General features: G+C 44.8%; 58 protein-coding genes and 1 riboswitch (2 of these 59 only partly in view). Of the genes, 27 read left to right on the top strand and 31 right to left on the bottom strand.

Annotation, left to right across the window (positions count from 1 at the left end; translation table 11 throughout):
* A protein-coding gene (locus J4N44_RS24320) for a MerR family transcriptional regulator (RefSeq protein ID WP_026138307.1) crosses the window boundary here: on the bottom strand, positions 1-851 show its 5' portion. 313 nt of this gene lie to the left of the window's left edge; only the first 851 of its 1,164 coding nucleotides appear in the window; its start codon is at positions 849-851; its stop codon lies off the left edge, out of view.
* Between the two features lie 194 nt (positions 852-1,045).
* Here J4N44_RS24320 and J4N44_RS24325 point away from each other — a divergent pair, with 194 nt between their 5' ends.
* Positions 1,046-1,699, top strand: coding sequence for a DsbA family oxidoreductase (locus tag J4N44_RS24325; RefSeq protein ID WP_050907813.1), 654 nt, complete (start codon positions 1,046-1,048; stop codon positions 1,697-1,699).
* A gap of 56 nt (positions 1,700-1,755) precedes the next feature.
* On the opposite strand, the gene J4N44_RS24330 is transcribed toward J4N44_RS24325, so the two are convergent.
* From J4N44_RS24330 to J4N44_RS24345, 4 genes are all read right to left on the bottom strand, one after another.
* A complete protein-coding gene (locus J4N44_RS24330; protein ID WP_252045332.1) occupies positions 1,756-2,232 on the bottom strand; it encodes a hypothetical protein in 477 nt (158 codons plus the stop codon).
* A 77-nt stretch (positions 2,233-2,309) separates the two neighbouring features.
* The gene (locus J4N44_RS24335) at positions 2,310-5,126 is read right to left on the bottom strand and encodes a M16 family metallopeptidase (protein WP_252045333.1); all 2,817 of its coding nucleotides are present in this window, start codon (positions 5,124-5,126) and stop codon (positions 2,310-2,312) included.
* On the bottom strand, positions 5,123-6,826 hold the full coding sequence (locus J4N44_RS24340; protein ID WP_017818576.1) for an ABC transporter ATP-binding protein/permease: 1,704 nt from the start codon (positions 6,824-6,826) through the stop codon (positions 5,123-5,125). The genes J4N44_RS24335 and J4N44_RS24340 overlap by 4 nt, the downstream gene beginning before the upstream one ends.
* A 72-nt stretch (positions 6,827-6,898) precedes the next feature.
* Entirely contained in the window at positions 6,899-9,238 is a 2,340-nt protein-coding gene (locus J4N44_RS24345; protein ID WP_252045334.1) for a TonB-dependent receptor plug domain-containing protein, read from the bottom strand.
* A gap of 519 nt (positions 9,239-9,757) precedes the next feature.
* On the opposite strand from J4N44_RS24345, the gene J4N44_RS24350 reads away from it, so the two are divergent.
* Genes J4N44_RS24350 through J4N44_RS24375 form a run of 6 tightly spaced genes read left to right on the top strand, consistent with a single transcriptional unit; the run spans position 9,758 to position 14,560 of the window.
* Entirely contained in the window at positions 9,758-10,501 is a 744-nt protein-coding gene (locus J4N44_RS24350) for a DUF3450 family protein (protein ID WP_252045335.1), read from the top strand.
* 2 nt (positions 10,502-10,503) lie between these two features.
* Positions 10,504-11,847, top strand: coding sequence for a MotA/TolQ/ExbB proton channel family protein (locus J4N44_RS24355; protein WP_252045336.1), 1,344 nt, complete (start codon positions 10,504-10,506; stop codon positions 11,845-11,847).
* Positions 11,841-12,353 carry a MotA/TolQ/ExbB proton channel family protein gene (locus tag J4N44_RS24360; protein WP_050937042.1) on the top strand — a complete coding sequence of 171 codons (513 nt, stop codon included), beginning with the start codon at positions 11,841-11,843 and terminating at the stop codon, positions 12,351-12,353. The genes J4N44_RS24355 and J4N44_RS24360 overlap by 7 nt, the downstream gene beginning before the upstream one ends.
* Positions 12,343-12,750: an ExbD/TolR family protein gene (locus J4N44_RS24365; protein WP_009697089.1), complete on the top strand. Its 408-nt coding sequence runs from the start codon at positions 12,343-12,345 to the stop codon at positions 12,748-12,750. The genes J4N44_RS24360 and J4N44_RS24365 overlap by 11 nt, the downstream gene beginning before the upstream one ends.
* On the top strand, positions 12,722-13,381 hold the full coding sequence (locus J4N44_RS24370) for an energy transducer TonB (protein WP_017189519.1): 660 nt from the start codon (positions 12,722-12,724) through the stop codon (positions 13,379-13,381). Before J4N44_RS24365 ends, J4N44_RS24370 begins: the two co-directional genes overlap by 29 nt.
* Positions 13,382-13,384: 3 nt before the next feature.
* Complete coding sequence (locus J4N44_RS24375; protein WP_230544330.1) at positions 13,385-14,560, top strand: tetratricopeptide repeat protein; 1,176 nt, start codon at positions 13,385-13,387, stop codon at positions 14,558-14,560.
* Positions 14,561-14,638: 78 nt separating this feature from the next.
* On the opposite strand, the gene J4N44_RS24380 is transcribed toward J4N44_RS24375, so the two are convergent.
* From J4N44_RS24380 to J4N44_RS24395, 4 genes are all read right to left on the bottom strand, one after another.
* Positions 14,639-15,037, bottom strand: coding sequence for an NUDIX hydrolase (locus J4N44_RS24380; RefSeq protein WP_050922846.1), 399 nt, complete (start codon positions 15,035-15,037; stop codon positions 14,639-14,641).
* A 28-nt stretch (positions 15,038-15,065) separates the two neighbouring features.
* Positions 15,066-15,581, bottom strand: a complete 516-nt coding sequence (locus tag J4N44_RS24385) for a GNAT family N-acetyltransferase (RefSeq protein WP_005452596.1) — start codon at positions 15,579-15,581, stop codon at positions 15,066-15,068.
* 188 nt (positions 15,582-15,769) lie between these two features.
* Entirely contained in the window at positions 15,770-17,176 is a 1,407-nt protein-coding gene (locus J4N44_RS24390; protein WP_005452598.1) for a cytochrome-c peroxidase, read from the bottom strand.
* Between the two features lie 610 nt (positions 17,177-17,786).
* Entirely contained in the window at positions 17,787-17,939 is a 153-nt protein-coding gene (locus J4N44_RS24395) for a hypothetical protein (RefSeq protein WP_005452601.1), read from the bottom strand.
* Between the two features lie 271 nt (positions 17,940-18,210).
* Between J4N44_RS24395 and speG the strand changes: the two genes are divergently transcribed.
* Positions 18,211-18,741 carry a spermidine N1-acetyltransferase gene (gene speG / locus J4N44_RS24400; protein ID WP_005452602.1) on the top strand — a complete coding sequence of 177 codons (531 nt, stop codon included), beginning with the start codon at positions 18,211-18,213 and terminating at the stop codon, positions 18,739-18,741.
* A 50-nt stretch (positions 18,742-18,791) separates the two neighbouring features.
* Here speG and J4N44_RS24405 read toward each other — a convergent pair whose 3' ends face one another.
* From J4N44_RS24405 to J4N44_RS24425, 5 genes are all read right to left on the bottom strand, one after another.
* The gene (locus J4N44_RS24405; RefSeq protein WP_005452605.1) at positions 18,792-19,910 is read right to left on the bottom strand and encodes an OmpP1/FadL family transporter; all 1,119 of its coding nucleotides are present in this window, start codon (positions 19,908-19,910) and stop codon (positions 18,792-18,794) included.
* A gap of 326 nt (positions 19,911-20,236) precedes the next feature.
* The gene (locus J4N44_RS24410; RefSeq protein WP_252045337.1) at positions 20,237-22,393 is read right to left on the bottom strand and encodes a prolyl oligopeptidase family serine peptidase; all 2,157 of its coding nucleotides are present in this window, start codon (positions 22,391-22,393) and stop codon (positions 20,237-20,239) included.
* 162 nt (positions 22,394-22,555) lie between these two features.
* Positions 22,556-24,127 carry an ABC-F family ATP-binding cassette domain-containing protein gene (locus J4N44_RS24415; RefSeq protein ID WP_252045338.1) on the bottom strand — a complete coding sequence of 524 codons (1,572 nt, stop codon included), beginning with the start codon at positions 24,125-24,127 and terminating at the stop codon, positions 22,556-22,558.
* 336 nt (positions 24,128-24,463) lie between these two features.
* Complete coding sequence (locus J4N44_RS24420) at positions 24,464-24,865, bottom strand: SAM-dependent methyltransferase (RefSeq protein WP_050924052.1); 402 nt, start codon at positions 24,863-24,865, stop codon at positions 24,464-24,466.
* An 8-nt stretch (positions 24,866-24,873) separates the two neighbouring features.
* The gene (locus J4N44_RS24425) at positions 24,874-25,764 is read right to left on the bottom strand and encodes a DMT family transporter (protein ID WP_047513983.1); all 891 of its coding nucleotides are present in this window, start codon (positions 25,762-25,764) and stop codon (positions 24,874-24,876) included.
* A gap of 114 nt (positions 25,765-25,878) precedes the next feature.
* On the opposite strand from J4N44_RS24425, the gene J4N44_RS24430 reads away from it, so the two are divergent.
* The 3 genes from J4N44_RS24430 (at position 25,879) to J4N44_RS24440 (ending at position 27,364) form a co-directional block, all read left to right on the top strand.
* On the top strand, positions 25,879-26,472 hold the full coding sequence (locus tag J4N44_RS24430) for a TetR/AcrR family transcriptional regulator (protein ID WP_252045339.1): 594 nt from the start codon (positions 25,879-25,881) through the stop codon (positions 26,470-26,472).
* 59 nt (positions 26,473-26,531) lie between these two features.
* On the top strand, positions 26,532-26,783 hold the full coding sequence (locus tag J4N44_RS24435) for a DUF6482 family protein (protein ID WP_033005935.1): 252 nt from the start codon (positions 26,532-26,534) through the stop codon (positions 26,781-26,783).
* A gap of 155 nt (positions 26,784-26,938) precedes the next feature.
* Positions 26,939-27,364 (top strand): universal stress protein, encoded by a 426-nt coding sequence (locus tag J4N44_RS24440; protein WP_005439056.1) that lies wholly within the window; start codon positions 26,939-26,941, stop codon positions 27,362-27,364.
* A 65-nt stretch (positions 27,365-27,429) separates the two neighbouring features.
* Here J4N44_RS24440 and J4N44_RS24445 read toward each other — a convergent pair whose 3' ends face one another.
* From J4N44_RS24445 to J4N44_RS24455, 3 genes are all read right to left on the bottom strand, one after another.
* Positions 27,430-27,648, bottom strand: a complete 219-nt coding sequence (locus J4N44_RS24445) for a hypothetical protein (protein ID WP_009703435.1) — start codon at positions 27,646-27,648, stop codon at positions 27,430-27,432.
* 119 nt (positions 27,649-27,767) lie between these two features.
* Positions 27,768-28,520: a DeoR/GlpR family DNA-binding transcription regulator gene (locus tag J4N44_RS24450; RefSeq protein WP_005452636.1), complete on the bottom strand. Its 753-nt coding sequence runs from the start codon at positions 28,518-28,520 to the stop codon at positions 27,768-27,770.
* The gene (locus J4N44_RS24455; RefSeq protein ID WP_045486555.1) at positions 28,513-29,265 is read right to left on the bottom strand and encodes a glycerophosphoryl diester phosphodiesterase; all 753 of its coding nucleotides are present in this window, start codon (positions 29,263-29,265) and stop codon (positions 28,513-28,515) included. The genes J4N44_RS24450 and J4N44_RS24455 overlap by 8 nt, the downstream gene beginning before the upstream one ends.
* Positions 29,266-29,495: 230 nt before the next feature.
* Between J4N44_RS24455 and ugpB the strand changes: the two genes are divergently transcribed.
* The 8 genes from ugpB (at position 29,496) to J4N44_RS28175 (ending at position 35,776) form a co-directional block, all read left to right on the top strand.
* On the top strand, positions 29,496-30,803 hold the full coding sequence (gene ugpB, locus J4N44_RS24460) for a sn-glycerol-3-phosphate ABC transporter substrate-binding protein UgpB (protein ID WP_252045340.1): 1,308 nt from the start codon (positions 29,496-29,498) through the stop codon (positions 30,801-30,803).
* Between the two features lie 127 nt (positions 30,804-30,930).
* A complete protein-coding gene (gene ugpA, locus J4N44_RS24465) occupies positions 30,931-31,812 on the top strand; it encodes a sn-glycerol-3-phosphate ABC transporter permease UgpA (RefSeq protein ID WP_005452642.1) in 882 nt (293 codons plus the stop codon).
* A complete protein-coding gene (ugpE, locus tag J4N44_RS24470) occupies positions 31,812-32,660 on the top strand; it encodes a sn-glycerol-3-phosphate ABC transporter permease UgpE (RefSeq protein ID WP_009697068.1) in 849 nt (282 codons plus the stop codon). The genes ugpA and ugpE overlap by 1 nt, the downstream gene beginning before the upstream one ends.
* Positions 32,661-33,818 carry a sn-glycerol-3-phosphate import ATP-binding protein UgpC gene (locus tag J4N44_RS24475; RefSeq protein WP_050908611.1) on the top strand — a complete coding sequence of 386 codons (1,158 nt, stop codon included), beginning with the start codon at positions 32,661-32,663 and terminating at the stop codon, positions 33,816-33,818.
* Entirely contained in the window at positions 33,811-34,620 is an 810-nt protein-coding gene (locus J4N44_RS24480) for an HAD-IIB family hydrolase (protein WP_252045341.1), read from the top strand. Before J4N44_RS24475 ends, J4N44_RS24480 begins: the two co-directional genes overlap by 8 nt.
* Before the next feature lie 475 nt (positions 34,621-35,095).
* A complete protein-coding gene (locus J4N44_RS24485) occupies positions 35,096-35,431 on the top strand; it encodes a hypothetical protein (RefSeq protein WP_005452650.1) in 336 nt (111 codons plus the stop codon).
* Between the two features lie 88 nt (positions 35,432-35,519).
* Entirely contained in the window at positions 35,520-35,648 is a 129-nt protein-coding gene (locus J4N44_RS28170) for a hypothetical protein (RefSeq protein WP_005426337.1), read from the top strand.
* Entirely contained in the window at positions 35,648-35,776 is a 129-nt protein-coding gene (locus tag J4N44_RS28175; protein WP_005452653.1) for a hypothetical protein, read from the top strand. The genes J4N44_RS28170 and J4N44_RS28175 overlap by 1 nt, the downstream gene beginning before the upstream one ends.
* A 76-nt stretch (positions 35,777-35,852) precedes the next feature.
* Here J4N44_RS28175 and J4N44_RS24490 read toward each other — a convergent pair whose 3' ends face one another.
* The 7 genes from J4N44_RS24490 to J4N44_RS24520 all read right to left on the bottom strand — a co-directional run bounded on the left by J4N44_RS24490 (position 35,853) and on the right by J4N44_RS24520 (position 41,976).
* Positions 35,853-36,269 (bottom strand): MarR family winged helix-turn-helix transcriptional regulator, encoded by a 417-nt coding sequence (locus J4N44_RS24490; RefSeq protein WP_009697065.1) that lies wholly within the window; start codon positions 36,267-36,269, stop codon positions 35,853-35,855.
* Entirely contained in the window at positions 36,269-37,183 is a 915-nt protein-coding gene (dmeF, locus tag J4N44_RS24495; RefSeq protein WP_045486539.1) for a CDF family Co(II)/Ni(II) efflux transporter DmeF, read from the bottom strand. Before dmeF ends, J4N44_RS24490 begins: the two co-directional genes overlap by 1 nt.
* A 488-nt stretch (positions 37,184-37,671) precedes the next feature.
* Positions 37,672-38,235, bottom strand: coding sequence for an HD domain-containing protein (locus J4N44_RS24500; protein WP_005452659.1), 564 nt, complete (start codon positions 38,233-38,235; stop codon positions 37,672-37,674).
* Positions 38,236-38,381: 146 nt separating this feature from the next.
* Complete coding sequence (locus tag J4N44_RS24505) at positions 38,382-39,383, bottom strand: CobW family GTP-binding protein (protein WP_252045342.1); 1,002 nt, start codon at positions 39,381-39,383, stop codon at positions 38,382-38,384.
* Complete coding sequence (locus tag J4N44_RS24510) at positions 39,373-39,933, bottom strand: LbetaH domain-containing protein (protein ID WP_005426373.1); 561 nt, start codon at positions 39,931-39,933, stop codon at positions 39,373-39,375. The genes J4N44_RS24505 and J4N44_RS24510 overlap by 11 nt, the downstream gene beginning before the upstream one ends.
* 148 nt (positions 39,934-40,081) lie before the next feature.
* Positions 40,082-41,416 carry a dihydroorotase gene (locus tag J4N44_RS24515; protein WP_252045343.1) on the bottom strand — a complete coding sequence of 445 codons (1,335 nt, stop codon included), beginning with the start codon at positions 41,414-41,416 and terminating at the stop codon, positions 40,082-40,084.
* A gap of 101 nt (positions 41,417-41,517) precedes the next feature.
* On the bottom strand, positions 41,518-41,976 hold the full coding sequence (locus tag J4N44_RS24520) for a Fur family transcriptional regulator (RefSeq protein WP_252045344.1): 459 nt from the start codon (positions 41,974-41,976) through the stop codon (positions 41,518-41,520).
* Positions 41,977-42,154: 178 nt separating this feature from the next.
* On the opposite strand from J4N44_RS24520, the gene J4N44_RS24525 reads away from it, so the two are divergent.
* Positions 42,155-43,003 carry a patatin-like phospholipase family protein gene (locus J4N44_RS24525; RefSeq protein ID WP_005452674.1) on the top strand — a complete coding sequence of 283 codons (849 nt, stop codon included), beginning with the start codon at positions 42,155-42,157 and terminating at the stop codon, positions 43,001-43,003.
* Positions 43,004-43,214: 211 nt separating this feature from the next.
* Here the strand turns inward: J4N44_RS24525 and J4N44_RS24530 are convergent, their stop codons facing one another.
* The gene (locus J4N44_RS24530; RefSeq protein ID WP_005452677.1) at positions 43,215-44,063 is read right to left on the bottom strand and encodes a pirin family protein; all 849 of its coding nucleotides are present in this window, start codon (positions 44,061-44,063) and stop codon (positions 43,215-43,217) included.
* A gap of 323 nt (positions 44,064-44,386) precedes the next feature.
* Between J4N44_RS24530 and cspE the strand changes: the two genes are divergently transcribed.
* The 4 genes from cspE (at position 44,387) to J4N44_RS24550 (ending at position 46,918) form a co-directional block, all read left to right on the top strand.
* Positions 44,387-44,599 (top strand): transcription antiterminator/RNA stability regulator CspE, encoded by a 213-nt coding sequence (gene cspE, locus J4N44_RS24535; protein ID WP_005452678.1) that lies wholly within the window; start codon positions 44,387-44,389, stop codon positions 44,597-44,599.
* 344 nt (positions 44,600-44,943) lie between these two features.
* Positions 44,944-45,153, top strand: coding sequence for a hypothetical protein (locus J4N44_RS24540; protein WP_005452681.1), 210 nt, complete (start codon positions 44,944-44,946; stop codon positions 45,151-45,153).
* 62 nt (positions 45,154-45,215) lie between these two features.
* On the top strand, positions 45,216-45,356 hold the full coding sequence (locus tag J4N44_RS24545) for a hypothetical protein (RefSeq protein WP_005452683.1): 141 nt from the start codon (positions 45,216-45,218) through the stop codon (positions 45,354-45,356).
* Between the two features lie 357 nt (positions 45,357-45,713).
* A riboswitch (purine riboswitch) is annotated at positions 45,714-45,813 on the top strand.
* Positions 45,814-45,913: 100 nt separating this feature from the next.
* Positions 45,914-46,918, top strand: coding sequence for an adenosine deaminase (locus J4N44_RS24550; RefSeq protein WP_252045345.1), 1,005 nt, complete (start codon positions 45,914-45,916; stop codon positions 46,916-46,918).
* A 76-nt stretch (positions 46,919-46,994) separates the two neighbouring features.
* Here the strand turns inward: J4N44_RS24550 and J4N44_RS24555 are convergent, their stop codons facing one another.
* Together J4N44_RS24555 and J4N44_RS24560 are read right to left on the bottom strand one after the other, a co-directional pair.
* Positions 46,995-48,629 (bottom strand): sensor domain-containing diguanylate cyclase, encoded by a 1,635-nt coding sequence (locus J4N44_RS24555; RefSeq protein WP_252045797.1) that lies wholly within the window; start codon positions 48,627-48,629, stop codon positions 46,995-46,997.
* A 148-nt stretch (positions 48,630-48,777) separates the two neighbouring features.
* On the bottom strand, positions 48,778-49,707 hold the full coding sequence (locus tag J4N44_RS24560) for a LysR family transcriptional regulator (protein WP_252045346.1): 930 nt from the start codon (positions 49,705-49,707) through the stop codon (positions 48,778-48,780).
* A 168-nt stretch (positions 49,708-49,875) separates the two neighbouring features.
* Here J4N44_RS24560 and J4N44_RS24565 point away from each other — a divergent pair, with 168 nt between their 5' ends.
* From J4N44_RS24565 to J4N44_RS24575, 3 genes are all read left to right on the top strand, one after another.
* A complete protein-coding gene (locus tag J4N44_RS24565; protein ID WP_252045347.1) occupies positions 49,876-50,370 on the top strand; it encodes a magnesium transporter in 495 nt (164 codons plus the stop codon).
* Between the two features lie 3 nt (positions 50,371-50,373).
* The gene (locus tag J4N44_RS24570) at positions 50,374-51,363 is read left to right on the top strand and encodes an efflux RND transporter periplasmic adaptor subunit (RefSeq protein WP_252045348.1); all 990 of its coding nucleotides are present in this window, start codon (positions 50,374-50,376) and stop codon (positions 51,361-51,363) included.
* Between the two features lie 136 nt (positions 51,364-51,499).
* On the top strand, positions 51,500-51,973 hold the full coding sequence (locus J4N44_RS24575) for a peroxiredoxin (protein ID WP_005531886.1): 474 nt from the start codon (positions 51,500-51,502) through the stop codon (positions 51,971-51,973).
* A 70-nt stretch (positions 51,974-52,043) separates the two neighbouring features.
* Here J4N44_RS24575 and J4N44_RS24580 read toward each other — a convergent pair whose 3' ends face one another.
* The 4 genes from J4N44_RS24580 to J4N44_RS24595 all read right to left on the bottom strand — a co-directional run.
* On the bottom strand, positions 52,044-52,748 hold the full coding sequence (locus tag J4N44_RS24580) for a class I SAM-dependent DNA methyltransferase (RefSeq protein WP_252045349.1): 705 nt from the start codon (positions 52,746-52,748) through the stop codon (positions 52,044-52,046).
* 198 nt (positions 52,749-52,946) lie between these two features.
* Positions 52,947-53,354 carry an SPOR domain-containing protein gene (locus tag J4N44_RS24585; protein WP_005452696.1) on the bottom strand — a complete coding sequence of 136 codons (408 nt, stop codon included), beginning with the start codon at positions 53,352-53,354 and terminating at the stop codon, positions 52,947-52,949.
* 154 nt (positions 53,355-53,508) lie between these two features.
* Positions 53,509-55,446: a tetratricopeptide repeat-containing diguanylate cyclase gene (locus tag J4N44_RS24590; RefSeq protein ID WP_009701747.1), complete on the bottom strand. Its 1,938-nt coding sequence runs from the start codon at positions 55,444-55,446 to the stop codon at positions 53,509-53,511.
* Positions 55,447-55,733: 287 nt separating this feature from the next.
* Positions 55,734-56,756, bottom strand: the 3' portion of a protein-coding gene (locus J4N44_RS24595; RefSeq protein ID WP_252045350.1) for a D-alanyl-D-alanine carboxypeptidase family protein. Its footprint extends 147 nt past the window's final position; 1,023 of the gene's 1,170 nt are visible here — the last part of the coding sequence; the start codon falls outside the window, past its right edge; it ends in the stop codon at positions 55,734-55,736.

Consider the following 56,756-nt stretch of genomic DNA (forward strand, 5'->3'; position numbering starts at 1 on the left):
CTCAGCACTAAGATACCACCTTCTTTAAGCAATGGACGCCATGCTTTGAATGCGTTCTCCACGCCCATGATGTATGCACTGCCTTCTGCCCAAATGACATCGGCCGAGCCTTCTGCAAACGGGAGCTCTGTCATGCTGGCACACACTGTTGTGATCTTGTCCCTTAAACCGAGAGTTTGAGCTTTGCCTTTCAGGCGCTGCAACGATGGTTCGTCATTATCAACAGCAGTAACATGTGCGTGTTGAGCCAGCGTGCGAGTCGCGATACCTTGTCCACAGCCGATTTCCAGAATTTCATCAGGTTGCGTAGGTAGCATACTCAATGCCTTCAAGGTGTCTTGCTCTGCTCCCGGTCCCCAAAATTCCAAGGCTTCATATACGCGGAAGAAGTCCGCCATGTAATCTTCATGAGTGTTCATATCTTTTGATAACCAACGTAAGTGAAGGGCTTCTTTCTCGCTAAAACCTTGCGTCATAAGCCATTTCAAGTGCGCATCCGGTGCAACTTCATCCAACGATTCATGCCAATCGGTTAACGGTGTTTCGCCCAGCAGCGCCGCCAAAAGCTGACGTGATTTCTGCTTTTGCTCAATCTCTTCATCGAGGAGCCTGAGCCTTTCTAGCATCAATTGGCGATCTACTTTAGCTTCCAGACAGGCTTTACACTCCTTGAGCGTCAGTCCGCCGCTTTGCAGTTGCTGGATCAAACGCAAGCGTTGCAGATCCGCATCGCTGTAAGCGCGATAGCCGTTGCTTAACCGTTGCCCTTTGATGAGCTCAATCTTCTCGTAATAGAGCAATGTGGTGCGAGACAAACCCAGCATCTCTGCCAGTTCCGATATCCGATACATGTAATTTTCCTCAGCGCTGATGAAATCATCTTAAACTGTAGAGTTATAGACAGGTCAACATGAATTGTAGGAAAAGATACGATCAAAGATAAAACGCGGAGAGAAAAGCATCAGGTTACTAAAAGGTAACTGGTTGAATTAACACTCTTGGTCTCCATATCCATTTTATAACTCGAAAAAGTAAGGTCTGCTTTATGGAATCAGTAATCAAAATCGACGTAGTTTCAGATGTGGTTTGCCCTTGGTGCATCATCGGCTACAAACGCTTACAACAAGCAATTCAAGAGCTAGGATTGGAAGACAAAATTGAGTTGGAATGGCAACCGTTCGAATTGAACCCAAACATGCCAGCAGAAGGAGAAAACCTACGCCAGCACCTAGCGAATAAATACGGCACAACACCGGAAGACAGTGTTCGTGCACGTGATAACCTGACTAATCTAGGCAAAGAAGTGGGGTTCGACTTTGATTACTTTGATGACATGAAGATGGTCAATACGCGAGATGCGCACGTACTGCTGCAATGGGCGGAGCAATTTGATAAGCAAACTGAACTGAAGTTAGCCCTATTTACGGCGTTCTTTGGTCAACGCAAAGATGTCTCTGACCGAAGCACACTGGCAGCAATTCTGACTGAGATTGGTTTAGATGCAAATATGGGCATCGCCACCCTAGACGATGCAAGTAATGCTGACTCTATCGAGTATCAAGAAAGCCAATGGCATCAACTTGGCGTAAGCTCAGTGCCAACGGTAGTCTTCAATATGGAAAGTGCCGTGACAGGCGCACAACCAGTGGAAGTGTATAAACAAATCCTAACAGAGTATGCGGAGAAGTTAGGACAGTAAGGTTGAAGACTCGCGAGATAGGCATATCGTTCACTTCGATACGCCTATCTATGTATTTACTTACAGCTTGGTATCAAGGTCTGATACATGGTTTTAAAACCTCGCAAAGACACGTTTACCTTTTCAACTTTTGGTGCATCGCCTTTCAACTCAACCTTCAGCGAATTTGCTTGGTAAAAATCATTAAGTTGCTCGACTGGCACTGTAGCCCAATGTGTCTTTCCTTTGATCCAAACATCCATAGTAAACACTTGTCCATTGTCTAATGATGCTTTCGCTGCGTAGCCCAACTCTTCTCGTAACAAGCCGTTGAAAAAGAGTAAGTTCACACCTTCTGTCGTGCATCGCAATGCAACAGTATCAACGTTAGCGTCACTTTTGACACTTGAAACCCCAAGGATGACAGCTTCGCCGGTATCAAAACTCTTAGATTCGTAGTGTTCCCAATCTTGATAGGTGTTAGTCAGTTCCAAACCTGCATTTACGCTAAATGCGACCGCTGCTAATAATCCTATTAGTCGTTGTTTTTTCATCTCTTTAACCTAAACCTCAACCACGCTCTGACTTCTACTATCACGTGGTTGAAGCCTTTACTTAATTGGTAACACGATTATTTAGCAGTGTTTTCTGGTAATAACACTGCTTCAAAACGTGTCGCTTGATTCAAGAACTGACGCATAATTGCATCCACTTTCTGTTTGCTTGCTTCGCTGTTTGCTCTATGTTGTGCTTGAATCAATCGTGGGCTATCGGTAAGAAGGTACGATTGCTCCATCGCATTTAACATCCCTAAATCAGAACGTAGATAACGATCAATCTGATCATCACGTTGCAGCAGTTTGTTTTCTAATACTTGTTCATCAGCCCCTGTTTCAGCCACAGAGCTCAACACCGAATGAGTCAGAGAGATCAATTCATCCACGCGCTCAGGTGCACAGGTGAATAGGATTCGCCCTTCCGCTTGAGGGCTATGAACATCTTGCCAGAACCAACTCGCTACACCATAAACACCTGAGGCCTGCTCACGAAGTTTAAGGCGAAGTTGCTCCTGAACCAGTTCGCCACTGAGCTCCAAATAGTAAGCATTGTCAGGTCGCCACTGTGAATCTTGAGTTAGGTAGATTTCAACTTCTGCCCTCGGCTCTTTTGAATCTGGCGTGCTGTAACGTACTTTTGGTGAAGACGCTTTCACTTCATAGTACTCACGAGAAACTTCTTTTACCTTGATTGAAGCAAGGTAGCGCGCAGCCAGCGATTCAATTTGAGCCGCAGATACGTCACCCACAACGAAATAGGTATAGTCCGTTTTGCCCGCAACATACTTCTGATACACCTCGCTCAGACCTTGAGCTTTATAGCTTGCAGCATGTTCCCCATTGTCGCTATAAACCGTAGGAATATCAGGGAAACGTAACTCTGAGACTTTGCGAACAAATCGATCTGCACCATCAAATCGAGCACCATTAAGTTTTTGCGCCATCTCAACTTGATACTCTTTCAACGACTTCTCCGAAATAGGACTTGCGGCTAATTTAAGATGAAAAAGCTTCAACATTTTTTCGAAGCTCTCAGTCTTCGCCCAACCAGAGAATCCTTGTTGGTACTCATCGACGAGTGTAGACATCACCACTGGATTGCCGCGGAAAATAGTTTGAATATCCGCCTGAGGTACAACGCCCACTCCGGTATCATCCACTAAGCTAACCGCCGTTTTTAACGCATGATAATCTTGTTGAGGAATTGAGCGCGTCCCACCAGCAGTAAGCGCTTTAAAGTGCACCTGACCCGGATTGCTATCACTATAACGGTAAACCAATTTGCTCCCGTTACTTAGGCGATACTCAGTGATTCGGTGCTCCGCCCACTTTCGTTCTTGCTTTACGCTCCCCACTTTCGGATCGACCACAGGCAATACGGCTTGGCTTTCATCAATAAACCACGGTGGTTGCTGCTCTTGCATCGTGGTTTGCCATACTCCTTCTACCCATTTCTCATCTAGTTTTGGCTTACGCTTATCAGAAGGTTGGGTTAACAGAATCAATCGTGACTTAGGTGCGATGATCTGCTTGAAAGCATCATTCACTTGTTGCGGCGTAATGCGCTCTAAGAAGTACTTGTTAAGCTGATAAGCTTGTTCCTTGTCGATCAAGGTTTGTCCACTTGCCGCTGATACCATTAAGTCGCCAGCAAGATCGATGCTATAGTCTTTTTTGCCTTTCCCTCTTTCAATCACACCTTTCAAGCGGCTGATTTCACCGTTAATCTCTTGCTCAGAAAAGCCATGTTGAGCTAGCTGAGAAACAAACTTAAATAAGCCCTGAGTTGCTTGCTCATACTCACCGTCAACCAACTGTAGAGAGAACACTGCTTGCGTCGTTTCTCTTCCAACATTTGATGAATAGAAGTTTGCCGCATTAACTACGTTGTCTTCATCTTGTTCCCAACGTTGCAAACGCACATTGAGCAAACGAGTCGCGATTTGATGTGCAAGATCATCTTGGTAGCGTGCGTAGCTGAGATCAGGCTTGAACTCAGAAAAGAAACTGACTTCAACGGAAGGTGATGAATATCCCTCTTCAGAAACCGTGTCACTGCGCCAACCATCGATGAGCGGAATACTATAATCTACTGCTTCCAGCGACGTATCTGGCGCGCGGTCATGACCTAACTTACGCGAAATGAGCTGTTTCATTTGCTCAGTGTTGACGTCACCCACGATGACAATCGACATATTGTCCGGGCGATACCACTTGTTATAGAAATCAGCAACACGATATTTCGAGACATGTTGGATGGTATAAGGATCACCAATTGGGTCACGAGTTACGTATCGGGAACCGGCCATCTCAATCGCACTCTTCTTATCCCCTAAACGTAACATTGGTCCCAATCGAGCGCGCCATTCCTCCAATACGATGCCACGCTCTGCGTCTAAGTCGCCTTTCAGCATGGTGACATTACTTGCCCAATCTGACACAACATCCATCACCAACTCGAGAGTTTCTGGGTTGTTGTTTGGAAGATTCAATGTGTAGACGGTGTTCTCAAAGTCCGTAAAAGCGTTGATGTCCACGCCAAACTTCATGCCCGCTTCTTCCAAAACCTTGATTACTTCGTTCTCGGGGTAATGCTTGGTGCCATTAAACGCCATATGTTCAACAATATGAGCAACACCACGCTGGTCATCTTCCTCGTTCATTGAGCCAGCATTCACAACCAGACGAACGTAGACCCGCGATTCAGGATTGGTGTTTTCTGCTATGTAATAGCTCAGCCCATTTTCTAGTTGCCCAACGTCTGCACGACGATCAAAAGTCAGTGCTTGTGTAAGATCGAGGGACGACTCCACCGTTTTATTTGGCGCAAGTACCTGACAAGCACTTAAAAAGACGCCGCTTGTCAGGATCAGTAATTTATTAATCTTCATGAATATTTGAACGATTGAGTTTGAGTACATAAGGTGATCTGATTTTGTTCTTCTGCCCCACCTTCACGATGAGAGACTTCTACAACATGTGTCTCTGGTAACTGCTCTGCCATAACCGCGCGAATAGAACGATAACTTTCAGGATCAAGTGCTGACATTGCCTCATCTAAGAACAACCACTGCGGTTTTTGAACTAGGCTTCTCGCTAACATGATTTTCTGAAGCTCGCCGCCAGAAACGCTTTGTTGCCAGTTACTTTGCCGATCCATTTGTTCAGCAAACTTCGCAATACCGGCTTGATTTAATGCATCAATGAGCACATCGTCAGAGACTAAACCGCCGCTTGGATACAATAAGATTTCGCGTAATGTTGCGTTCGGCAAATACGGTTTCTGAGGAATAAACATACACTCGCTGTCGTCAGGCATGCTGATGTCGCCACTTTGATATGGCCATAAACCCGCAAGCGAGCGAATAAAGGTACTTTTACCACCGCCAGAAACACCTTTAATAGTGATGCTTTGATGAATAGATCCGCTTTGTTCAGACAACAAAGTCTGCTGGTTCGGAGAGAACAAGTTGAGATCGCGCCACTCCGGTTGTTTTGATAATGGTAGAGCGTTAGTAGTCGGTAACATCTCTAACTGAGTGTGGAAAGTAATAAGACGATCAGTGACTGCACGCCAATCTGCGACCTCTTCATAAGAGTCAACAAACCAACTGAAGGCTTCTTGTACTCGGTAGAAGCCAGTCGCAGTTTGCATCATATCGCCCAATTGAAGTGCGCCGCTCATCAAGCGCGGCGAAGCGACCAAATATGGAAAAATACGCGCAACTTCGTTATAGCCACTCGTGAACGCGCCGTATTTTAGCTTCATACCTGTAAGTTGCTGCCAGTTGTCCCAAACCTTGCTAAACAGATTTTGTGTGCGATGGTTTTCAGCAAGTTCACCACGCTGTAATGCAATGGATTCAGCATGTTCACGCACTCGCATCAAATGAAAACGAAAGTCTGCTTCACTTTTTTCTTGTTCAAAGTTAAGTGGCACCAAACGTTTTGCGATCTTGTGCGTTAACCAAGTACCGACGATAGAGTAAATGATAGCAACCCAAACCATGTAGCCCGGAAGCACCCATTCGCTCCCAGCAAACTCAAACGTAAAGCTGCCAGACAGGTTCCACAAGATGACCACAAACGAGAACAGACTTGTCACAGTTCGAAGTAAACCAAGTCCCATCTTTAAAGTATTATCGCAAAAATCCTTCACATCCTGAGAGATACGCTGATCTGGGTTATCACTGTCTGGATAGGTCAGTTGATGTCGGTATAAACGCTTTCCACCCAACCATTTTTGTAAAAATGCATGGGTTAACCACCGACGCCAACGGATCCGCAATGTTCTGCGTAAATACTCCTCGGCCAAATCAACAACCGTGTAAACCGCCATGATCAACACAAATTGACCCAGCATATTCCAAAAGTTATTCCATTCTTCGTTTTGCATAAGATTGAAGAAGTCACGGTTCCAGTTACTGTAAAGAACCGCTACCTCAACGATCAGATAATTTAAACCGACGACTAAGCCCAAAAGCAGCCAAGCAATGCGCTTTTCATCACTACGCCAATAAGGGTGTGCAAGTGACCATACTTGCGCGAGGAAAGGTTTGTCTTTTAAAGACAGGGGAGAATGGTTAGACATGTTGCACCAAAACGACAAGGCAACCAGCAGCCAAAACTACTGGTTACCCTTAATCAAACAAAAGAAAATAGATTAGAATTCGTAACCTAGCTCTAGCCAGAACTCACGACCTGGAGAGTACAATCCGTAATCACCTTGACGGTCCGCCTTGAGTTCATCTTGTCTAACTTGATCTAAGACGTTTAGAACATCCACTTGAACGTACGCAGAGTGTGTACCAAATAAGCTTGGCTGATAACGAAGTCGAGTATCCCATTGAGTATGTGTGCCAAAGTTGTAACCTCGATAGATTTCGATCCCATCGACAGTGTCTTGATACTCATGCTTATCGACTGGCGCTTTGATATATACTTTGTTGGCCCACGTTAAGTTGTAACGAGGGATATCCATATTAATGCCAACGCGAGCAACCCACTCTTCTGTGTTGCTATTAACCTCTTGCTCCATTTGAGCCTTTGTCATTAGCTTGCCATCATAGATAACCGCCTGATTTGGTTCGCTAATTTCAGCCCTATCTGAAATCATGTAATCAGCAGCTAGACTTGTTGTCCAGTTTGTTGGGCCTAAAACCCAAGGGGTTATATTGCTAACTTGCAGTGTGTAAGTATCGACAGAGAAGCTAGAGCCATTGTAGTAGCTGTATATTTTTTTACCGCCAGTATCGGTCACTTTGGTATCAATACTTTTCTTATAATCACGGTATACATAGCCAGCTGAAATTAAGAAGTTACCTGCAATCTGATCAGCCCTTAAACTCACTTCATCTGAGTACTCAGTATCTAAACCTTCTACTGATTTGTAATCACGAGTTTCACTATCATTAAGCTTCAAGACCTCTCCCGCCAATTTCATCGACGCAAACGAACGTCCATAGTAGCGGTTTAGACCGACATTCAATGTTGTTTGATCCGTTGCAAACCAAGAAGCACTAAAGCGAGGAGCTATATTTGTGTTCTCGAGATAGTCGTCTCTCTCAACTCGAATTCCTGGTCGAATAGTAAAGTTATTCCAATGAATAACATCTTCAGCATAAAACGAATAATCTTGGTAATCGGTAGACACTGAGCCCTTTCGGGTTGTACTCGTACGCTCATCAAATATACTTCCAAAAAAGTACATTACCGTTTTCTGAGTCACGTCATTGTCGCGATTAAAGTCAAAGCTTGTTTTCTTGTAACCTGCACCAATAGAAGGTAAATGAGATGTGCCCGCTAATTCCAGACGATCAAATTCATAATGAAGCTTCAGTTGAACGTTCTGCTGTGTAAGCTGACTATTACCATAACCGCCTTCCTCATAATCCATACCATTATCTAAATCACTAGTAACTAACGCATATGTTGCGTTTGATTTACGTTCATCAGTAAATTGGTCATATGCAGCAGTTGCGGATAATTGACCAGAGCCTAATCGCTGGGTCCATTTTACAGTCGAACCATAAGCCAGATGCGTATCCGTAACATTGTTATCTAAGTTAGTGGCAAAGTACTTACCTTCCTCATAATTAGACAAACGGAAGCCAAGCTCTAGTGAGCGTTCAACACTTGGTGTCCAATTAAAGTTTGCAAGGAAGTTATCTGATAATCGATTGTGATTTCGGTGATCGGTATCCCCATTTTTATTAATTAAACGTTTTTGCTTAATGTCTGACTCTCGTCGACTAAAGCCTACAACCATACCGATATCTTCTGTCAGTGATTGCTCAGCCATTACACTAAAGAAGTTCTTTTTGTAATCAGGTTGAAAATCAGCGCCATATCCATTTGGCACAACATTATTCACTTTTTCCTTTATATTGCGATCGACCTGCATCTCCGCCCACTCTGACTGGGTGGTTCTATAACTCAGTTTTACTCTATCTTCACCGTTGTATTGACGAGTTTCAGCAACAACTGCACCTCCAGTGAAACCACCTAGGCTGGCTGGAACATTTGATGTATATACTTCGACACCCGAAAGTAAGTTCGCGTCAATATAATATGCTTGCTCAGAACTTTTGCTCGGAACAGTGCCAACGGTGCCGTCGAATAAACTGCCATTTGGATCGAGATCATTATTAACATTGACTCCGTCGATCATATAAGCGGTTTGGTCAGGGTCTGCACCAAGTATGGATACTGAAACAGGTTTGATCTCACCACCTTGAAAACCATCTAAATCACCACCAGCAAAACGAACATTTGGGTTGTCTTTTAGGTAGTCAGTTAAGTTGCCGTTAGATGAAGGAGTGTCTTTAATGCCATCAGCATCAAGTGTTTGTTTAGTTGAAAGCTCATCATCTCTTGTGTCTGTCACATTTACAGTTAGATCAGATGGAGTTTCGGACGGCGTTTCCGTTTCTGCATAAACGTTAGATACGGAACATAGCGACGCAATGGTCGCTGCAAGCAAAGTTTTATTGAAAGGGTGCATTGTAAAAGCTTGTAAGTGATAATTGTTATCATTAATGCTATCAACAAGTCATTCAACAAGTAAATCCCACTAACAGCTGTGATAAGCACAGAATAATGTGTTAGATACCTTGTTCCATTAATAAATAGATAACATTCACTCAGCCTATAAAAACAAGTCTAACTCTCTCAAATCCCTTATGCGAAAAGAGCCAAATGAAACTAAATCTCATTTGGAATAAAATGTCGAAAACAAACAAATACGCAAACATTCCGTTAACATGAGTTTTTTATAAAAAATTCATTTTTGTTAACGCAATCGATAAAATTGAAAACGCGTAGTTATAACAATAATTTCTGACAACTCATTTTCCATCTGAGTTCATTTATTTTTTAATTAATTAAAATTCAGTAACTTAACTCAAAAAACCAAGAGTAGAGTAAAAAATAACGCTTCACTTCCAATTAAAAACAATTATCATTCCCAAGACTTTAAGATTATTCGTTAGAATAAAACCAACCAAAAACAGTACTCAAACTGATGATTCAACCTCGTTTTACACCCTTAGCAATACTCTCACTTTGTCTGCAAAACACAGCTTTTGCAGAATCAAACACTATCCAGCACCTTCAAGAGCAAGTTGGTAATATCGAATTATCATCTTCGGAGCAAAAAAAGGTCGAGAGTATTGATGACCAAACACAATTGCAACGTGAAGTAGTAAGAAACCTCGACCACGAAATCCGGTTACAGTCTCGCTACCAGCAGCAGCTCACCAAACAGCTTCAACAACTGGAAAATGCGATTCAAAACTTAGATGGCAAGATGGAGAACATCCGCCAAACTAAAGTGAACTTGTATCCGTTATTAGAGCAAATGACGACGACGCTCAAGGAACTGGTTTTAGCGGATATCCCTTTTGATAGAGATTCAAGACTTGAACGGGTACAGCAACTGACGTCAGAGCTAGATAACCCTCAACTGACCGATGCGGAAAAACTCGAACGCATCCTTATCGCTTATCAAACCGAGCTCCAATACGGGTCTCAAGTAAAAGCTTGGTTTGGTCGATTAACGCCTAATCAAGAAGTTCAATACCTGAGAGTTGGCCGTCTAGGTTATTACTACCTATCACTTGATGCTGCAACTGCTGGCGTATGGCAATCAGAAAGCCAACAATGGATGACATTATCAATGGATGAGACCAAGCAGGTTGAGCGAGCACTTACCGCGTTCAACAGCGGCATGACCTACCCTGTTCTTACCCTTCCAAAGGCGCAGTAACCATGAAAAACTTCCTCTGGAAACCAAACTATTCACACCTGTTGAGTGCCATTTTACTGGTTATTTTTAATATTGCTCCAGCAGTAGGTGCCAATACCATCGAAGAACGTAGTGGAAGTGACACTCTTCAAGAAATTTTTAAGCGTGTAGAACAAAGCAGCAAAGAAGACATTCAACGTTACAAGCAATTGAAATCACAAAAAAGTCATCAGCTTCAAGAGGTTAATGGGCAGGTTGAATCCCTACAACTCAAGCTGCAAGAGTTGAATTCAAGCAATGCGAAGCTTGAAGAAGCCATTATCGCATTTCAAGAAAAGCTAAGTGACAAACAAAAACAAGTGCAGCTTGCACAGGCGGATATTGAAGAGGTTATAGAGCTGACATCCGCGCAACAAAACAACTTTATCTCTAACAATAAACCTCTCGCTACATGGTTTGATAGCCAAACACTCTTACCTGTTCAGAAAAATAATTTCAGCATTGCTTCTATCAATAACCTCTGGCTTGCGATGGTTCAACAAATCTCTGCCTCCAGCCGAGTAAACGTTGTAAAGGGAGAGATACTGCTTTCCAACGGAAACATTGAAAAAGCACCAGTTCAACTAGTGGGGGCATTTAGTCAGTTTTCGCAAGATTATGGTTGGTTGAAATTTGATGGAGCTCGTCAACAATGGCGACAAGTCTCACCACAACCGCAGCTTGATATCACACAAGGACAATGGGCAGTCGATCCAAGCTTTGGATTTGGTTTTGATGTTTTAGCGAATCAACCGAAATGGTACGAGAGCTACTTGGCTGCAGGCATGGTTGGTGCGCTTATTGTTGTTCTAGCCATAATTGGCTTTTCTATCGGAATTGCTCGCTTGATTACTTTGACGAAAGAAAAGCAGGCGGTAAAAAAACAAGCGAGTCAGTTGGATGAACTTTCAGAAAACAACATGTTAGGTCGTGTACTCATGCAACTGAAAAACTGCAATGCTCATCAGCAAATGGAAGATGTAGTAGATGCAAACGTGAGTCGAGAAATGCCTTGGCTGCACAGAGGTATAGGTACCTTGGCCGTACTAGCAGCCATTGCTCCGTTAATGGGACTGCTCGGAACCGTTGGCGGCATGATTGAGACCTTTTCAGTGATCACCTCTCAAGGGGTCACAGATGGAGAACTGCTTTCTGGCGGTATTGCTGAGGCACTACTCACGACCAAGCTGGGACTTCTGGTTGCCGTTCCTCTGCTCATCTTGCATTGCTTAGTTAAAACTCAAGCTCAGCAACTTGCAGAAATCATAGAGCATCAAGTAACCAGTTTGGTTGTAGATATTCGTTATGGGAACCAAGGGACATGCTAGAGCAAGTGCTCGCTGCACGCTTACCGATGGATCACCCAATTATGTGGTCTATCGGCTTAGTTTCACTTGTTATGTGGGGTCTCATCCTACATTGTTACTTGCGTTTTCATACCTTAAAGAGCACGGGCTTAAACACTCAGTTCTCGCAAAAGATCAAGCAATACTCCGGTATTCAGGACAACGAGCGCCTCTACCTTGAAAATGGGTGGTTAAGCGAGATTAGGCAACACCTCAGTGTTGGACTTAATGAGATACGTCTTTTTGTCCGAATTCTGCCAATGCTTGGGTTACTCGGCACAGTGGATGGCATGATGACCTGTTTTGAGCAATTGAATAGCGATGATGTTCTAAACGCAGTGTCAGAAGGCATCAGCCAAGCGATGCTCACCACACTAGCAGGATTGCTCGCAGCACTGTCTGGTATGTACCTAGCTTACAACCTCAAGAGACAGCAGGAAAAACTTTTAGTCCACTTCGCCAATCAATGGAAGTCCTATGAAAATTAAATCCTTCACAGATAAAGAAGAGTCACCTCAAGTTGACCTTACTCCTTTGATCGACGTGGTCTTTATTCTGTTGATCTTTTTTATTCTATCGGCGAACTTTCAAAAAGAGTCGACGATGGAAGTCGATAGACCCAGTGCATCCAGCTCATCATTGAAACCAAAAGCTGAGACCATTTCGGTGAGTGTCGATCGCGATCATAATATTTGGTTTAACGGACAAAACGTCAACCTCAGCCAGCTTCAATTCCAAGTAAAAGCTTACTTGGTCGATAAGAAGCCAATCAATGCGATCGTAAATGCTGACCGCAGCTTAGATACGGGAACGCTCATTTCCGTCATTGACACTTTACGCTTATCAGGGCTAAACAATGTTGCTATCGCTACCAAAGAGCAGTAAATCAAAACTGCTAGGTATATTGGCAGCTGCTGTATTCATCAACTTGCTATTGGTTGCTCTCCTGCACCTTTTGATATCAACGCCTAGGGCAAAACCAGAACGCAGTTCAAACCAGATCTATGTCCAAACAATCACGTCGCACAAAAAGCCCAAGGAGCTTGAGGTTACTAAGCCTGTCGTGGTTGCAAGCGCGCCTACTTCAGCTCCTGCTCGTCCTGCGTTGGTTGACTTTACCATCCCAGATATGGACAGCATGGTCACGTTGCCGGAGGTTACTTTTAAACCCAGTGATGAAATAGATGTCCATTTAACTTTTGATTTTTCTTTTTCGGGAGCGGGTGTTCATCAAGGCAGTCAATTTCAATCTCAGGTTGTGATGGCAAAACCCACTTATCAGATTCCCCCAAAATACCCGACGAAAGCCAAACGAAACGGTATTGAAGGGCACATCACTTTCTCTTTGTTAATAAGCCAACAAGGTGAAGCAATACAGTACAAAGTGGTTGAAGAGTCTCCGAAAGGCGTTTTTCTTCGCTCATCATTGCGCTCCGTAATGCGCTGGAAGTTTGTTCCTCCACAATCTGGAGAACAATGGCAACAAGTTACATTGAACTACAGCTTAGAGGACTAAATAATGAGATTTACAGCCCTGCTCTGCTTAGCCTTTCTCAGCTTTACAACGCATGCACAAGTGGACATTGAGACATTTGAGCAATACCAGAAATTAAGCCGTTTTTTGGAGCGTGACGACTTCGAGATAAATGCCTTTGCACGATTTCACGATAACCACCAAGGTAGTAATGCGGAAACTCAAGAACTGACAAAAAGCCTTTATTTACAAGCTTGCTTAAAGCTAGAAATGTTGTCGTGTGCCCTCGACAGAACAAACGAATTGCTGACACTAACAAGGAATTCCGCTAATCGTGAACAACTCCTTCGTCTCGCGGTGCAGCTCAATTATCAAAACCAACGTTACCTCGATGTATTGAGCCAATTCGCAGTATGGCAAAAACTCTACCAATCAGAGTTGGAAAAAGGACAAGTCAAACTGACGGACGCACTAATTGCTGAGGTTAGCACCATCGCAGGACATAGTGCTTATCAGCTTGAGAAGTGGCAAGAAACTGCAACCATTATGAAAGCTGCAGTAAAGCTCGACGCTACACAGCAACGTTATCAATTACTTTTAGCAAGCTATCAACGATTAGAAGCATTTGAAAAAGAGTATGCCTTGCTGTTGAAAGTAACCGAGCTCTATCCAAACCAAGATAAATTCTGGTCGCGTTTGGCTCAATCACACATTCACTATGGGCAGAATGCGAAGGCAGTTGCCTCACTTCTCGTCGTTAAAGATTTACATAAACTCACCGAGCCGCAACGAATTCTTCTTGCGCAGCTGCAACTTGAAGCTAAAACTCCGGCTCTTGCTTATCACACTTTGAGTGAATATACGCCTTCTTCAGAATACCAAGAGAAGGTCAACAAGTTGAAACTTCACGCGCTGCTAAAATCCCGTCAGCGTGACCAGGCAATTAAGTTGTTAGACTCGTTATCTCAAGCAAGTTCATTAGCCATCAAAGCACAGCTGGCTTATTCAGAACAACGCTGGGAGCAAGCCGTCCCGCTATTAAAGCAACAAATTAAGCAGCAACCAGAGAACCAGAGGTGGCAACTGCTTAAGGCAATTGCTCATTTTGAATTGCATCAGTACCGACAAGCAAAACCATTATTGGAATCTTTACTTGGAGGCAAGTTTGACAGCTCTGCCAAACAATGGCTGATTCAAATCGATTATCTGAATAGCGATTAGAACAAAGCTCGAAAGACAACGCCCGTAATGCTCTCACATTACGGGCGTGTTACTTTCTATCAGTGACTCAAGGGTGCGCTATTTCACCAGTCCTTGTTCCACCAACTGAGGGAATACGTTATTGCGAAAAATCGTGCTTATCGCGATGTCATCCACGTTTGAAGAATCTACCCATTGGCACTCTTCGATTTCGTTACTGGCAACCACCTCGCCCGAGTAATCGCTAACGAAGAACACATCCATGACCAAAGTAATGCCGTCTTTATCGTGCGCTGGTGCTTCAAATCGCCCAAACAATACCAAGTTCTCTTCCGTTACCTTAATCCCCACTTCTTCATGTAGCTCGCGACATAATGCTTGCTCTGAAGTTTCGCCACTATCAAGTTTGCCACCTGGCGCGTAGAAGGTGTCTTTGCCTTTTGAACGTAACACCAGAAGTGCGCCGTTTTTAATGATGATACCTGCTGACTTATGCATATTGTGCATCTTGCTTTCCTTCTAAGCGTTAGAGAAACTTCTCAATCAGAACTTCATTGATATACTGACCGTTAATCTTGGCGTGCTTCTTTGCCGTACCCACTACTTCAAAACCATGTTTTAGATACGTGGCAAGTGCGTTAGGGTTGTCTTCTCTCACATACGCAAACAGCTTTTCATAACCTTTCGATTTCGCATCAGCAAAGGTAGCGGTAAACAGAGCCGAAGCCACACCCTGGCGACGATATTTTGCATCAACGAAGGTACCGATAATACCAACGTGCGCAAACGCCTTGGTATAACTCGCGAAAGGCTCTACGTTTTGGAAACCCAGCACAGTGCCCTCTTCTTCACTCTCATCGATTGGGTTCAATGCCACATTAAATACGCCCATTTCAGGAAAGCTCTCAATAAAGCTTTCTTCCTCTTCTGTCGTAAAGGTGGTATCGAGAATCGTATATAAGCCCTCTTCGATAATTGGGTTCAACACTTCGGTAATGCCTTGAGCGTGTTGTTTTTGTGCGTTCTTAACTATCACTTTCATAATATTTTTCGTTCTTTTTATATGGATGAAATTAAGGCGTCATTATCATCTAGAAGGGTCGACAAACCAATCACTAAAGTGCTGATTTGGTTGAGTTCGGAGCATAAAAAAGACCACCTCAGTTCAAGGTGGTCTTAAGTGTGGGAGCTATCTTTTATCAAAGATTCGCTTTGGCATATTACTTAAGCTTAACTCAATGGGCGACCTTCATAGTCACCCGTCAAGGTTTTGAGGAAGGCTTTGATAGCGTCAACTTCTTGTTCTGACATCTCCACACCGACTTGGTACTTACCCATGTCGTAGATGGCTTTGTTTAACGTATCCGCATGACCATCATGGAAGTATGGCGGCGTCAGTTCAATGTTGCGTAATGTTGGCACTTTGAACTTATGCTTATCTTCTTTATTGCCAGTGAAGTTGTAGCGGCCAAGATCTGCATCGGTCATTTCTGTGCCACGGTCTGCGAAGTAATCGGCTTTCATACCCATGGTTTCAAACGTTTCACCACCCATGGCTTCACCTGCGTGACAGGTTTGGCAGTCGTATTTCTTGAACAACATCAAACCATATTTCTCATGTGAGTCCAGTGCATCCGTATTACCCATCAAATACTGGTCGAAACGGCTGTTTGGTGTGGTAAGCGTTTTCTCAAACTCGGCGATCGCGTCCGTAATGTTGTTGCCATTGATGTCACCTGAATAAACCTTTTTGAACATCGCGACCATTTCTGGGTCTTGGCTTAACTTGTCGACAATTTCATCCCAATCCACAGAGCCCATTTCAATTGGGTTAAATGGAGGACCACCAGCCTGATCTTGCAGATCTGCAGCACGACCATCCCAGAATTGCAGTTTGTTGTACACGGCATTGAAAACGGTTGGCGCGTTAATACCGCCGACTTGACCATGAATGCCAACAGAGGTTACTAGTCGGTCCACGCCGCCTGTATCAAGGCTATGGCATGATGCACATGAGACACTATTGTCTCCTGACAATCGCGTGTCATGATAAAGCACCTTACCTAACTCAGCTTTATCTGCATCAGTTTCAAACGTGGTGTAAATTGGCTGTAGGACTTTGCCTTTACGCTCTTCAGATACAGGCGATTGCGCATGACGCTCTGATCGTTTTTCGCGAATCCACTTTAACAGCGTGTGCTTTTCATCTTTTGACATGCTTGCTGACCAGTGCATGGTCAGGTAAATCGCTGGCGGCATGGAATCGTCGTAAAGCACTTTCTCAAGTCGAGCAAGCGCAACCTCAGACACTGGGTCACTTTGCTTCACGTCATCAAACAAATTGGTCATATCAAAGTGGCGCATCGCGACTTTGACGTCCGCTTCCATTATCTGTTTCGCGACTGGCATTTCTGAGTAGAAAGGCATTTCGCTATTTGGTGTATGGCAGTAACCGCAGCCTTTGTCTGCCAGTACTTTCATTGCTTGGTAATCCAACGTAGATTGATCTAACGAGCTAAATTGCGTCAGATTCTGTTGAGCTACCTTTTTATCGTCTTGGTTCACCATGTAAACGGTACCGAAGTAAGCCACCAAACCAACTCCCACGATCCCTAGTGCTATTTTCTTTTTATTCATAACTGTTCCCCTAAATCAGTTAAGGCGAAAGTTATTGAAATGCCCAAATATTTAAAAATGGGAAAAAGGAATTGATATTAATCGAATATTTAGATGAGCAACTAATTTAACATCTAAAGTTTATAAAAACAGACACTTGTGGAGATAAGTAAAAAATACAACATAAGAACAACAACTTAAAACCAAAGCTTTTATTGATATGAGTCAAAAATGGTATATATACCCAAGTGACTTCAAGATGCAGGATTCAGAGCGCTGTCATTGATTCGAGAGTAAGGAAAACAACGCAGTGTAATAGCTAGCTCTTTCCAAGTTGTTTGACGCAGCAATCGGGTCAATGACACGCTCCCAAAGGGCGAGCTGCCTTGGCTTGTATACTTTGTTGCCGATTCTTGATTTAGAATGACTAGATCTTTAAATCGCCGCCGCGTCTACAAACCAAGTCATTCTCGCTGAACCTAGCATCTCGAGGTTACTTGGGTATAACCACAATGAATCAAAGTTGAATAAAAATAAATCAGAGGGAAATAAAGTAGGAATTTAGGAAGGAATTGTAGGCACAAAAAAAGGCAGCTCGTGAGCTACCTTTTTCGCAAGTCAGCAAATTAAATTATGCTTTCTTAAGATCTTTAGCTGGGTAAGTTAGCGTTTTTTCGCCAGCTTTAACGTGCGCGTAAAAACCGCCGCTGCTTAGACCTGTAACAACCATTTCGCCTAGCTCGATACCTTTAGTAGCTACTACTACGTCACCGATTGAAAACATATTTAATACCTTGTGTATGTAGATTATGACCTTAAGTCGTTGGCGGTATTTAATCTGAAATCGCACCCTTAAACTAATCAGGTTTTTTGTCGTTATGATTAACTTTTATTATTACCAAAGTCCTTATATTTAAAGGGATTGTAAGGGTATGACGAAGATCGCTTTTACCGTCTTAAACTCAGAGAAGTAAAGGGGAGATTTCCCCCTAATGAGCTAAGATGGAGGAATCATAATTACCTTTGATTATGCTTTTGCTCTCTGGAGATAAACGATGAAAAATGGTCTCACTATTCGTGCTTTAGAACGTTCAGACCTGCGCTTTATTCACGACCTCAACAACAACCGCAATATTATGACATATTGGTTTGAAGAGCCGTACGAATCCCATGATGAATTAGAGGAACTTTACCGCAAGCACATTCACGATGATGCTGAGCGCCGCTTTGTCGTAGAAGATGAACATGGTGTATTAATTGGTCTGGTAGAGTTAATAGAGATTAATTACATTCACCGTAGTGCAGAATTTCAAATCATCATTGCACCAGACCATCAAGGACGTGGCTACGCGGAAGAGGTGATCAATCGAGCTTTGGATTATTCGTTCTCGATTCTTAACCTGCACAAAATCTATCTTTTGGTTGCTTTAGACAACGAAAAAGCCGTTCACCTATATCAAAAGTGCGGCTTTATTGAAGAGGGGCATTTGGTGCAAGAGTTCTTTATCAACGGCAGCTACCGTGACGTAAAACGCATGTACATTCTACAAGAACAATACCGCGAAAAACTCGAGAACAATCAATAACAATAAAACAACGGTAAGCGAACACCTGCTTACCGTTGTTTTAAACTGATTTATTGGTTTTTCCAGTTGTAACCGACACTTAGGAAATACAACGCTGGGTCATCAAAGTTCGCAACGGGAATGCCCGCCAATTTGATTTCAGATGAATCAATTAGCATTGCTTCAAATGCTACAGATACCGAGCTTGCTTCATCAATCTTGTAATCAAAACCAGTACCTAAACGATAAGATTTACCAGCAGGAATCGTAAGGTCACCGTTTGACTGATCTGCGTACATACTCGTATCAAACGCAAAACCCGCATTCCATGTCACCTTACTGTTGATCTTGTATTGGGATCCAATCGCGACTTGATAAGTATCTTGTGTTTCCACTCCCATCAAGGTGTCGTACGCGCTCCAATCTTGCCAGTTCAAGTTACCCATAAGGGCAAGTTTGTCGTTTAGCTCATGATAAGCACTAAATACTACCTGTTGAGGTAACACTGCGCTGGTTGTCAGGTCTTTATCTGCGAAGTCGAATTCTGCTTCACTAGAATAAGATAAACCTAAACGTGTGCCCGAGTTCAGCTCATAAAGCGCGCCAACACGACCATTCACTTGGACATCGGTATCTTCAATACCGCCGGCTAGCGAAGTTCCGTCCACTTTTACATCCATATCAAGAATCCCGTAGTGAATGCCAAGCGCAGCACCCACAGACCACTGTTCGTTGATACGGTAAGAAGCAGAAGGCTGAACCGTTACGGCTTGAGTGATGGCATTAGGAATATCGATACGGTTAAAAAGCTGGTCATATTCCAATCCCAGACCATAATTCCCATACATACCAATGCCTAAAGTCCACTTGTCGTTTACCTGTTGGCTATAGAAGGCTGAGCCAAGAGGCACGTAACCTATGATATTACCGGCATCTCCACCATCGATGGTGTCTAGCGTTGCATCGCCATACAAGCTAATCAGATGACCAGAGAAAGATTGACCCGCTACATTGGATAAACCTGCGGGGTTAGCCGCCATTACTGAGGCATCATGCGCTCGCGCTGCCATACCAGCAGAAGCTAAACCAATATCTGTGGTAGAAGTCTCGTACAAGTACAAGCCTCCAGCCTGAGCTGCTGCACATGAAAGGAGGGACCCCACAGCAACGAATTTGGTAAGATTTTTCATATTATATTTATTCCACTTAAGCTAACGATACCCAAGTGACTTCAAGGTAGTGCACTCCCGAAGGATGAGGTAACTTGGGTGTACATACGTCATCCAATCCCCTTCAAAGAACAGGTAAGTAAACAAACTTTGGATAAGTAAGGACGGACTATTCAACGTTGTATAAAACTAAGTGGAAGCATAATAGGAAGTTCTATCACCTATGGTTATATGCGTTATAACCTTATTTTTATTTGGCTGAGAGAAACAAAAAAACGCAGCCCGAAGACTGCGTTTTAATCCCAATGTGAATGAGCTTAAGCCCTTTGTTTATTTCGCCCTTTCACTTACAGATTTTCAACACCCATATTGAACAACGTAAAGCTGTAAACATCGGCGGTTTTCTCGATAACCTTACTAGTCGGTGTGCCTGCACCGTGACCTGCATTGGTTTCGATTCGAATCAAAGTTGGGTTTGTACCCGCTTGTTTAGACTGTAGCTCAGCCGCAAATTTGTAAGAGTGCGCAGGCACCACTCGGTCATCGTGGTCACCCGTTGTCACCATGGTTGCCGGGTATTTAACGCCGGCTTTTACGTTATGAACTGGCGAGTATCCTTTGAGGTAATCAAACATCTCTTTACTTTGCTCTGCTGTACCGTAGTCATAAGCCCAGCCCGCTCCTGCCGTAAAAGTGTGGTAGCGAAGCATATCCAATACACCCACTGCTGGCAGTGCCACTTTGAACAGCTCTGGGCGTTGCGTCATCACCGCACCAACAAGTAAGCCGCCATTAGATCCACCGTTAATCGCGAGTTTGTCTGACGAGGTGTAGTCTTGGTCAATAAGGAACTCCGCTCCGGCAATAAAGTCATCAAATGAGTTCTGCTTCTCTAACTTGGTGCCGGCATTGTGCCACTCTTTACCGTACTCGCCACCGCCACGAATGTTCGCGACAGCGTAGATACCACCCATTTCTAACCATGCTGCTCGGCTTGGACTAAAGTAAGGCTTTAGACTGATGTTAAAACCACCGTAACCATACAAGATTGTTGGTGCGCTGCCGTCCATCGGCGTGCCTTTCTTGTAAGTGATGATCATTGGAATCTTAGTACCGTCTTTCGATTTGTAGAACACCTGACGAGATTCAAATTGAGCAGAGTCGAATGGCGCGTTCGATTTGTGGTAAACCTCGCTGTCACCCTCTTTGATGTCTAAGCGATAGGTCGTGCTTGGTGTCTTGTAATTGGTGAAAGAGTAGTAGACTTCAGCGTCTTCTTTCTTACCCCAAAAGCCGTAAGCACTGCCGATGTCTGGTAGCTTGATTTCACGAATGAACTTGCCGTCCATGTCGTATTGTTTGACCATAGAAAGGGCATCAACAATGTAGCTTGCGAATAGATAACCGCCCGCGGTTGATGGGCTAAGCACGTTGTCAGTTTCAGGTATTAAATCTTTCCAATTCTTCGGCTCAAGGTTGCCCGCATCCACCGTCACCACGCGTTTGTTTGGTGCATCTAAGTTGGTGACCAAATACAGCTTGGTGCCTTTGCTATCAATCACCCAAGTATCAGAATTGGTGTCATCCAAAATGGTTTGCAGCGGACTGTCTGGCTTGGTCAAATCTTTGAAGAACAGTTTATTGCCAGACGTTGAAGTGCTTGCCGAAATAAACAGGTAACGTTGGTCGTCCGAAGTGTAACCACGAACGTATCGGTGCTTCTCTTCCTCTGTACCGCCGAAGATAAGCTTATCCTCACTCTGCTTAGTGCCTAGCTCGTGATAGTAAAGCTTGTGTTGGTCGGTTTTTGCCGAAAGCTCGCTGCCTTCTGGCTTGTCGTAACTTGAGTAGTAGAAACCTTTGTTCCCCAGCCAGTTTACGCCGCTGAACTTAATATCCACTAGCGTCTCACCGACAGGCTTTTTGGTTTCGGCATCAAGCACAATCACTTTGCGCCAGTCGCTACCGCCTTCTGAAATGCTGTAAGCGACTAAAGAACCATCTTTGGTGAAGCTCACGTTCGCCAACGAGGTCGTGCCATCTTCGCTAAAGGTATTTGGATCGAGAAAAACCTCAGGCTTGCCATCATCAAGTTGGCGGTAAAGCACGTCTTGGTTTTGCAAACCGTCGTTCTTGTAGAAATAGGTGTATTTACCTTCTTTGAATGGACGCCCTAACTTCTCGTAATCCATCAACTGAGTTAAGCGTTCTTCAATCTGGTGACGATAAGGAATTTGCGCCAAGTAATCGAACGTGACTTGGTTCTGCGCTTTGACCCAATCCGCCGTTTCTTTACTGCGGTCGTCCTCTAACCAGCGATATGGGTCACTGACTTTGGTACCAAAATACTCGTCCACTACATCGACTTTCTTTGTTGTTGGGTACTTCACCGCCATTTTGTGTACGTGTTCAACCAACTCCTTTGTTGAGTCTTCGGCATAAGCACTCGGCAATATGCCCGTCATCGCAAACGCGGTCACCAGTGCTAAGGTTTTCTTTTTCATAGACTTCCTTTTCTGTTTTTGTTTTATGTAATGCACCAAGCATCTTACCTATATTAGAGAAATGATTCTAATCGTCTGAATAAAGCTGTGAATCCACGGAGACAAAGTGACTCACTTTGCCTCCGTGAGATAGACAAACCTCGGTTTATAGACCGACTTGCATTAACTCAGTTCAATGCTTCGAGACACACCCGACTCCGCGGCAAAATCTTGGTCATGACTGATAAGAACAAAGCCTCCTCGATACGCGCTTAGCGCCTGAGCGAGCATGATTTTCGAATCCAAATCGAGGTGATTATCTGGCTCATCCAAGAGCAACAAAGGCTGAGTTGGTTGATGGCTAACAATCAGCATCGCAAGCTTCATTTTCTCGCCGCCACTCAATACGCTGCCCAAACGAAAGACACTGTCTCGGCGAAAGCCAATGCCTGCTAGTAATGTTCTGGCATCGCTTTCTTTCATCCCCTCACAATGTTGCATTAGGTTTTCCAACATGGAGAGTTCAGGCTGTATCGCACCAAAGTGTTGGTCGAGATAATAAAGCTGCGTATTGATTTGAAGCTCACCACTTTGCAGTAAGAACTCCCCCAAGAGTGTTTTCAGTAAAGTCGATTTACCGCATCCGTTTTTGCCCAACAAATGCAATTTATCATCCGCATGAACTTGCGCAGTGATGGGTTGAGCCGACCCAAATGGCAACACACCTTCTAAGAGCGACACGACTTTTCGCGAGCGACTTTGACTGTCTGCCAAATACAGTTTTTGCCCTTTGATTTGCTCTTTGCGCACTCGCAAGCTTTGCTCTTTCTCTTGCAGGTGCGCTTGACGAAGTTGCTCGTTTTTATTACGACTAGCGGCTCGGGCTGTGGCTTTATCCTTCATACCATCCAGTAAGATTTTCGGCTGGCTGCCATCCTTTCTCAGCTTGTTCCCTTGAGCCGCCCTTTGTTCTGCTCTCTCCCGATTGCGCTGAGCTTGTTCTTCCAATTGCTTTTTTTGTTTATCGACAGCAGCTAATTGACGCTCAACCGCTTGCAGTTCGGTGCGCTTTTGCTCGGCATACACGTCGTAATTACCACCAAACACTTGTAAGCCCAAACCGGATAGTTCCCAGATTTCCTCCATCTCGCGCAACAATTCTCGGTCGTGACTTATAAGCAGAATCGCGCCTGAGAAGCTGCGCATCGAATTAATCAACCACTGCTTGGCATGTGTATCAAGATGGTTCGACGGTTCATCAAGGATCAGCAATTCCACTTCGCTGTCGAACAACTGCCACAGTTGCAAACGCGCTAACTGTCCGCCACTTAATTGCGAGCACGGGAAGTCTGGCTGTGGCGGCAAGCCCATGGTTTCTAACTGCTTAGCAAGTTGGATGGGCAAATCCCATTGTTCACCCACCACCTCAAACAAATGCTCAGAGCAATCGCCCGTTTCGATCTGCTTGAGTGCGCTTAGCACTTTGTCCTTTGCTAAAAACTGGGCAATCGACAGCTCTCCCCCCAACAAGTGAGATGGTTGCTGGCGATACACCGCAAAGGACCTTGGTAAGGTGACTGTACCGCTGGTTGAGGTTTGCTCACCGCTGAGTATCGATGCAAACACCGATTTTCCGACACCGTTACGTCCGACTAACCCAACACGACGTTTGGTCACTGAACATGAGATTTGCTGAAACAACGTTTCGCCGTTACCAAATTGATGACTGATATTGTAAGCCTGTAAGACTGGCATAATTTGCCTCCTGTATGACAGGGACAACAGCCGTAGCTTGAGATAAATCTAGAGATGAGATCGATGCAAATACACGCGTGCATAGAAGCGCTTCAAATAGAAAAATGGTAATTGCAAAGAAATATCGGAAAGTGAGCTACGCCTACTAACCCTGTAAATCCAAAAAATAAAATGAGAGTTGGATGACAGGTTTAGTTGTTCATGTTGGCGTAATCTCCTAAAGAAGTGATGGGCAAAGTCTAAAGGTTTTCTTGTATAAAAAGCAAGCGACTTCTGTCACAAGCCGCTTTCAGACCGAGAGCTCGTTTGGGGGCCCTAGCTTACAAAGGCACAAACCTAGGACTGTGCTTCAAAGTAAATTGCAGGTTTGATATCAACCAAAGGCGTACCATCTAAGCAGTCCAAACCACGCACTTTAATTGCTCCCTCGCCGATAGACTCAATCGGTAATACCGCCGCACCAATAGGGTTTGGTCTGTTCGGCGAACGTAAAGCAAATGTGCCCTTCTTTCCTTGCATCATTTCAGGTTGGCGGTTAGCACCAGAAAGCCAATACAGAACCAGTATTTTCTGCCCGACTTCAAGCCCTACGAGCCCTTGGTAATACTGAGATTTAAGTTGAATTTCACACACAGGTCCATCTTGTGGCTGAATGTTATTTGGGCACTGAGAAACCTCAGTATATGGCGTACGAATTTGCCCAATAAACTCAAGTTGTGGGGTTTGAATTGTGTTCATATCAACCTCTATTTTTGTTCTGACTTCATCGCTGAAAAAGCGTAAATGGAAATGGTGACCAAGATGATTGAACCGCCAAGAATGCTTGCCATTGCAGGAATTTCATCAAAGAAGATTAATGCCCAAAGTGGTGCTAGCACGGTTTCAATCATCAGAATCATGCCAACTTCAGGTGCAGTGATGTAACGAGTCGCAACTTGTGAAAGCACACGCCCAAACGGCGCAGTAAACAGCCCCATCAAGCCCATAATCAGCCAAGTGTTCGCGCTGTAAGTTGAAGGCGTTGCCCAAAACAGCATTGCCATCGCTAAGAACAGCCCACCAAAACCAACGCTTGCCATGCGGCTTACGTGCTGATGCTTACGCAATTGCACCTGGTTGAGCGACAAACACACCACAGCAAACACTGCTAAGCCATCGCCAATCCAGTTACCCGATTTAAAAGAACCAGAGACCACAATCGCAATACCTACCATCACAGCAACAATCGCAATCCACGTCGAACGCTGGGTCACTTCACCCAAAAACCACCAGCTAAACAATGCAGCCAAAGCTGGTGCTGCACTCAGAATCACAAAGGTATTCGCAACCGTGGTGAGCTTAATGCTCATCACCAAACCAGCGGCACTGCCGAGCATCAATAAGCCAGACAACAAGACATGCCAGCCGCTCTCTTTCACCGCTCGAACCAGACCGCGCTCATCGCGAAGCTGGATAAATATTGGCATCGAAATCGCGGTAAACAAGCCAAATAGAAATGCGGTATCCACCCCACTCACGCCCGAGAAACGAATAAAAATTGGGTCTAGGCTCATCAGCAGTGCACCAACCAAGGTAATCATCACCCCGGCAAAGCGAGCCCCTTTGGCGTTTAGATTGTTCATAAATGCCGTTGTCATCGTCTTTCTCCTCAAGAAACAAATCATACTTGCCAGTATGATTTTCTAATTTCAGAGTTGTGTCAACAAAAATCATACCGTATAGTATGATTGTCAAATCAAGAGAATCTGAGCATGAGCAAGATCGAGCAAAACCGAGAGAAGAAACGCCGAGCTATTTTGGAAGCCGCGAAAGAGAACTTCTTGTCCGAGGGATATGTATTAGCGAACATGGATAAAATCTCTGCCCAAGCAGGTATGACAAAGCAAACCGTGTATCGTTACTTCCCATCTAAAGCAGCGCTATTTGAAGCAACATTGCGCCAGATAGGTGAAAACATGGATGGTGGCTTCATTACTCACCTACAAAAGGATGACCTGCGAGAAGCGTTGAACTCATTTGGTGAACACTTCGTTTCTTTCCACCTTTCTGATGAGCACTTGGCGACCTTCCGCCTGTTGATTGCAGAAAGTGCCAAAGCGCCCGAGATCACGACGATCTTCCGCGAAGTCGGTCCGGACGATACCGATGCTAAGCTCACTCAGTTCTTCCAAGATCGTTTCGATATTAAGGAACCAGAAACACAGATTCGCCTCTGGACAGGCATGCTACTGTCGATTCGCTCTGGCGTTTTAATGGGAATGGAAAAGCCAACGCAAGCTGAGATTAAGAAGCACGTGCAAGAAGTGACTGAGTTTTTGTTGGCAGCGATCGAGCATCAGAAGTGAACTAAAATCCATTACTCGCCGTAATACCCAAAGAGTGAAAACACCAATGGGAAACGGCTATGAATCTTTTGATTGAATCGGTCGAGGGTGGTATCTACCTCGCTTACAATGTAGAAAACCATACAAAGTCATTGATATTGAACGAGCACAAAAGCCCGCTCAAATTTGCCAGCCTTTGCGAGGCAAGGGACCATTTTCGAGGAGAAGGATACTCCTCTGCAAAACTGGTTCACCTCAACGCATCCGACGAAATGTGTGGAGAAAGAATACGCTGTGACATGCCATTAGAGATTGAATTGAGCTGGTATTAGTACCGGCTCTTTTTTCGCCCTCCCCTCAGCTTCCTCTCGCTCTTAGGTTGGTGATAATTTGCCAAAACTTTGAGCTATTTCGGGATCTTATCAACACATTTTTTGTTAAAGGCGTACTATGCTATTGGTAGTGTATTCCACAAGAGGGCGTGGTTATGAAATACAAACATATCCTAGTCGCACTGGAACTGTCTGATGAGAGTACTGTGTTGATTGACCGAGCGGTATCTATGGCGAGTTATCTCGGTGCCGAGATTTCTTTTATTCATATCGATGGTACTCATGGCGAAATTTATCGTGAGCTTGTCGATATTAAAGCAAACCCAGACCAAAGACCGTTGAATGAACATTCAATGGAGTGCTTGAAGTCCTTTAGCGATTACATGGAGCAACCATTGAAGCACTTCTTCGTAGGCACTGGTGATTTAGCGGACAAACTGGAAGTGACTATCAAAGAACAAGAAGTTGATCTGCTGATTTGTGGTCACCATCAAGACTTCTGGAGCAAGATCATTTCTTACTCAAGACATCTGATCAACAAGTCTCCGGTTGATATTCTAGTTGTACCAATTCACGAATAGCGTGAATGAACCATCCCAAAAGCCGCCAACGATGGGCGGCTTTTTTGAGTTTCTTGTTGGCTCAATTAAGGCTCTATTTCACCAATCGAATACAGCACCAACTCTTGTGGGTTATTCCCTTCCCCTAACGAGTGAATGTCTTCCCCTTCTTGTTTGAGCTCATTAATCAGTTTGAGCGCTTTATCTTGCTTCACACCAATAATGGTCGGCATTTCAGAGGCAGAGACACCAAAACGCGTTGCAATTAGCAAGTTTTTCACTTTGGTTTTATCCGATTCAAACATGACATGACCTCTTTAATTTCAATTATCTAAGCATAGCGAATCGCGATGAGAAAGCACCATGCCAACTTGAATAGGTAACGGATTTTCCTAAGGGCTAGACAAACAAGGAAAGTAAAAGCTTAGTTACTGAAAACGCGGTCAAAATAACTGAGTGGCGCCACCTTGGTATTGGCTCTTCGTTGCCACTTGCTGCTGTTCGCCACCAGCCACTTTTGTTCTGAGTTGGCTAAAATCGCTTGGCTCACTCTGGCTTCTCGCAACTCATGTTCCATCGCAAAAGCATGAGTATCACCTTTAGTGCTACCAAGATTGATCTGCGCGGAATGAAGTTCGGCGATTTCGGTTACACCTGCGCAACCGATAATGCCAATATCTGCGGAAAACTGAGCGAAAAAGTGCTCCGCCGCACCATCTACTACATCGCGGTCATTGGTACGAATACGCCCACCCGGAATCCAAGTTTCAATGTTCTCAAAATGAGAAAGAATGTGCGCCGCTTCGAAGTTATTCGTCACCACGCGAAGCTCACTGTGGTGGACTAAACGCTCTGCAATCAATGCGATGGTAGTACCGATACCCAAAAACAAAGTCGCGCCGTTCGGGATGGCTTTGACCACTTCATCTGCAATGATCTGCTTTTCTTGTTGATTGGTGACTTGGCGAGAAGCATAGCTGCGATTACTCAAGGTAGCAGGCAATCCGACACCACCATGATGGCGTCGGGTCAGTCCTAATTGGCAAAGCTGATTAATGTCACGTCGAATGGTTTGCGTCGTGACTTCGAAGCGCTGAGCAAGTTCTTCTATCGCACAATATTCTTGCTGATGAACCAGTTCAATGATGCTTTGCTGACGGACGTTGAGGTTATTCATTCAATGCTGCTTCTCGTCTGACTGCAGTCGCTTCAACTTTATAACTCTGTGGTGTGTCTGTGATCATCATGTCCACACCCCACAGCCAATGCGCTTCAACTAATTGAGGGAAGTTCGGTGTATAACAAAATAGTTGGTAGCCAAACTGCTTGATTTGCTTAGCCTGCGATTCGGTCAGGAAACGGTAATCACAATGCACGCTGTAAGCATCAATGTGTTGTAGCACGATAGCAAAATCATCAGGAATCTCTTGCCACAACTGTCCTCTTCTCACTTCTGGCAGATAGTTTCTCATCGTCACCAAAGCTTCCGTATTAAAGCTAGAAAACAGAATCATGTCCGTATCCACATCCAAGCGCTCAATTACCTGTGCCACCTTTTCACACAACAAATCAATTTCATCGCCTGAGTAGATCTTCAATTCAATATTGAGCTTCACGCCAGCCTTTGCGGTGAATTCAAGCGTCTCTTCTAAGCTCGGGATATGCTCGCCAGCGAAGTCATCTCCGAACCATAAGCCAGCATCAAGTAACCTTAGCTCGTGCCAAGTCAGCTCTTTCACTTTACCGCGACCATTTGTGCAGCGGTTTACGGTTTTGTCATGGATAACCACAGGGATGTTGTCTGCGCAGAGTTGAACGTCAATTTCAATCCATTCACAGCCAAACTCAATAGCGCGTTGCATTGCCGATAAGGTGTTTTCTGGAGCCAAACTGGATAAGCCACGGTGTGCCGTTATTGTCATTTTTTATTCCGTCTTTTTCATTTGTTTTCAAATGAACTATCTCAGCCCTCAATGACGGTTTAATTACAAGATCGTGACGAAAATAATGCTCAAATAAGTTCATTTTTCTGTAACTAGAACGTCATTTGGCTCATTTAATGTTCATTTGAATTTTTTGAAGTGGATTCATTATCAAAATGAAAACCTGCAAGGGAACAACCTGTTCAAATCATCTATGAAAAGGAATCATTATGGCTATTAAACACCTCGCCGGACTTGCAATTGCAGCGGCATTCATCAGCACGCAAGCACAAGCAAAAACAGAGGTTGAGTGGTGGCACGCAATGGGTGGCGCACTAGGTAAAAAGGTCAACGAAATTGCCGCAGACTTTAACGCAAGCCAATCAGAATACGAGATCAAGCCAGTTTACAAAGGCAGCTACGCAGAAACCATGACCAGTGCAATCGCCGCATTCAGAGCGAAAGAGCAACCAGCTATCGTGCAAGTGTTCGAAGTGGGCACGGCGACAATGATGGGGGCAGATAAAGCGATTTATCCCGTTTATCAATTGATGAAAGACACCAAAGAGTCGTTTAATCCAGATGATTATCTTGCGGCAGTAACGGGTTACTACACCACCAATGAAGGCAACATGCTTTCACTGCCATTCAACAGCTCCACTCCTGTGCTTTATTACAACAAAGACATGTTTAAGAAGGCAGGCGTAGTAAATCCACCTAAGACGTGGAAAGAGATGGAAGAAGTGTCTCGTAAACTACTGGCGTCTGGTGCGAAATGTGGTTTCAGCACAACCTGGCAATCATGGACTCAAATCGAAAACTTTGGTGCGCGTAACAACGTTCCTGTTGCCAATAACAACAACGGCTTTGCTGGCTTAGACACAAAATTCAAGTTCAATGACTCAGCGTTCGTGCATCATATCGAACAGATGGGTAAATGGTCGAAAGAAGGCATCTTTAAGTACGGTGGTCGTCAGTCTGATGGTATGCCACTGTTTTACACCCAAGAGTGTGCAATGACCATGGGCTCTTCCGCAGGTCTGGCGGGCATCAAAGAGAACATGAAAGGCATTGATATCGGCGTAGCACAATTGCCATACGATTCAGAGCTAGTATCTAAGCCACAAAACACCATTATCGGAGGAGCCTCTCTTTGGGTGCTTCGTGGTCACTCAAGCGAAGAATACAAAGGCGTGGCGAAGTTTTTCTCTTACCTTTCAAGCCCTGAAGTTCAAGCAGATTGGCACCAATTCACTGGTTACTTACCAATCACTAAAGCGGCTTATGAGCTAACGAAAGAGCAAGGCTTCTACACTAAGAACCCAGGCACCGACACAGCCGTTCTGCAAATGACATCGACAAAGCCAACGGAAAACTCGAAAGGCATTCGCTTTGGTAACTTCCTGCAAACTCGCGACATTATCAACGAAGAGCTGGAAGCGGTTTGGGCAGGAAAAGCAACAGCACAAGCTGCGCTAAATAATGCGGTTCGTCGTGGTGACGAGCAGCTACGTCGCTTTGAGCGCACACAGAAGTAACGAACCTTAATAACGAACAATGATGCACCGAGTCTTATTCAAGTAGGTACTCAGAGATGCACTCTCCCCGCCCATCATGGGTGGGGAATTCGTTTACACACCTTGCCTGTTTTATTTTGGTATTTGTATGTCCTCACCTGTTGTTTTTAAACACAAATGGCTTCCGGTTGCGCTGATTGCGCCTCAGTTGGTGATCACCTTGGTGTTCTTCATCTGGCCGGCAGGACAAGCCATTTTCCAATCTTCACAACTTGAAGATGCTTTCGGTATGAGCCGTGAGTTTGTGGGTTTAGAGAACTTTGAAACACTCTTCCATGATCCACTTTACCTAGATTCGTTAATGACCACGCTGCAATTTAGCATCAGCGTTGCGGTGCTTGCTCTGGTCAGTGCGCTGATCCTTTCCGCTTTTGCCGAGCAAATCATCCGTGGCGCGACCATGTATCGCACTTTCTTGATTTGGCCTTATGCGGTGGCTCCGGTTGTCGCAGGTTCACTATGGCTATTTCTATTCGATCCAACCATCGGTGTGATGACCGAACTGTTGAATCTGTTTGGCGTAGACTGGAATCCAACGCTCAATGGCACCCATGCTATGTGGATGGTGATCATCACCTCGACATGGAAGCAAATCAGCTACAACTTTCTGTTCTTCCTTGCGGCGCTTCAATCAGTACCCAAGTCTCTGCACGAAGCCGCGGCCATTGACGGCAGTGGTCCAATCAAACGCTTTATCACCATTAGCTTCCCGCTGATTTCACCAACCAGTTTCTTTTTGTTGGTCGTGAACTTCGTTTACGCGTTCTTCGATACCTTCGCCATCATCCATGCGATGACACAAGGCGGTCCGAGTAACAGCACTTCCACCTTGGTTTATAAAGTCTATAACGATGGTTTTATTGGTCTGGACTTAGGCTCATCAGCAGCGCAATCCGTCATCCTGATGATCTTGGTGGCTTCCCTAACCGTGATTCAATTTAAGTATGTTGAGAAGAAGGTGGCGTACTAATGGTAGAAAGAAGACCGTTTTTTAATCTGTTTTGTCATGTCATTTTAATTCTTGGCATTATTTCGATTGCGCTTCCCGTTTGGATTGCGATCGTAGCAACCACACATGAGAACAGCGCGTTCGCTACTGGTACGCCGCTGTGGTTTGGCGATTTGGGCTTTAGCGTTTTCACTGACTTGTTGAGTAACGACACCCAATACAACAACAATACTTTGCCAATTGGCAACATGCTGCTGAACTCCTTCATCATGGCGATGTGCATTACCATCGGCAAGTTGAGCATTTCCATTCTGTCAGCGTATGCAGTGGTGTTCTTCCGTTTTCCGGGACGAATGCTGGCGTTCTGGATGATCTTCTTCACACTTATGTTACCAGTAGAAGTGCGCATCATGCCGACATTTGAGGTGATTACGAACCTCAACATGCTGAACTCATTTTACGGCTTAACCATTCCATTGATCGCCAGTGCAACGGCTACTTTCTTGTTCCGTCAGTTCTTCTTAACGGTACCAAATGAGTTGGTGGAAGCAGCGCGAATTGATGGCGCAGGACCAATCAAGTTCTTCTTCGATATCTTGTTGCCTCTATCTCGCACCAACATCGCCGCACTGTTCGTCATCACCTTCATTTACGGCTGGAACCAATATTTGTGGCCGCTTTTGATCACCACAGACGTGCAGTACTACACCATCGTGATGGGCATTAAACAGATGCTTGGAGTGGTTGATGGCGTGATCGAATGGAACAAAATTATGGCCACCACCATTATCGCCATGTTGCCACCCGTGATTGTGGTAATTGCAATGCAAAAAGCCTTTGTTAAAGGTCTGGTAGATTCGGAGAAATAAATGTCCACGTTAACTCTTTCTAATATCGCTAAATGTTATCCGAACGGCTATCAGGCGATCCAAAAACTTAATCTCAATATCTGCGACGGCGAAATGGTCGTGTTGGTTGGCCCGAGTGGTTGCGGTAAATCCACCTTACTTCGCATGATTGCAGGGCTAGAGGAAATCAGCTCAGGAGAGCTTAAGATCGACACCACAACCGTCAACGATCTCGAACCTGGCGAGCGAGACATTGCCATGGTATTCCAGAACTACGCCTTGTACCCACACATGACGGTGTACAACAACATGGCTTACGGTCTGCGCAACCGCAGAACACCGAAAGCGGAAATCGAACGATTGGTTCACGAAGCGGCAAAGATGCTGGAGTTGGATCACCTACTCGACCGCAAACCAGGACAGCTTTCTGGCGGACAACGTCAACGTGTGGCGATGGGGCGCGCAATTGTACGTGAACCAAAGGTGTTTCTGTTTGACGAGCCATTGTCCAATCTAGACGCCAAACTGCGTGTTCAAATGCGTTTGGAAATCAAGAAGCTTCAGCGTCGCCTCGGGACGACATCGGTTTACGTTACCCACGACCAAGTTGAAGCAATGACGCTGGCGGACAAACTTGTTGTTTTGAACAAAGGTAATGTCGAACAAGTTGGCACACCGCTAGAGATATACGACAACCCTGCATCTTTGTTCGTCGCGACCTTTATTGGTTCACCATCCATGAACATCTTAGATGGCAATGTTAGCGTTGACGGCATCACTATCGGTGACGCGCTGCTTCCTGTCTCCACAGCAAACTTGGCTCTTGGCGAAATAAAGCTAGGACTTCGTCCAGAGCATTTACAAATCAGCCAAGATAACCCATGGTTGCAAGTAGAAGTCGAATTGATTGAATCGCTCGGTGCCGATCTGTTGCTTTACTGCCGCACAGAAGGTGGTGACTCACAAAAGCTTGTTGTTCGTGTAGAGGGACATACGCCAATTCAAATTGGCGACAAGCTTGGTCTAGACATAAAGCCAAAACATGTTCATCTATTTGATGCCAACACAGAAAAGCGTATCGAGAGTACACTGGCTTCCGCGGTATCACTGCAAGGCGTCAGTGACGAAACTCAAGCAATCAACCCTAGAGTAAACAAGCAAGGAGTGGTGAATGCCTAACCCGTTATCAGAGCTCAAGTTAGAGAGTCTGAAACAGATCGAATGGCTGCTAACCGACGTGGATGACACATTGACTTGGCAAGGCAAGCTGCCACCTGAAACACTCATTGCGTTAGCCGAGCTAGAGCATGTGGGCGTAAAAGTGGTGGCAGTAACAGGCGCATGTGCCGGTTGGTGTGACCAAATGGCAAAGATGTGGTCACTGCATGGTGTGATTGGTGAAAATGGCGCGTTTTGGATGAGAAAAGACGCGGCAGGATTCCACACCACCTTTGCTCGCCCAGCCGAAGCAATGCGCAAAGAACAACGCGCATTACAAGAAAGTATTACCGGCATTTTGGCAGGCTATCCCAATGTCGAGTTCAGCCAAGATCAGAGTTTTCGCTACTGTGACGTTGCGGTGAACATAGCGCAAGATAGAACGCCTGTTTCCCCTTCCACGACAATGGAAATTCTTAACCACATTATGAATTTGAATGTGGAGTCTAATCCCGTCAATGCAACATTGAGTTCGATTCACATCAATGCTTGGGTCGGTAGTCACAGCAAGCGTACAAGTGGTGAAGCGTACATTAGGCAGTTCAATAACGGCGAATTACCGAGCTTAGAGCGCATCACGTATGTGGGAGATTCACTCAATGATGAAGGCATGTTTGAGTGGTTGCCAATGACCTTTGGCGTGAACAACATTCGCCCTTTATTAGCGAAACTGAACCATCAACCTAACTATGTCACACAAGAGAACGGCGGCTACGGGTTTGCTCAATTGGCAAGCTTGATCATTCACGCAAAAAGCCTGTAATTCAACAGCATGTCCATTCGCCCTTCCGCTTTTCTTAAGTCGGTGAATGGACATTATTTTTGTCTCTGATACATAAAATCTCTATTTATCATTCGCAATTATCGTTTTGTTATCTACCAAAAACGTTCAAAAAACTCTCGTTACTAATTTGCTCTCAATCCCTTGCTATATATGGCGTTTTTTCATTTCTTACTACTTACCATGCTCAGAACGAAGCAATCCGCAACAAAAATTGATTGTTGTCCTAACTAATTATTTTTGTTTGTCGCATTCAAAAGCAGCCCATATTATCCGCAGCACAAGGGATGACATTCCTTACGCTCTTTAACAATCAAATGCCGTACTTCTTCATCTGACAACTTTCCTACTGATGTAAAAATTCCCTTTTGATTCCCATTTTCAAATTTTTACAACCACTGCGCAGAGCATTTAAAGCTGTGTTCTGCATTACAGTCTATTCATGTAGGAAATCATCGTGGATAAATATCAAGCTGCATACGCTAAGCGTCTAGAAAAACTGAAGGGCAATCGTTCGCCAAAAACTATTGCACGTATTTCGGCGTGGGATGCATTTTTTAACAAAGAATACGAGATGCAAGATCTAGAGTCTCAAATGGCAGACTCTGCTCGTCATCACTATGAGCAATCTGACGTTAAAAATGAAATCAGCTTTGGTTCATTCAAACGCGCATTCTATAAAGAATCGATCGTGATTTATGACCTAACCGATGGCGCTTCAATTCAGAAAGTGTTCACTCCGTTACTTGTGCTAACAACAGCATGGGTACTGTTCGTGTGTTTTACCCAGTAATTGAATAACCGAATTAAATAAGCAATAGATAAACTATTGGCAGGGTGTTTATTACCTTTGTTCAATACAAACAGTTGAGAGTTTAAGGATGAAAGGAAGAAACATTGCGGCATTTGCCATTGTGGTGGCAGCATTTGCGTTTGGTTATGGCTTTAAATCCTATCAAGAAGCGAATGGTGTCATTTACCCAACCTTTAAGAAGGAGTTTAATCTCTGATGCCTAAGATTACCCTTCTGCTACTCGCAACGACTGTCGGTATTGGCGTTACCGGTGCTGCATTCTGTGTTGGCATTACGTATGCGTTCACACAACTGCCAATCGAACAAATTCTATCGAGCTTATAAAAAAGTAGAGCACTTCGGTGCTCTACTTTTTTGCTGTTTGAGACTCAATATTTGAGTTGAGAAACGAAAAGCGCAATCAGAACTCTTTATTCATCTTCTGTAAGCAAGCAAACAAGATCGCTTGATGCTCAGGTTCGATATTGCGCGTTAAGTCTTGAACCAAATCTAAATGCAGCTGATTGTGATGACGGTGAATCTCTTCACCCGCTGGCGTAAGCTTTACTACGATAGCGCGACGATCTTCTGGATGCGGACAGCGCTCAATAAGCTCCGCTTTCACCAGTTTCTCAATTTGAACCGTTAACGTGCCTGTCGTAATCCCAAGCTTTTCCGCCAGTTCTTTCATACGCAACGCACCATGCCCACCCAGTACTTCAATCGTGTGGATTTGAGCCAGTGAGTAACCCGTGCCTTTTACTACAGATTGCTCCCAAGAAGACATTTTGTCATAGAACTCGGTAAGCGTTTGATTCAGCTTTTCTAATTCGCGCATCACTCAGTCGTTTGAACTTCCAAAGTTAGGTGGTGAATCTTATCAAATTTACTCAATAATTGCTTAAATTCATCCAGCGTTTTGTTGCTATGATTTTTAAGCGCGATAGCCGCAGAATAATGATGACCACTCACCTTCCAGATGTGTAAATCAACAATCTCGGCATAAGGAGTAAGTGTTTCAGTAATCTCATCTCGGTATGACTTGCTGATGCTCTCATCCAACAAGACTGGTGCGGTTTGTTTCATTAAACCCAAGGTCCACTTACCAATCACAACGGCACCAACAATCCCCATCATGGCATCTAACCAAACCCAGCCGTAAAACTTACCGACAATCAACGCGACAATCGCAAGTAGAGAGGTCAGCGTATCCGCTAACACGTGGAAGTACGCAGCAGTTAGGTTGTGGTCGTGATGATGTTCGTGCTCATGATCGTGAGAATGGTGATCATGATGGTCATGCCCATGATGATGGTGATCTTGCAGAAGCAGCATGCTCGCAAGGTTCACCACTAAACCAATCACCGCCACCATAATAGCTTCGTTAAACTGAATGCTTTCTGGGTTGAAGAGACGATGAATCGACTCGACCATCATCATCAATGCCACAATCCCCAACGCAATGGCACTGGTAAAACCGCCGAGCACACTCACCTTACCCGTACCAAATGAGAAGCGGTCATTATGGGCATTTTGTTTCGCGTAGCGGTAAGCAAACAAGGTGATACAAAATGCCGCTGCGTGTGTACCCATATGCCAACCATCTGCGAGCAATGCCATTGAACCAAACATGGTCCCTGCAGCAATCTCCACCACCATGGTGGTCACGGTTAGGATCAATACGTAGAGCGTGCGTTTTTCACCCTTTTGGTTGTGAGAAACGAAATCATGTGAATGTTGCGATACAGCCATTGCGACACTTACCTTCCAATTTTAGTTTGATTATCAAATTATTTGATTTTAATTTAGTTTGACTATCAAACAATGTCAACCTAGGAAGGGAATTTGATCAAAGGGAAGTTTTAAAAAGAGTCTTACTCAGTATAAAAAACACAAACGAGCTAAAGCACTTATACCCAAGTGACTTCAAGATGCAGGATTCAGAGCGTTGTCATTGATTCGAGTTCAAGGAAAACAACACAGCGTAATAGCCAGCTCTTTCCAAGTTGTTTGACGCAGCAATCGGGTCAATGACACGCTCCCAAAGGGCGAGCTGCCTTGGCTTGTATACTTTGTTGCCGATTCTTGATTTAGACCCACTAAACCTTTAAATCGCCGCCGCGTCTACAAACCAAGTCAGTCTCGCTGAACCTAGCATCTCGAGGTTACTTGGGTATAGGTTCACCAGAGAAGCCTAAGTGATTTTGCAGAAAGTGATGTTTTTAAGTTGAGCGAGAGAACTAGCGTTCAGCTAATCGACGGGTATCTTCATCGATGATCGCTCGAAGCGCTTTGGTCAGATCATCAAAGTCCGTGTGCTTTTTGCCGTATTCCAGATTAAAGGCGTAATTGAAATCGGCAGGGTTATCACCTTGAGTGTGCTGCAGAATGGTTTCCAATTTATCCAACGCTTTGGTGAGTCGAGCTTCTGCGGTAGTAGCACTGTCGTATTCCAACCATAGCTCCAGCAGATCCTTTTGCAGAGAAGCGTCTAACGGAGCGATGAGTTGCTTCAAATCCGCCAGTTCTAGTGCGCTTTTATCCAGCCCATCGTGTTGCTCCAACGCCGAAATGTCACCGCTGACCGCTTCTGCCAAGTCATGAACAACACAGAGTTTTAGCACTTTCAAGCTATCCAAATGTGGATAATGTTCTGCTACCAGCATGGCAAGTAAGCATAATCGCCACGTGTGCTCAGCAGTACTTTCATGGCGACCAGAAGACGTCCATGCGGTGCGTAAGGTGCTTTTGAGCTGCTCAGCCTCGCGCAAAAAAGTAAGAATGCCAGGTAGCTTGTCGATCATATCAGTGCTCATGTTTCAATGTTTTCAAGAAGAGTAACGGATCGGGCTGAATCGGAAAAGCACAAACGACAGGGAGAAAACAGGAAGTGATTAGAAACATAGAAGAAGACTCAGACACTCATATTGAGAATGCCTGAGCCTATAGATCACGCCAATTCGCAAGAAAACAGTTTGGCTTCAAAGTGCTCATCAATGCTGTCTGCAATCAGTTCAATTCGGCTTTCAGCACAGTCATCCAACTCCACTTCCTGTAGCCCATCTGGCGTTAGGTTGTAGCCATAAATGCCATCACCAGTAATAAACACCGCTTTCATGCGCTCCACTTCCAGCTCAACCAACAGAGGAATCAGCTTGCGGCGATCGAACACTTTCTCAGGTGAAAAGCGCCAACCGACACTCTGGAAACCTTCGCCTGAATTGGTCGCTTTGAGCATACCACTCTCAGGCATTGGCATGTCTGAAGCCAAAGGCTTGTCACTCGCATGATGGTGGTGATGCGGGGGATGTTCATGAATGGTGGTCTCACCTTCAAATTCGGCAAACGGAATCACACCATGCTGAGCAAAAACCACTTTGGTATTTGGGCGCCCAACTTGCGCCACGTAAGCTTCTAGCTTCTGGGTGTCTCCCTCTTGATACAAATCGAGCTTGTTACCCACCACTGTATCGGCAATCGCAATTTGTTGGTTGAACGTGTCATGCTGTGTATAGCGCTCATCCGCAAGCTTACGCGCGTCGACCAAAGTGATGTTCTTTTGTAGCGAAAGCACTTGGCGATAATGATCTGTCGACAACACTTGCAGCACTTCTTTCGGGTGGCCAAGCCCAGTAGGCTCAATCAGCAGACGGTCTGGCTTTGCTTCATTAAGCAGTTGGTTTAAGGCGATTTGCATTGGCAACCCCGCCGCGCAGCACATGCAGCCGCCGGGTACTTCGCGAATAAACACTTGTTGCTCTTCGCTTTGTTGCCCCTGAACCAAGCTACCATCAACGCCGATTTCACCAAACTCATTCACTAATACCGCCCAGCGCTCGTTCTCTGGCTTATTCGCCATTAAATTCAAAATCGCTGAGGTCTTTCCTACACCAAGAAACCCCGTAATGATGTTGGTAGGAACACCAAGTATGGGTTGGCTCTCAGAGCTCATTGGCAATTCTCCTGTAACCTTGCACCAGTTCGTGGTTTGCTGAAACCACAGACTCTGAAAACGCCGAGTACTCAGGTGGCACTTTCGAGATGCTATTCAAATCAAAGTCAGCACCAATATTCGTCATTGGCGGAACATGGAAATTCTCTGGCAAGTCTAGACCATCTACCACACAGTTATGGCGAATAACACAACCCTTCCCAATCACAGCATTAAACACCACCGAGTTAAAACCAATGAACACATCATCGCTAACTTCACACGGACCATGAATAATTGATCGGTGTGCAATGGAAGAGCGCTCACCAATGGTCACGGCAGCGCCTGCCTTTGAGTGAATGACCACGCCATCTTGAATGTTGGTATCACGCTTGATGACAATGGCTTCCATATCGCCTTGCTCGTTCACCTCATCAGCACGAATCACCGCGTAAGGACCAATAAAAACGTTATCTTCAATGATCACTTTGCCACAGATGATTGCCGTCGGATCGATGAAGGCTGTTTCCGACACTTCGGGCATGTGACCTGTGGGATTTCTTCTTAACATATTGAATTCTCTTTATTTGGTGCCGAAAAGACACTCAAGTTACGACAACTATACTTCTACAAATAAAGCTCGAGGAAAGCGGATAAATGTAAGCTTTCGAAAATAAACTGAGCTTTCAAATAATCTAAGTTTTTGAAAAACGTGAGTCTTAGCGATCAAATACCAATCGCATAGCATGTGCTGCCTGCTCATCGACTTGTTGGTCGACATACACCAACCCACCGTTGACCCAAGTTTTCTTGATTTGTGAGGAGAACTGATGGCCAGCAAAAGGCGACCAACCACAGTGGTACAAGCTATTGTCATTGGTGACTAAGGTCGGCATTTTTGTATCCACCAGCACCAAATCAGCGAAATACCCTTCACGGATAAAGCCACGTTGCTCAATACCGTAGCGGATGGCTGGGTTATGTGCCGTCTTTTGAACCACTTGCTCCATCGTCATATGTCCGCGAGCGACTTGATCAAATAAAGACAATAGTGCGTGCTGTACCAAAGGTAACCCCGCTGGCGCTTGTTCGTAAGGCACCTGTTTTTCTTCCCACGTGTGGGGGGCGTGGTCTGTCGCGATAATGTCAATTTGACCTGTATTAAGTGCTTTTAGAATAGCCTCACGGTCACTTGGGTATTTCACCGCTGGGTTACATTTGATTTGGTTACCACGCTCTGCGTAATCTTCATTGCTAAACCACAGGTGATGAACGCAAGCTTCAGCGGTAATGTTTTTGTTCTCGATTGGACCTGCATCAAACAGTGCTAACTCTTTTGCCGTTGTGATGTGCAGAACATGCAACTGACTGTTGTACTTCTTAGCCAGTTCTACCGCATAAGAAGAGGACGCATAACACGCTTCGTCATCACGCAGTATCGGATGATCTTCAATGGTGAATTCCGACTTCTCTTTGAGTAGTCGCTGTTTGTTTTGCGCAATCACAGGTCCACTTTCACAGTGCGTTACGATGAGCACTGGTGAATCACGGAAAATTTCCTCCAAGGCTTGAGGTGCTTCCACCAACAAATCCCCCGTCGAAGCCCCCATAAACACTTTCACGCCACAATGTCTCTTTGGATCAAGCTGTTTGATTTGCTCAAGGTTGTCTTCGGTCGCACCAAGATAGAAAGAGTAGTTCGCGAGGGAGCTCTGCTCGGCAATGGAGAATTTGCTTTCTAACGCTTCGATGGTCGTCGTGGCAGGGTTTACGTTCGGCATTTCCATATAGCTTGTGATACCACCTGCAACCGCTGCACGGGATTCTGTTGCAATCGAACCTTTGTGCGTTAAACCCGGCTCACGAAAGTGTACTTGGTCGTCTATCATACCGGGGATTAGATGACACCCTTTAGCATCAATCACCGTGTCTTCCGGTTTTGAGGCGATATCGGTCGAGATAGCTTCAATTCGCTGATCGACAATTCGTAAATCGGTCTCGGTAATGGTTCCTTCGTTGACGACAAGGGCGTTTTTAATCAGTGTTGCAGGCATAGCGGTTCAGAACTCCTTGCTGATGATGCTAATAATGGGAAAGGATAAACGTCGTAAAGTGGCAGTGATGAAGACGACAATAAGTGGACACTCAAAAACACTTACTGGGATTTCGCACAGTCATCACAAACACAATTGATCTCTAGTTGAGGGCTGACAACGGTGAAGCCTTCTTCTTTTGCATGGGATTGCAGACCGTGAATCAAGTTTGGGTCGATGGTTTGCTCGCTAATTTTGTTGCATTTGGAGCAGATGAGAAATTGAGGAACGCCATGTTCGTGTTCGCAGAGGATATGGGAGCAGACGATGTATTTATTAGAAACTTTAAGCTTGTGAGCCAAGTGCTCACCTTCAAGAAAATCCAAGATTCGATACACCGACATTGCCTGAATATTTTGTTCAAAATGGGCTTTGCAATAATCCACCAACTCATAAGCTGACAAGGCTCTATCGGCATGGACCAACGCTTTCAACACCAGTTTTCTCTTGGAAGTTAATTGCTTTCCTTGAGCTTTAAAGCTCACCTCTACATGCTTAATAATGGCGTCAATATCGCTCACTTTCACCTCACACAAGACACACGCTACCTTATAATAATTTAGGTTATTGTTATGTTATAACATAAAAAATAGATTCATCAAGGTAAGGTCAAAGTGAACGCGACTTGGGTATACGCATTAGATCCGTTACTCTAATTAGTTCGTATCCAAATCAGAATAATCGAAACGGATGGCTAGGATGGAACATGTTGGCTCTCGAGCGTTGATTGTAGAAGGCGGCGCGATGCGTGGGGTGTTCTCCTGCGGCATACTCGATCACTTTATGGCACAAGATTTCTCCCCTTTTGACAGCTTTTGGGGTGTCTCGGCGGGCGCAAGTAACTTAGCGGCTTACCTTGCTAAAATGCCGGGCAGAAACCTCAAAATCTATCTCGACTACAGTCTACGAAAAGAATTTATCTCCCCCACTCAACTCGTACGCGGTGGCGATATGATGGATTTAGATTGGATGTGGGACGTCACGCTTAAAGAGTTGGGCATTGATCGAGCCGTACTCTCTGCCGATCCTCGACCATTCTTTTTAGGTGTCACACGACAAGACAACGGACAACCAGAATACCTAACACCTTCCGTAGAAATGTTGGCGGAAACCATGAAAGCCAGCAGCGCCTTACCAATCATGTACCGCAATGGTGTGCCATTAGATGGCGTAAGGTATGTGGATGGTGGTGTAGCGGATGCAATCCCTATTGCCGAAGCCATCAAACGCGGTGCAACCAAAATCATGGTGCTACGAAGCCGCCCTGCCAGCTATCGCAAATCCAAGCCTAAGTTTGAAAAGCTAACTTCACGTTTACTGAAAGATCATCCAGCGTTAATCGAGCCAATGCTCACGCGCCATATTCGTTACAACCAGAGTCTGGAACTGATAGAGAACCCGCCAGTTGGCGTTGAGATCATCCAAATCTGTCCACCAGAAGGCTTTAAGTTAAAGCGTTTAAGCCGCTCGCCAGAACCTTTACGTCAAGCTTATGAGCTGGGTGTGGAATGTGGTCCACAAGCCATTGAGCGCTGGGAGCAAAGCTAAACAGAGTACAAAAAAGCTCACTGCCCTCGTGAAAGACAAAAAAAGCCACACCCAATTGGTGTGGCTGATGCAAATTCGATGGCAGTGGATATCGTCTTTGCTTGCGTATGAGCCCAATAAACGGACTCCAAATCACTTAGTGTTTTTCTCTCGAACTGTAACTCCAAGAGTTGGCGTCAAGACTTGGTGCCAAGCAACGGTATTGGGTGCCTTAATAAGTTTCAAATACACCAGAATTGTAGTCTTGAATCGCTTGTTCAATTTCGTCGATGCTGTTCATCACAAATGGACCATAATGCACAACAGGTTCATTAATCGGTTCGCCAATAAAGAGCAGTACTCCGCTAGCGTCATTGGCTTGCAGCTCTACCCACTCACCTTGCGAAAGCAGTGCCATCTCACCTTGCATGACCACGCGCTCGCCCACCTTAATACTTCCTTTATAAGCATAGGTCATCATATTGTGATGTTTCGGTGTCATTAATGTCATTGTCGCACCTGGATGCGATTGCCAATCAGCAACCGTCACTGGTACACCCGTTTTACTTAGCGGTCCTTTGACAACCTCATCGCCGATGCTTAACTCGCCAGAAATAACACGAACCAAACCATGGGACTCTGCGCGATGTTCGGTAATAGTTTCCGGTTGGAAGTCGTGATATTGCGCCGGAGACATCTTGTCTCGTGCAGGTTGGTTAATCCAAATTTGGAAACCGTGCAGCTCGCCGTCTTCCATGATTGGCATTTCACTGTGAATCACACCACGACCAGCAGCCATCCATTGCGCACCGCCAGAACGAAGCTCACCAATGTTGTCCATATGGTCCCGATGTTGGAAATGACCGGTGAGCATATAAGTTAGTGTTTCAATGCCCCGATGTGGATGTGGAGGGAAACCACCCACATAATCTGCACGTTGGTCTGATTTAAGCTCATCGACCATCAAGAATGGTGAAAAGCTCGTGTTATTGAATCCGGCTACGCGACGAATTTTAACCCCATCACCATCTGCGGTTGCATGCGATGGAATGATCTGACGAATCTCTCTCACTGTGCTCATAATATTGCCTCCCTTATTGGTATGGACTCATTGTAGGAAGGGGGATGCCAAATCATGAGGGGATGAAATTGTTCTACTCCATCAGTTTTTTCGAACGAAAAGAATTTGAAAAATAAATGTAGCTATTTTTTAAACACCCTGTATAGTGGCGGCTGGCTCTAGAAAAGAGCTGTTAATGCTACATTTAGTTTAAGTTCCCTCTCAGTAACACCCTGAATCCTTGATTCAGACTCCTGCGTAAAACTTCCTCTTGATTGCACATTCAATAGCTTAAAAAAGATCCATCACAATTCGTATATTATTGTTTAATTTCAGAGGTTTTTATGTCTGGTAAAGTAACTGGTTCAGTAAAATGGTTTAACGAAACTAAAGGCTTTGGTTTCCTAACTCAAGACAACGGCGGTCAAGATGTATTCGTACACTTCAACGCAATCGTTGCTGACGGTTTCAAAACTTTGACTGAAGGTCAGAAAGTAAGCTTCAATGTAGAAGAAGGTAAAAAAGGTCCTCAAGCGACTGAAGTTACTCCTCTATAAGATAGCTTTTCTTGGTGCAGCATTTCCTCGCTGCACCAAACTCTCTCCCCCTTCAAAAAATTCCTCAAACTTAATATTTAGCAATTAAATTTTGCTTGGTTTTCTGCTGCCTAAAATATACCCAAGTAACCTCGAGATGCTAAGTTCAGCGAGAATGACTTGGTTTGTAGACGCGGCGGATACGATATCCATCGTTGGAACACTAGATCTATCGAACCCGATAGCCATCGTTGGTATTTCACTTACTTAAAATTAGGAAAAATTATGTCTAGAAGAACAGGTCGTCAAAGACACTGGTACCAATTATTGAATAAAGAAAAAATCACCAAAAAACAGGAGAATAAATGATAGAGATTGAATTCCGTTTAAAACAACCCGACATCTCTTGGAACGCCAAAATTCATCAACTCAATAGTGATATTTTAAGGCGCCATATATTGCCAAAACTCCAATCTGCTTGTTATCTCATTGATTTTAAATACTGTGAGAAAACCTACTCCGGAGACATTCTGTGTGACTCAGGTTCAAAGCTAGGAAGTTTTATTATTAAATAAATCAATTTTCGTGCATTAATGAATAATGCGGATATTTAGGAAGAATTTCCAAAGGAAAAATCATGGCAAAGAAAAGCAAGAAGCAAATTGAGCAAGAAAAGAAAGAGTCCGAACAAAACGCCGCAGCGATTAAACAACAAACGCGCCGCCGAATTGAGGACATCATGGAGCAAAGAGAATTTGATAAAATGTTCGAACTATAAATACATTCCATTTCCTTTTCTCTACTCTTCTCAATCTAAAATATCGACGTGCAAGGTATCGCCACCCCTCTTCTCAGTTCACAATGAGCAACGCACATTAAACTCGATATGACTCCCAATGTTTCTCGCATGGTGTGGTTCAGTATTAGCTACTGAATATTCGACGCTCAGCAAGGTGTGTGCTGACAACGAAGCCATCATGCGATGAATCACAGCCTCGATACAGATCTCCATCGCTCAATTAAACCAACACTTTTTTGCCTTTCCGTTCTCCGTTCTCCGTTCTCCGTTCTCCGTTCTCCGTTCTCCACAAATAACAATTTCATCAACGACTCTAGCCAAGCTTCAATTTTTGCGTATAATCGCAACCGTTTGCTTCGTATAACCCCAATGATATGGTTTGGGGGTCTCTACCAGCTCCCGCAAAGTGCTGATTACGAAGAGTCGAGATCACTGTGGATCTTACTCTTTGTAATGGCGTTCGATTTTTCTCAATCTATACCTATCCTTAGAGTAATTGCATCCACAACAACCATAAGAAAAAGTGGGAGTTTATTATGAACGCATTTATTCAAGGTCTTCCAAAGGTAGAGTTACACTTACATATCGAAGGTTCGCTAGAGCCAGAACTGTTGTTTGAACTGGCACAACGTAACAACATAGACATTCCATACGAATCGCCACAGGCACTGCGCAAAGCGTACGAATTCGAAGATTTACAGTCTTTCCTAGATATCTATTATCAAGGTGCTAACGCGCTGCGTACAGAACAAGATTTCTATGATTTGACTTGGGCATACTTAGAGCGCTGCAAAGCCGACAACGTCATCCATACTGAGATCTTCTTTGACCCGCAAACCCACACCGACCGTGGCATTGAGTTTGAAACGGTCATTAACGGTATTCACCGAGCAATGCAAGATGGTAACGAGCAGTTAGGGATTACGTCTCAAATTATCGCATGCTTTTTGCGTCACCTATCGGAAGAAAGCGCCATTGAAACGCTGCAATCAATCATCAAACATCAAGACAAAATCATCGGTGTAGGTTTGGACTCTTCAGAACTCGGTCACCCGCCAGAGAAATTCAAACGCGCTTTCCAACAAGCAAAAGCAGCAGGTTTACTCACCGTGGCACACGCAGGAGAGGAAGGTCCAGCGCAAAACATCATTGACTCTGTTGAGATGCTTAGCGTTAGTCGTGTGGACCATGGCGTTCGCTGTGTTGAAGATGCTTCATTGGTAGATGCGCTTATCGAAAGTAAAATGCCACTAACGGTGTGCCCGTTGTCGAACATTAAGCTTTGCGTGTTTGATCAAATGGAGCAGCACAACATTGTCGATTTGCTACGTAAAGGTGTCGCGGTGACGATTAACTCGGATGATCCGGCGTACTTTGGCGGCTACATGACGGATAACTTTAAAGCGGTCAGCGATGCTCATCCAATGACGAAATCAGAACTGGCTCAGTTTACGGTTAATGCAATCAACGCCAGTTTCATTGATGAAGCGCTTAAAGCGAAATACCGTGCTCAAGTCGCTGATTACTTAGCGAATCACTGATTATAAATACAAACCAATAAGGGCTAGATTGCTAGCCCTTATTTTGTTGTTTGCTATACCTATTTCGCTACTCACCTCATGATGCGTCTCGCTCGGTTTTAATACAGTTTCTTCCCGCATTTTTCGCAACATAGAGCGCCTTGTCTGCTCTTGCGACCAGTTCATCAAAACTGTCTTCTAACTCTAATGTCGCAATACCTGCACTGAAAGTCACTTTCGAAACGGGGCTGAAATCCTCATCCTTAAGCGCCTCTAACCGGCTTTGCGCCCATTGCTGTGCCTTCTCTAAAGATACCTTTGAAGCGACGATGACAAACTCCTCCCCACCCCAGCGTGCCAACATCCCTTCTTCCAAAGGGTCTTGAGCGAGAAAGTCAGCAATATGCTTTAGTACATCATCTCCAACATCATGTCCAAAGGTGTCGTTGACCTCTTTAAAATGGTCGAGGTCGAGTAAAATCAATGACACAGGCCAACTGTGCGCTCTGGCCTTCTGAAGCTGCTCGTGGACTTTGGTGATCAGTGCACGGCGGTTAAATAAGTTGGTGAGCGGATCATGCATCGCCAACCATGTAAGCTTGTGGTTGTTTGCATTGAGCAGATTGACCGAATACGCCAACTCTTGGTTCGCTGTGTTGAGCTCTTGCGTTCTGAGTGCGACCACTTCTTCTAGCTTTCTATTGTGCTGATGGATTTCATCAAAGGTGTTTTTAAAGACATTGGAAAGCTGGCCGATTTCATCTTTCGAATCGTAGCCAGAAAACGTGGTGTAATGGTTGTTGACCGCGTTTTCAACGTCGTACGTCAACTCCAAAATCGGTCTTGTGATGGAATTGGTGAGATAAAACACGATCGGCATAAAGACAACAATCACCACCGATGAAGTAATCGCAACGTCTTCCAGTAGCTCATTGATATCGAGGAAAATATCGGACTCTTCCGTAGTCACGAAGAGCGTCCAATTAGGTAAGGTGTCGATTTTAGCAAAGGTCACGATCTTGGCTTCATTCACCTTTCTGTCGTAGTAGTGGCCGTGTCCGACATTTTCCCAATTGGTTTGCACTGCAATGTCCGCAAAACCTTCAAACCCAACTCGCTCACCTTCAAATATATTGGCGTGCAAAATCAGAGAGCTGTCGGGGTGAGAAACCACCGTTCCACTGCTATCAGAGATCCAAGCATAACTGCTGTTGCCTAACTTCACTTTCGACAAACGCTGTGCGAGGTAGTCTACGGAGATAGAAACACCGACAATCCCTTTCCAGTTATCCGCTTCGTCATACACGGGCACACCAAGGGCCACAACGGGCGTTTTGACCAGTAAGCCAACGTGCGGTGCCGTGATGTGATAGTCCGCGCTCTTCCATCGAGCGTCTTCTACAAATTCTGACCACTCAATTTTGATGGTTCTGCTTTTGTGATCAATTAGATTCCAATGCTCATCGACGAAAAGCGTATTAATCACGGACTTCTTAGACATGCTTTTGAGCCATTTAAGCTCTTCGACAATAAAGTCGATATCCCCTTCTTGCACACGTTGATGGCCACTGATGGTTTGCAATGACGCCACATGTCGTTGCAGTTCTTGACTGATGACGTCTGAATGAAGGTTGGATAATTGGATGGAGTTTTCTAGGGCGACACTAAAGATCCGTTGCCGCTCTTTAAAGTACAACACGGAGAAAAGAATCAGGACGAAACAAATCGTCATTACTGAGTACGTAACGACAAACTTGGTTCTCACACTTCGGAAAGCAAACCCCGCGATATACACAAATGTCCTTATCAAGTGTATGGATATGCATATAGTCTAGTTTGTTAATAAAGAGTCTGCTATGTGGTTTAGCGCAAAAATTGGCTTAAATTGAATGATTTATTACGAATTTCTCAGCAGCTAATAAACACTGCTCACGTAACCATTGATGGCTTGGGTCATTAGTGCGAGAGGGGTGCCAATACATCGCTACATCGATCGGATCTTTCATGAACTCAGCTTCAAGTTCTCTGAGGTGATACAAATCTCGATATTGCTCCAGTAAGGTTTGTGGCATCAAAGCAAGATAATCACAGCGTTGTACCACTGGCAGTATCTCGATAATACTTCCCGCCTGCCATGCCACTTGGCGCTTCCCTAGGATCTGCTCATTCTTGATGCCACGACCAATCAAATAACCGTTTTGTTGGTCAAACTGAGAAAGCGTCACATGCTTCTCGTTAAGGTACTCTTCTACGCTGATGGTGTTGCCTTGTAACCGAGGATGATCCTCTCGGCACACCACAGTGAGTTTATCGGACATCAAAATCTGTGAACGCAAATGTGGGTGTAAGTTCGTCTGAGCTTCAATCACCAAATCGCACTGCTGTGACCTCAGCAAGCTAGTTAAGTCCATAGTGAAAAGCGGCTCAATCCGCGTGTTTGCTTTCGGTGCTTTTTCGTTAAGTAAGGCTGAAAGCTCTGGCAGCAAAGTAAAACTGAACACACTGAGTGAAGAGATCACAAAACGCTTATCGCACTCGGCAGGATTAAATCGCGAGTGCTCTGGCAGCATATATGCGATGCTCTCTACTGCACTCGCTAATGTCGGGTAGATATCAACTGCAAACGCCGTTGGTGCAACGCCATGGCTTTCACGAATGAATAACGCATCCTTAAACACCTCACGAAGCCTGACTACCGCTTGGCTGACCGCAGATTGACTCACACCCAGACGTTGCGCCGCTTTGGTGTAACTCTTCTCTTCCACAATCGCCACAAAAGTCGGGATAAGACTGTAATCTGAGTGCTTCATAGATTATGTGTTCTCTAATATTTCCATGCTGACATGAGCTTAACTTATATCATATATCACTCAACTTATGGCGTTTTTTCATACAATTCCGCGCATGTGATTACAAAAGACAAAACAATAATCACGCGCTCAACGTTTTACCCTCACACATTGACAAAAGGTATAACTATGAACGTCATAAAAGCCATAGGTCGTGTCATTTTTGCGATTTTTATGGTGCTATTAAAGTTCTCACTTTTCATGGCTCTAATGCTCGGTGGAGCTTACTTACTTGCGCCTATGGGTACGATCAATTCGAAAGATATTGATATGAGCTTGTTTACCAATACCCCTAACGACACCATGATGGTGATCTTCAACTCCGAGTACTTCAGCGGTTATCTATTTTCCGTCACCATAGCGCTTGCCCTTTTTGTCATCTATTTGCTATGGCAGATCCACGAAGTTGCGGTACATCGAGCTCAAGAGAAGAAAAGCTCTCATATCCAATTGGTATTTGCGCTTTCTCTATGCGGTTTGTTCATCCATAAAGCGTGGTGGGTGCTGGCGTTAATCATTGCGTTCGCCAACTGGGAACACATCGGCAGCTCACTGAGTAACATCATTCGCAATAGTCGATTGGCTTCACAGCCACAAAAAACGACCAAAACAGCAGGGGAATAGTCCATGAAAGAGGTAATGATTCCGTACATTCTGATCATGTGGATTTTGGTCTCGACAGGCGCGATAAAATGGACGTTCAAAAGCGCACTTTGGATTATCTCTGGCGGCGCTTTTATTCTGGTGGTATTAGGGATACTCTCACGCCTTTGGGCTCCGGTTGATTTGACCTACTCATCCACCGTAAAAGCACCTCATTCGGTTCTTTCTCCCCTATTTAGAGAACAGATTGACCACATCTATGTCGAACACAACCAAGTCGTGAAGAAAGGCGATGTTATTTATACCCTTGTCGATACCACCTCCTTGGCAGATGTAGAAAAAATCAAAGCAGGCATTGTTCAGCAAGAAGAAAATGTGGCGCAGTTGAAGCGCGACATCATTCGCGGCAAAACATCACCAGAGATCTTTAAAGGTCGAGACATCGAATACTACGAGTCTCAACTGCGCGTTGCAGAAGCCTCGTTAAAATCCCTGCATGCCGACCTGCAAAAGACCCAATTTGAGCAAGAGCGTAAGACAGTTCGAGCGCCTTATGATGGGCAAGTTGCGGTAGTGAATATCGCGGATGGAAGCCGTGTCGGCAATATGCACATCTACGATACGTCACGTAAGTTCTTAGAAATGCGTATACCTGACCAAACCTACCGCTATGTTGAAAAAGGACAGTTTGCCGAATTTTACGTCGATGCTTACCCAGGCGAAGTATTCCGCGCTCGTGTACACAGCATTACGGCAGGCACTGGGGAATCCTCTGTCTCACCATTGCAAGGACCACAAAGCGTCCGTCAGCATGTCGGCGCAAATACCAGTAGCCATGGTCGTACCGTGATTCTGGAGATCTTCGAACCGGAAGGCAAAACCATCCCGATCGGAGCCACTGGTTCAGCATGGATTGCAGCGAATAAGCCACACAGTTTGTTCGGTTTCATTGATGTTATCGGCGCAGCAACCGTCCGACTTCATTCTTACAAGTCTTATCTAAACGCAATGTAAAAAATAAACAAACCGTCCACTGAGGCGGTTTGTTTTTATGATGCCAATTAAGACCTTACATTTCTTCCGTGGTTAGCCCGTGGTTTTAGCGCTAGACTGAGTGAGCTAAATAAAGCTACCCAAAAGGAAGAAAATCATGATTCAACAAGGTCAAGCACTGCCAGCGGCAACGCTAAGCGAACTGACTGCCGATGGTATGGTTAACCACCAAGTGACAGAACTGTTTGCGGATAAGAAAGTGGTTCTGTTTGCGGTTCCTGGAGCATTTACGCCAACGTGTTCAGAAGCGCACTTGCCAGGTTATGTCGTATTGGCAGACCAACTTAAAGCGAAAGGTGTGGACCTGATTGCTTGTGTTTCTGTTAACGATGCATTCGTGATGCAAGCTTGGGGTGAAGCGCAAAACGCGTCTGAGTTATTAATGCTTGGCGATGGCGACGCAAGCTTTACCAAAGCACTGGGCCTAGAAATGGACACCGGCGGTTTTGGCGGCGTTCGTTCACAGCGTTACGCAATGATCATCGACAACGGTGTGGTCACCACATTAAACGTTGAAGAGCCAAAGACATTTGAAGCAAGCAAAGCGGAAACCATTCTCGCAGCACTTTAAGCTCAGCGCTAAGATCACAAAACGGAAGCCTCTGCGCTTCCGTTTTTTCTATCTTAACTCACTGATTTTACTAGCTCAGCGCCACACATTTAATGAAGATGAAGTTCGGGAATGTCGCCAAGCGTTGGTAATGTTCTTCTGAGATTTCACGAATCTTCTCATTCACCTTACCTTCTGAGATCGCCAACATCGCCATGCCAGCCCCACTGATCGCATCGGTAATGTCTTGCAAAGAGCGACGATAGAATGCCACAGGAACTGGCTCACCAACGGTGTTCCACATATCTTCTACAAGCTCTTTGTCGTAATAATGGCCTGAAGCAGAACACTCAAAATCCGCAAATGGATGATGAGTCGAAAATACGAACTGACCACCTGCTGTTAACACACGTTGGATATCATTAAACAAAGGGCGAAGATCTTCGATGTAATGAACCATGAGCGGACAAATAACAAGATCATATTGCGCATCTCGCTCTTCTGGTAAGCCTAACGCCAAGTTTTGCGCATAAGCTGTAACTGAATCACCCAACTTACCCTTAACGATATCAATCATCTCTTGCGCAGCATCAATACAAGTCACAGAGCTTGCGCCTCGCGCCAATAGAAGCTGTGCGTAAATACCCGAACCGCAGCCTAAATCCAGCACCCTTTTACCTGTAACATCACCGATAAGTTCAAAGGTATTTGGACGCTCAAAGTGCGCGTTGTACAGGTTATCTTGTGCTGCCACATCGTATTGCTTTGCGTAGGTGGTGTACATTTCTTGCTTCATGGTGACTCCAACAGAAAAAGTGGGATGCGAAGACTAAAAAATACCCGATAACAAGTAAAGTCAAAAGCGCGTTAGAAGCGTGATCTTGCGTGTACATTGGAGAAGAGCGGTGACTGATGGTTCAATTGAGCCTTTCCAACCGATTGCAAAGGCTCGATGTGTAACAACAAAGTGTTTATTGGAATGACAAGAACAGTACTAGCGCATACGTACTACACTGGTTTCTTGCTTGCGTTGCATTTCAGCAAACGTCATGACGAAAGGAGAAGATTGCTTAACTCGACTTGGTAAAGAAGAGAGTGCACTATAGGCATCTTGCTTGGTCTTGAAGTCACCCACCGTCACTGTGTACCAACGAGTGCCGCGGCTGTTTTTCCAGTTCACCCATACCGGATGTTTCGGGTCAATGTAACGAATGTACTCTTTGACATCTTTTTCTTTCTTCAATGCCAACACTTGCATGGTGTAATGGTTTGGGTTGAGGTAGCCGTAAGCATCTTGTGATGACATGACCCCCACACATTGCCCCGTTTCTACAGGTTGATGCTGAGGCATAACACAGCCAGTAAGTGACATAGCCAAGGTCAAAGATAGAATCTTGCGCACGCGTAACTCCGTTTTTGTTCTGAATGGTTCTCTTTAAGAGTGCTCTACGCTGAGTAGGCGACCGCAACGACAGAAAAATGAAGCACAAAACAAAAACGGCAGATTGAACGCTTCAATCTGCCGATTCGTTTACAAGCAATGTTGCCAATCTTCTTTATCGTCCGTCAGGAAATACCACCTGATTCTTACCGTTTTGCTTCGCTTCATAGAGGCTTTTATCTGCGCGGCGGAAATATTCGTCGTTGTACGTGAAGGTATCAATCTGCCCACCATGACTTACCCCAACTGAGGTAGTGATGTGCAAACTTCCCTCTTCGGTTTCGAACAACGCGTCATCAATGTGCTGACGAATTTCTTCAAGACGTTTCGCTAGGTCATCGGTTGCTCTTAATAGCATCAAGAACTCTTCACCGCCCCAACGAATCAACAACTCTTGGGCATGAACATGAAGCCTCAATCGTTCTGCAAAACCTTCCAAAACGCGGTCGCCTGCCTCATGTCCGTGAATATCGTTAACGTCTTTGAAGTTATCAATATCAAACAACACAACGCGATACTCTGTTTTTGCATCTAACTGTGCAGGGTGATCAATCTGATCATAGTAAAAGCGTCTGTTATGTAATTGAGTCAGTGGGTCAAGCAAAGAAAGCTGATGAAGCTCTTGGTTTTTGCGCTGCGTTGCTAAGACTTTAGACACCGTAAGCGCCAGTACGACAGCACAAACCGCTATCCAGATAATAGCAATCTGAAAGCGCAGCTTCTCTTGATCCAGCTCCGATTCCGCCAAACGTTTTTCTACTTCCAATACGTCTCTTTCACGCTGGATGTGCTCTGTCGCAAACGCCTGTTCTAAATCATACACTTTGCCGAGTAACTGCTTCTTACTGTTAGCAGAAAAATGCTTAAAGGAATTCAAAGCGTTCTCATACTCGCCAAGTTGTTCGAATATCTTTGCCTTCTGTTCTTCAACTCGAATCAGCCAACGTTGATGCTCTATCGAACGAAACGCAGCCGCACTCAATGCCGCACTTTGCATCGCCTTATCTAAGTCTCCGAGCGCCAATTGAGACTTCGACATAATCAAATAACACTGTCCATATTCAATTGGAAAGTCAGCAGCAGAAGGCAACATAACGCACTGCTGTGTAGTTTCAAGCGCCTTAGTAAACTGCTTTTCCAGCAACAGCATGTCAGCTTTGCCTTTCAACTGGATTAGATGATGGCGAAGGTTCGTTGAGGTTGCCTTGTAGAACTCTTGAGATTTCTCATAAGCAGCACGAGCGAGCTTAACGTTACCCTGTCGGTTATAAACATGCGCTTCGTTGAGATACAGAATCTGTAGCCCTCGCGCTTTATGCCCTTGAGCGTGACGCTTTAGATAAATCTGCTGCGCTTTTTGGATGAACTCTAACGCCCTATCCCAGCTTTCAATATGCAGATAAAGCAGCCCTAGGTTGTTATAGATTGTCCCTTTGTACGCCTCTTGCCCCACTTTATTGGCGATATCTATTGCATCAAGGAAATAGCGCTGGGCATCGACTAATTGATTGGTCGCATTATTTAGCGCCCCCGCGATATTGTAGAACCGTGGCAATAGAGAGTTAATTTGCTCTTTTTTAGCGATATCAATGGCAAGTTTTATTTCAGTCAAACCAACATCATTACGCCCGTGCAAGGTGTGCTGCATGGCACTGTCTGCCAAAAGTACTGCATCAAGCCAAGGTTGTTCAGTTTCACGAGCGATGGTCTGGAGCTGCCCACGATACTCTGCCGCCAGTTGTGGCTCATCGTTCGCACGAGCAACACGATATTGCTGATACAAGGCGTAGGATTTTTCAAGCTCAGTCGAAAAGGTGTTGCCGATTGCAGCCAGTGCTTGTTGTGCGCGTTCCGGATCACTGTACGCCAATGCACTGACATCCAGCAATGCCTCACCTTGAGCTGATTTAGCAAGCAAAACCTGAGGATCTTGGCTGATGATTTGTTGAATATTTTCACTTGGCGAATCCTTACGCCAGTAATCGTGTAAAGCAAAAGCGACCACTACCCAAAGCAGTGCCGCTAGCAAAGTGACAACATAGCTTTTTCTCACGAAGTATTACATTCCATCTCGATTGTATTAAGAATTTTCTTTTTAGAAGCATCTGATTTATAAGCGAACAATAACATCAATCCGATACATTCCCAAGTGCGCATAAGAATCGATTTTTATATAAATGTCACGGTCATATAAATGTTGCTCTAATGGGAAGATTTCCTGTCATCCTTGTATTGGCGTTGTGGGAAACCATTGGGAGAAAAAACTGAGCTTTAAATAAACAAAAAGCCGCAACTTAAAACTAAGATGCGGCTTCAAATAAAATCAGAGAAAAAAGAAGGTTAGAACCAGCTTGCAACCAAACGCTTGAACCAATCCACTAGGCGCTTAAAGATACCGCCTTCTTCTACTGGCTCAAGTGCGACGAGATCCGCTTCTTTCACTGCATCACCATCCACTTTATATAGGACTTTACCAACAATTTGATCTTGTTGAATCGGAGCCATTAGGTCGCCGTTGTATTCCACTTCTGCTTCCAACTTGTTCACGTCACCTTTCGGTAGCGTTAGGTAAATATCGCGTTCAACGCCAACTTTAAGTTCGTCTTGGTTACCCATCCAAACACGTGCTGTTGCGACTTCTTTACCCGCTTGCGTTGGCACAACAGTATCGAAGAAACGGAAACCGTAACTCAGAAGCTGTTTGCTCTCTGATTCACGTACACTTGGGCTTTTTGCTCCCATAACAACCGCGACTAAACGCATGTCGCCATTGGTAGCAGACGTTGCAAGGCTGTAACCGGCACCGCTGGTGTAACCCGTCTTCATACCGTCAACGCTCATACTACGGTCACGCAGCAAACCATTACGGTTGTATTGAGTAATGCCGTTGTAGGTAAACGACGTTTCACTGTACAGCGGGTAGATATCAGGAAGATCACGGATGATGGCACGACCTAGCGTTGCGATGTCACGCGGGGTCGAGTACAAACCATCACTGTCTAGACCATGTGGGTTGGTAAAGGCAGAGTTCGATAAACCAAGCTGGTTCGCCCAGCTATTCATCAAGCCAACAAAGCCTGCTTCACTTCCGGCGACGTGCTCAGCAATCGCGACACTGGCGTCGTTACCTGATTGCACAATTAAACCGCGGTAAAGATCGGAAAGCGAAACCGAGGTACCAACTTCGATAAACATTTTTGAAGAATCAGGGAAGTTCTTCGCCCACGCATTGCGGCTGATCACCACTTCATCGTCTAGGCTAATGTTGCCTGACTTCACCTCTTGCCCCGCGACATAAGCGGTCATCAACTTAGTCAAACTCGCCGGGTTTAGGCGTTTGTCGGCATCACGTTCCACCAGCAC

It is taken from the genome of Vibrio sp. SCSIO 43155 (assembly GCF_023716605.1).
GTDB lineage: Bacteria > Pseudomonadota > Gammaproteobacteria > Enterobacterales > Vibrionaceae > Vibrio > Vibrio harveyi.

Excerpts from the sequence above, each read along its gene's own strand:
- J4N44_RS24325 (WP_050907813.1), top strand. The coding sequence starts at position 1,046 with ATGGAATCAGTAATCAAAATCGACGTAGTTTCAGATGTGGTTTGCCCT.
- J4N44_RS24330 (WP_252045332.1), bottom strand. The coding sequence starts at position 2,232 with ATGAAAAAACAACGACTAATAGGATTATTAGCAGCGGTCGCATTTAGC.
- J4N44_RS24335 (WP_252045333.1), bottom strand. The coding sequence starts at position 5,126 with ATGAAGATTAATAAATTACTGATCCTGACAAGCGGCGTCTTTTTAAGT.
- J4N44_RS24340 (WP_017818576.1), bottom strand. The coding sequence starts at position 6,826 with ATGTCTAACCATTCTCCCCTGTCTTTAAAAGACAAACCTTTCCTCGCG.
- J4N44_RS24345 (WP_252045334.1), bottom strand. The coding sequence starts at position 9,238 with ATGCACCCTTTCAATAAAACTTTGCTTGCAGCGACCATTGCGTCGCTA.
- J4N44_RS24350 (WP_252045335.1), top strand. The coding sequence starts at position 9,758 with ATGATTCAACCTCGTTTTACACCCTTAGCAATACTCTCACTTTGTCTG.
- J4N44_RS24355 (WP_252045336.1), top strand. The coding sequence starts at position 10,504 with ATGAAAAACTTCCTCTGGAAACCAAACTATTCACACCTGTTGAGTGCC.
- J4N44_RS24360 (WP_050937042.1), top strand. The coding sequence starts at position 11,841 with ATGCTAGAGCAAGTGCTCGCTGCACGCTTACCGATGGATCACCCAATT.
- J4N44_RS24365 (WP_009697089.1), top strand. The coding sequence starts at position 12,343 with ATGAAAATTAAATCCTTCACAGATAAAGAAGAGTCACCTCAAGTTGAC.
- J4N44_RS24370 (WP_017189519.1), top strand. The coding sequence starts at position 12,722 with ATGTTGCTATCGCTACCAAAGAGCAGTAAATCAAAACTGCTAGGTATA.
- J4N44_RS24375 (WP_230544330.1), top strand. The coding sequence starts at position 13,385 with ATGAGATTTACAGCCCTGCTCTGCTTAGCCTTTCTCAGCTTTACAACG.
- J4N44_RS24380 (WP_050922846.1), bottom strand. The coding sequence starts at position 15,037 with ATGCATAAGTCAGCAGGTATCATCATTAAAAACGGCGCACTTCTGGTG.
- J4N44_RS24385 (WP_005452596.1), bottom strand. The coding sequence starts at position 15,581 with ATGAAAGTGATAGTTAAGAACGCACAAAAACAACACGCTCAAGGCATT.
- J4N44_RS24390 (WP_005452598.1), bottom strand. The coding sequence starts at position 17,176 with ATGAATAAAAAGAAAATAGCACTAGGGATCGTGGGAGTTGGTTTGGTG.
- J4N44_RS24395 (WP_005452601.1), bottom strand. The coding sequence starts at position 17,939 with ATGTTTTCAATCGGTGACGTAGTAGTAGCTACTAAAGGTATCGAGCTA.
- speG (WP_005452602.1), top strand. The coding sequence starts at position 18,211 with ATGAAAAATGGTCTCACTATTCGTGCTTTAGAACGTTCAGACCTGCGC.
- J4N44_RS24405 (WP_005452605.1), bottom strand. The coding sequence starts at position 19,910 with ATGAAAAATCTTACCAAATTCGTTGCTGTGGGGTCCCTCCTTTCATGT.
- J4N44_RS24410 (WP_252045337.1), bottom strand. The coding sequence starts at position 22,393 with ATGAAAAAGAAAACCTTAGCACTGGTGACCGCGTTTGCGATGACGGGC.
- J4N44_RS24415 (WP_252045338.1), bottom strand. The coding sequence starts at position 24,127 with ATGCCAGTCTTACAGGCTTACAATATCAGTCATCAATTTGGTAACGGC.
- J4N44_RS24420 (WP_050924052.1), bottom strand. The coding sequence starts at position 24,865 with ATGAACACAATTCAAACCCCACAACTTGAGTTTATTGGGCAAATTCGT.
- J4N44_RS24425 (WP_047513983.1), bottom strand. The coding sequence starts at position 25,764 with ATGACAACGGCATTTATGAACAATCTAAACGCCAAAGGGGCTCGCTTT.
- J4N44_RS24430 (WP_252045339.1), top strand. The coding sequence starts at position 25,879 with ATGAGCAAGATCGAGCAAAACCGAGAGAAGAAACGCCGAGCTATTTTG.
- J4N44_RS24435 (WP_033005935.1), top strand. The coding sequence starts at position 26,532 with ATGAATCTTTTGATTGAATCGGTCGAGGGTGGTATCTACCTCGCTTAC.
- J4N44_RS24440 (WP_005439056.1), top strand. The coding sequence starts at position 26,939 with ATGAAATACAAACATATCCTAGTCGCACTGGAACTGTCTGATGAGAGT.
- J4N44_RS24445 (WP_009703435.1), bottom strand. The coding sequence starts at position 27,648 with ATGTTTGAATCGGATAAAACCAAAGTGAAAAACTTGCTAATTGCAACG.
- J4N44_RS24450 (WP_005452636.1), bottom strand. The coding sequence starts at position 28,520 with ATGAATAACCTCAACGTCCGTCAGCAAAGCATCATTGAACTGGTTCAT.
- J4N44_RS24455 (WP_045486555.1), bottom strand. The coding sequence starts at position 29,265 with ATGACAATAACGGCACACCGTGGCTTATCCAGTTTGGCTCCAGAAAAC.
- ugpB (WP_252045340.1), top strand. The coding sequence starts at position 29,496 with ATGGCTATTAAACACCTCGCCGGACTTGCAATTGCAGCGGCATTCATC.
- ugpA (WP_005452642.1), top strand. The coding sequence starts at position 30,931 with ATGTCCTCACCTGTTGTTTTTAAACACAAATGGCTTCCGGTTGCGCTG.
- ugpE (WP_009697068.1), top strand. The coding sequence starts at position 31,812 with ATGGTAGAAAGAAGACCGTTTTTTAATCTGTTTTGTCATGTCATTTTA.
- J4N44_RS24475 (WP_050908611.1), top strand. The coding sequence starts at position 32,661 with ATGTCCACGTTAACTCTTTCTAATATCGCTAAATGTTATCCGAACGGC.
- J4N44_RS24480 (WP_252045341.1), top strand. The coding sequence starts at position 33,811 with ATGCCTAACCCGTTATCAGAGCTCAAGTTAGAGAGTCTGAAACAGATC.
- J4N44_RS28170 (WP_005426337.1), top strand. The coding sequence starts at position 35,520 with ATGAAAGGAAGAAACATTGCGGCATTTGCCATTGTGGTGGCAGCATTT.
- J4N44_RS28175 (WP_005452653.1), top strand. The coding sequence starts at position 35,648 with ATGCCTAAGATTACCCTTCTGCTACTCGCAACGACTGTCGGTATTGGC.
- J4N44_RS24490 (WP_009697065.1), bottom strand. The coding sequence starts at position 36,269 with ATGCGCGAATTAGAAAAGCTGAATCAAACGCTTACCGAGTTCTATGAC.
- dmeF (WP_045486539.1), bottom strand. The coding sequence starts at position 37,183 with ATGGCTGTATCGCAACATTCACATGATTTCGTTTCTCACAACCAAAAG.
- J4N44_RS24500 (WP_005452659.1), bottom strand. The coding sequence starts at position 38,235 with ATGATCGACAAGCTACCTGGCATTCTTACTTTTTTGCGCGAGGCTGAG.
- J4N44_RS24505 (WP_252045342.1), bottom strand. The coding sequence starts at position 39,383 with ATGAGCTCTGAGAGCCAACCCATACTTGGTGTTCCTACCAACATCATT.
- J4N44_RS24510 (WP_005426373.1), bottom strand. The coding sequence starts at position 39,933 with ATGTTAAGAAGAAATCCCACAGGTCACATGCCCGAAGTGTCGGAAACA.
- J4N44_RS24515 (WP_252045343.1), bottom strand. The coding sequence starts at position 41,416 with ATGCCTGCAACACTGATTAAAAACGCCCTTGTCGTCAACGAAGGAACC.
- J4N44_RS24525 (WP_005452674.1), top strand. The coding sequence starts at position 42,155 with ATGGAACATGTTGGCTCTCGAGCGTTGATTGTAGAAGGCGGCGCGATG.
- J4N44_RS24530 (WP_005452677.1), bottom strand. The coding sequence starts at position 44,063 with ATGAGCACAGTGAGAGAGATTCGTCAGATCATTCCATCGCATGCAACC.
- cspE (WP_005452678.1), top strand. The coding sequence starts at position 44,387 with ATGTCTGGTAAAGTAACTGGTTCAGTAAAATGGTTTAACGAAACTAAA.
- J4N44_RS24540 (WP_005452681.1), top strand. The coding sequence starts at position 44,944 with ATGATAGAGATTGAATTCCGTTTAAAACAACCCGACATCTCTTGGAAC.
- J4N44_RS24545 (WP_005452683.1), top strand. The coding sequence starts at position 45,216 with ATGGCAAAGAAAAGCAAGAAGCAAATTGAGCAAGAAAAGAAAGAGTCC.
- J4N44_RS24550 (WP_252045345.1), top strand. The coding sequence starts at position 45,914 with ATGAACGCATTTATTCAAGGTCTTCCAAAGGTAGAGTTACACTTACAT.
- J4N44_RS24555 (WP_252045797.1), bottom strand. The coding sequence starts at position 48,629 with ATGACGATTTGTTTCGTCCTGATTCTTTTCTCCGTGTTGTACTTTAAA.
- J4N44_RS24560 (WP_252045346.1), bottom strand. The coding sequence starts at position 49,707 with ATGAAGCACTCAGATTACAGTCTTATCCCGACTTTTGTGGCGATTGTG.
- J4N44_RS24565 (WP_252045347.1), top strand. The coding sequence starts at position 49,876 with ATGAACGTCATAAAAGCCATAGGTCGTGTCATTTTTGCGATTTTTATG.
- J4N44_RS24570 (WP_252045348.1), top strand. The coding sequence starts at position 50,374 with ATGAAAGAGGTAATGATTCCGTACATTCTGATCATGTGGATTTTGGTC.
- J4N44_RS24575 (WP_005531886.1), top strand. The coding sequence starts at position 51,500 with ATGATTCAACAAGGTCAAGCACTGCCAGCGGCAACGCTAAGCGAACTG.
- J4N44_RS24580 (WP_252045349.1), bottom strand. The coding sequence starts at position 52,748 with ATGAAGCAAGAAATGTACACCACCTACGCAAAGCAATACGATGTGGCA.